55 protein-coding genes (1 of these 55 running past the window's edge) are annotated in these 56,464 nt (G+C 65.6%); 19 read left to right on the top strand and 36 right to left on the bottom strand.

The window, feature by feature from the left end:
- Positions 1-51 precede the first annotated feature (51 nt).
- A complete protein-coding gene (locus AC1DIM_RS13245) occupies positions 52-729 on the bottom strand; it encodes a 4-carboxy-4-hydroxy-2-oxoadipate aldolase/oxaloacetate decarboxylase (protein ID WP_477710949.1) in 678 nt (225 codons plus the stop codon).
- 25 nt (positions 730-754) lie between these two features.
- A complete protein-coding gene (locus tag AC1DIM_RS13240) occupies positions 755-1,963 on the bottom strand; it encodes an aspartate transaminase (RefSeq protein ID WP_477710948.1) in 1,209 nt (402 codons plus the stop codon).
- 66 nt (positions 1,964-2,029) lie between these two features.
- Here AC1DIM_RS13240 and AC1DIM_RS13235 point away from each other — a divergent pair, with 66 nt between their 5' ends.
- Positions 2,030-2,686 (top strand): hypothetical protein, encoded by a 657-nt coding sequence (locus AC1DIM_RS13235; protein ID WP_477710947.1) that lies wholly within the window; start codon positions 2,030-2,032, stop codon positions 2,684-2,686.
- 31 nt (positions 2,687-2,717) lie between these two features.
- On the opposite strand, the gene AC1DIM_RS13230 is transcribed toward AC1DIM_RS13235, so the two are convergent.
- The gene (locus AC1DIM_RS13230; protein WP_477710946.1) at positions 2,718-3,962 is read right to left on the bottom strand and encodes a beta-ketoacyl-[acyl-carrier-protein] synthase family protein; all 1,245 of its coding nucleotides are present in this window, start codon (positions 3,960-3,962) and stop codon (positions 2,718-2,720) included.
- Between the two features lie 6 nt (positions 3,963-3,968).
- Positions 3,969-5,582: a peptide chain release factor 3 gene (locus AC1DIM_RS13225; RefSeq protein ID WP_477710945.1), complete on the bottom strand. Its 1,614-nt coding sequence runs from the start codon at positions 5,580-5,582 to the stop codon at positions 3,969-3,971.
- Positions 5,583-5,939: 357 nt separating this feature from the next.
- On the opposite strand from AC1DIM_RS13225, the gene disA reads away from it, so the two are divergent.
- Entirely contained in the window at positions 5,940-7,016 is a 1,077-nt protein-coding gene (gene disA, locus AC1DIM_RS13220; protein WP_477710944.1) for a DNA integrity scanning diadenylate cyclase DisA, read from the top strand.
- A gap of 67 nt (positions 7,017-7,083) precedes the next feature.
- Here the strand turns inward: disA and AC1DIM_RS13215 are convergent, their stop codons facing one another.
- The gene (locus AC1DIM_RS13215; protein ID WP_477710943.1) at positions 7,084-7,773 is read right to left on the bottom strand and encodes a hypothetical protein; all 690 of its coding nucleotides are present in this window, start codon (positions 7,771-7,773) and stop codon (positions 7,084-7,086) included.
- A gap of 231 nt (positions 7,774-8,004) precedes the next feature.
- Here AC1DIM_RS13215 and AC1DIM_RS13210 point away from each other — a divergent pair, with 231 nt between their 5' ends.
- The 4 genes from AC1DIM_RS13210 to AC1DIM_RS13195 all read left to right on the top strand — a co-directional run bounded on the left by AC1DIM_RS13210 (position 8,005) and on the right by AC1DIM_RS13195 (position 10,623).
- Entirely contained in the window at positions 8,005-8,976 is a 972-nt protein-coding gene (locus AC1DIM_RS13210; protein ID WP_477710942.1) for an HhH-GPD family protein, read from the top strand.
- Positions 8,977-9,041: 65 nt separating this feature from the next.
- Positions 9,042-9,473, top strand: a complete 432-nt coding sequence (locus AC1DIM_RS13205; RefSeq protein WP_477710941.1) for a DUF3592 domain-containing protein — start codon at positions 9,042-9,044, stop codon at positions 9,471-9,473.
- Positions 9,474-9,667: 194 nt separating this feature from the next.
- On the top strand, positions 9,668-10,162 hold the full coding sequence (locus AC1DIM_RS13200) for a hypothetical protein (RefSeq protein WP_477710940.1): 495 nt from the start codon (positions 9,668-9,670) through the stop codon (positions 10,160-10,162).
- A gap of 191 nt (positions 10,163-10,353) precedes the next feature.
- Positions 10,354-10,623 carry a DUF3040 domain-containing protein gene (locus tag AC1DIM_RS13195; RefSeq protein WP_477710939.1) on the top strand — a complete coding sequence of 90 codons (270 nt, stop codon included), beginning with the start codon at positions 10,354-10,356 and terminating at the stop codon, positions 10,621-10,623.
- Between the two features lie 155 nt (positions 10,624-10,778).
- Here the strand turns inward: AC1DIM_RS13195 and dhaM are convergent, their stop codons facing one another.
- From dhaM to lysS, 8 genes are all read right to left on the bottom strand, one after another.
- Positions 10,779-11,471 (bottom strand): dihydroxyacetone kinase phosphoryl donor subunit DhaM, encoded by a 693-nt coding sequence (dhaM, locus tag AC1DIM_RS13190; RefSeq protein WP_477710938.1) that lies wholly within the window; start codon positions 11,469-11,471, stop codon positions 10,779-10,781.
- Positions 11,468-12,100: a dihydroxyacetone kinase subunit DhaL gene (dhaL, locus tag AC1DIM_RS13185; protein WP_477710937.1), complete on the bottom strand. Its 633-nt coding sequence runs from the start codon at positions 12,098-12,100 to the stop codon at positions 11,468-11,470. The genes dhaM and dhaL overlap by 4 nt, the downstream gene beginning before the upstream one ends.
- 2 nt (positions 12,101-12,102) lie before the next feature.
- Positions 12,103-13,104, bottom strand: a complete 1,002-nt coding sequence (gene dhaK / locus AC1DIM_RS13180) for a dihydroxyacetone kinase subunit DhaK (RefSeq protein ID WP_477710936.1) — start codon at positions 13,102-13,104, stop codon at positions 12,103-12,105.
- 286 nt (positions 13,105-13,390) lie between these two features.
- Positions 13,391-13,900: an amino-acid N-acetyltransferase gene (locus AC1DIM_RS13175; RefSeq protein WP_477710935.1), complete on the bottom strand. Its 510-nt coding sequence runs from the start codon at positions 13,898-13,900 to the stop codon at positions 13,391-13,393.
- Positions 13,901-14,032: 132 nt separating this feature from the next.
- Positions 14,033-16,525 (bottom strand): ATP-dependent Clp protease ATP-binding subunit, encoded by a 2,493-nt coding sequence (locus AC1DIM_RS13170; RefSeq protein WP_477710934.1) that lies wholly within the window; start codon positions 16,523-16,525, stop codon positions 14,033-14,035.
- Between the two features lie 751 nt (positions 16,526-17,276).
- Positions 17,277-17,606: a histone-like nucleoid-structuring protein Lsr2 gene (locus AC1DIM_RS13165; RefSeq protein WP_477710933.1), complete on the bottom strand. Its 330-nt coding sequence runs from the start codon at positions 17,604-17,606 to the stop codon at positions 17,277-17,279.
- A 132-nt stretch (positions 17,607-17,738) separates the two neighbouring features.
- Complete coding sequence (locus tag AC1DIM_RS13160) at positions 17,739-17,918, bottom strand: hypothetical protein (RefSeq protein ID WP_477710932.1); 180 nt, start codon at positions 17,916-17,918, stop codon at positions 17,739-17,741.
- A 2-nt stretch (positions 17,919-17,920) separates the two neighbouring features.
- Entirely contained in the window at positions 17,921-19,453 is a 1,533-nt protein-coding gene (lysS, locus tag AC1DIM_RS13155; RefSeq protein ID WP_477710931.1) for a lysine--tRNA ligase, read from the bottom strand.
- A 67-nt stretch (positions 19,454-19,520) separates the two neighbouring features.
- Here lysS and AC1DIM_RS13150 point away from each other — a divergent pair, with 67 nt between their 5' ends.
- The 3 genes from AC1DIM_RS13150 to AC1DIM_RS13140 all read left to right on the top strand — a co-directional run bounded on the left by AC1DIM_RS13150 (position 19,521) and on the right by AC1DIM_RS13140 (position 22,200).
- Positions 19,521-20,405, top strand: a complete 885-nt coding sequence (locus tag AC1DIM_RS13150; RefSeq protein WP_477710930.1) for an alpha/beta fold hydrolase — start codon at positions 19,521-19,523, stop codon at positions 20,403-20,405.
- Positions 20,406-20,468: 63 nt separating this feature from the next.
- Positions 20,469-21,332, top strand: a complete 864-nt coding sequence (locus AC1DIM_RS13145) for an alpha/beta hydrolase (RefSeq protein WP_477710929.1) — start codon at positions 20,469-20,471, stop codon at positions 21,330-21,332.
- 34 nt (positions 21,333-21,366) lie between these two features.
- Positions 21,367-22,200, top strand: coding sequence for an alpha/beta fold hydrolase (locus AC1DIM_RS13140; RefSeq protein ID WP_477710928.1), 834 nt, complete (start codon positions 21,367-21,369; stop codon positions 22,198-22,200).
- A gap of 67 nt (positions 22,201-22,267) precedes the next feature.
- On the opposite strand, the gene AC1DIM_RS13135 is transcribed toward AC1DIM_RS13140, so the two are convergent.
- Positions 22,268-23,770: a DHA2 family efflux MFS transporter permease subunit gene (locus tag AC1DIM_RS13135; RefSeq protein WP_477710927.1), complete on the bottom strand. Its 1,503-nt coding sequence runs from the start codon at positions 23,768-23,770 to the stop codon at positions 22,268-22,270.
- A 126-nt stretch (positions 23,771-23,896) separates the two neighbouring features.
- On the opposite strand from AC1DIM_RS13135, the gene AC1DIM_RS13130 reads away from it, so the two are divergent.
- The 4 genes from AC1DIM_RS13130 to AC1DIM_RS13115 all read left to right on the top strand — a co-directional run bounded on the left by AC1DIM_RS13130 (position 23,897) and on the right by AC1DIM_RS13115 (position 28,927).
- Positions 23,897-24,781, top strand: coding sequence for a LysR family transcriptional regulator (locus AC1DIM_RS13130; RefSeq protein ID WP_477710926.1), 885 nt, complete (start codon positions 23,897-23,899; stop codon positions 24,779-24,781).
- Positions 24,782-24,994: 213 nt separating this feature from the next.
- Positions 24,995-26,092: a tartrate dehydrogenase gene (locus tag AC1DIM_RS13125; RefSeq protein ID WP_477710925.1), complete on the top strand. Its 1,098-nt coding sequence runs from the start codon at positions 24,995-24,997 to the stop codon at positions 26,090-26,092.
- Between the two features lie 119 nt (positions 26,093-26,211).
- A complete protein-coding gene (dctA, locus tag AC1DIM_RS13120) occupies positions 26,212-27,702 on the top strand; it encodes a C4-dicarboxylate transporter DctA (RefSeq protein ID WP_477710924.1) in 1,491 nt (496 codons plus the stop codon).
- Position 27,703: 1 nt separating this feature from the next.
- Positions 27,704-28,927, top strand: a complete 1,224-nt coding sequence (locus AC1DIM_RS13115; RefSeq protein ID WP_477710923.1) for a glycerate kinase — start codon at positions 27,704-27,706, stop codon at positions 28,925-28,927.
- 79 nt (positions 28,928-29,006) lie between these two features.
- Here AC1DIM_RS13115 and AC1DIM_RS13110 read toward each other — a convergent pair whose 3' ends face one another.
- Complete coding sequence (locus AC1DIM_RS13110) at positions 29,007-29,588, bottom strand: type 1 glutamine amidotransferase domain-containing protein (RefSeq protein ID WP_477710922.1); 582 nt, start codon at positions 29,586-29,588, stop codon at positions 29,007-29,009.
- 186 nt (positions 29,589-29,774) lie between these two features.
- Entirely contained in the window at positions 29,775-30,395 is a 621-nt protein-coding gene (locus tag AC1DIM_RS13105; protein WP_477710921.1) for a TetR/AcrR family transcriptional regulator, read from the bottom strand.
- A 130-nt stretch (positions 30,396-30,525) separates the two neighbouring features.
- On the opposite strand from AC1DIM_RS13105, the gene AC1DIM_RS13100 reads away from it, so the two are divergent.
- Entirely contained in the window at positions 30,526-30,807 is a 282-nt protein-coding gene (locus tag AC1DIM_RS13100) for a hypothetical protein (RefSeq protein ID WP_477710920.1), read from the top strand.
- A gap of 202 nt (positions 30,808-31,009) precedes the next feature.
- Here the strand turns inward: AC1DIM_RS13100 and AC1DIM_RS13095 are convergent, their stop codons facing one another.
- From AC1DIM_RS13095 to dacB, 15 genes are all read right to left on the bottom strand, one after another.
- Positions 31,010-31,936, bottom strand: a complete 927-nt coding sequence (locus AC1DIM_RS13095; protein ID WP_477710919.1) for a 4-phosphopantoate--beta-alanine ligase — start codon at positions 31,934-31,936, stop codon at positions 31,010-31,012.
- A 1-nt stretch (position 31,937) separates the two neighbouring features.
- Positions 31,938-32,828, bottom strand: coding sequence for a Rossmann-like and DUF2520 domain-containing protein (locus tag AC1DIM_RS13090; RefSeq protein WP_477710918.1), 891 nt, complete (start codon positions 32,826-32,828; stop codon positions 31,938-31,940).
- Positions 32,821-34,362, bottom strand: coding sequence for a PH domain-containing protein (locus tag AC1DIM_RS13085; RefSeq protein WP_477710967.1), 1,542 nt, complete (start codon positions 34,360-34,362; stop codon positions 32,821-32,823). Before AC1DIM_RS13085 ends, AC1DIM_RS13090 begins: the two co-directional genes overlap by 8 nt.
- Positions 34,363-34,430: 68 nt before the next feature.
- On the bottom strand, positions 34,431-34,943 hold the full coding sequence (locus AC1DIM_RS13080) for a PH domain-containing protein (RefSeq protein ID WP_477710917.1): 513 nt from the start codon (positions 34,941-34,943) through the stop codon (positions 34,431-34,433).
- Positions 34,924-35,457 (bottom strand): DUF3180 domain-containing protein, encoded by a 534-nt coding sequence (locus tag AC1DIM_RS13075; protein WP_477710916.1) that lies wholly within the window; start codon positions 35,455-35,457, stop codon positions 34,924-34,926. The genes AC1DIM_RS13080 and AC1DIM_RS13075 overlap by 20 nt, the downstream gene beginning before the upstream one ends.
- Before the next feature lie 2 nt (positions 35,458-35,459).
- A complete protein-coding gene (gene folK, locus AC1DIM_RS13070) occupies positions 35,460-35,999 on the bottom strand; it encodes a 2-amino-4-hydroxy-6-hydroxymethyldihydropteridine diphosphokinase (protein ID WP_477710915.1) in 540 nt (179 codons plus the stop codon).
- Positions 35,996-36,355 (bottom strand): dihydroneopterin aldolase, encoded by a 360-nt coding sequence (folB, locus tag AC1DIM_RS13065; protein WP_477710914.1) that lies wholly within the window; start codon positions 36,353-36,355, stop codon positions 35,996-35,998. The genes folK and folB overlap by 4 nt, the downstream gene beginning before the upstream one ends.
- A 13-nt stretch (positions 36,356-36,368) precedes the next feature.
- Positions 36,369-37,289, bottom strand: coding sequence for a dihydropteroate synthase (gene folP, locus AC1DIM_RS13060; RefSeq protein WP_477710913.1), 921 nt, complete (start codon positions 37,287-37,289; stop codon positions 36,369-36,371).
- Positions 37,290-37,299: 10 nt separating this feature from the next.
- The gene (folE, locus tag AC1DIM_RS13055; RefSeq protein WP_477710912.1) at positions 37,300-37,944 is read right to left on the bottom strand and encodes a GTP cyclohydrolase I FolE; all 645 of its coding nucleotides are present in this window, start codon (positions 37,942-37,944) and stop codon (positions 37,300-37,302) included.
- Between the two features lie 9 nt (positions 37,945-37,953).
- Complete coding sequence (gene ftsH, locus AC1DIM_RS13050) at positions 37,954-40,020, bottom strand: ATP-dependent zinc metalloprotease FtsH (RefSeq protein ID WP_477710911.1); 2,067 nt, start codon at positions 40,018-40,020, stop codon at positions 37,954-37,956.
- 148 nt (positions 40,021-40,168) lie between these two features.
- Positions 40,169-40,807, bottom strand: a complete 639-nt coding sequence (locus tag AC1DIM_RS13045) for a LacI family DNA-binding transcriptional regulator (protein WP_477710910.1) — start codon at positions 40,805-40,807, stop codon at positions 40,169-40,171.
- Between the two features lie 96 nt (positions 40,808-40,903).
- A complete protein-coding gene (gene hpt, locus AC1DIM_RS13040) occupies positions 40,904-41,455 on the bottom strand; it encodes a hypoxanthine phosphoribosyltransferase (RefSeq protein WP_477710909.1) in 552 nt (183 codons plus the stop codon).
- A 30-nt stretch (positions 41,456-41,485) separates the two neighbouring features.
- Positions 41,486-42,547, bottom strand: coding sequence for a tRNA lysidine(34) synthetase TilS (tilS, locus tag AC1DIM_RS13035; protein ID WP_477710908.1), 1,062 nt, complete (start codon positions 42,545-42,547; stop codon positions 41,486-41,488).
- A gap of 168 nt (positions 42,548-42,715) precedes the next feature.
- Positions 42,716-43,849 carry a zinc-dependent metalloprotease gene (locus AC1DIM_RS13030; RefSeq protein WP_477710907.1) on the bottom strand — a complete coding sequence of 378 codons (1,134 nt, stop codon included), beginning with the start codon at positions 43,847-43,849 and terminating at the stop codon, positions 42,716-42,718.
- A 194-nt stretch (positions 43,850-44,043) separates the two neighbouring features.
- Positions 44,044-45,474, bottom strand: a complete 1,431-nt coding sequence (gene dacB / locus AC1DIM_RS13025) for a D-alanyl-D-alanine carboxypeptidase/D-alanyl-D-alanine endopeptidase (RefSeq protein WP_477710966.1) — start codon at positions 45,472-45,474, stop codon at positions 44,044-44,046.
- A gap of 235 nt (positions 45,475-45,709) precedes the next feature.
- Here dacB and AC1DIM_RS13020 point away from each other — a divergent pair, with 235 nt between their 5' ends.
- From AC1DIM_RS13020 to AC1DIM_RS13010, 3 genes are all read left to right on the top strand, one after another.
- Positions 45,710-46,198, top strand: a complete 489-nt coding sequence (locus AC1DIM_RS13020) for an inorganic diphosphatase (RefSeq protein ID WP_024818962.1) — start codon at positions 45,710-45,712, stop codon at positions 46,196-46,198.
- Positions 46,199-46,343: 145 nt separating this feature from the next.
- Positions 46,344-47,687: a carboxylesterase family protein gene (locus AC1DIM_RS13015; protein WP_477710906.1), complete on the top strand. Its 1,344-nt coding sequence runs from the start codon at positions 46,344-46,346 to the stop codon at positions 47,685-47,687.
- Positions 47,684-48,436 carry a DUF429 domain-containing protein gene (locus tag AC1DIM_RS13010; RefSeq protein WP_477710905.1) on the top strand — a complete coding sequence of 251 codons (753 nt, stop codon included), beginning with the start codon at positions 47,684-47,686 and terminating at the stop codon, positions 48,434-48,436. Before AC1DIM_RS13015 ends, AC1DIM_RS13010 begins: the two co-directional genes overlap by 4 nt.
- 74 nt (positions 48,437-48,510) lie before the next feature.
- Here AC1DIM_RS13010 and AC1DIM_RS13005 read toward each other — a convergent pair whose 3' ends face one another.
- Complete coding sequence (locus AC1DIM_RS13005) at positions 48,511-50,967, bottom strand: phosphoketolase family protein (protein WP_477710904.1); 2,457 nt, start codon at positions 50,965-50,967, stop codon at positions 48,511-48,513.
- Positions 50,968-51,125: 158 nt separating this feature from the next.
- Between AC1DIM_RS13005 and AC1DIM_RS13000 the strand changes: the two genes are divergently transcribed.
- The gene (locus AC1DIM_RS13000) at positions 51,126-51,725 is read left to right on the top strand and encodes a hypothetical protein (protein ID WP_477710903.1); all 600 of its coding nucleotides are present in this window, start codon (positions 51,126-51,128) and stop codon (positions 51,723-51,725) included.
- Between the two features lie 25 nt (positions 51,726-51,750).
- Here AC1DIM_RS13000 and AC1DIM_RS12995 read toward each other — a convergent pair whose 3' ends face one another.
- Both AC1DIM_RS12995 and serS read right to left on the bottom strand, forming a co-directional pair.
- Entirely contained in the window at positions 51,751-52,611 is an 861-nt protein-coding gene (locus AC1DIM_RS12995; protein WP_477710902.1) for an HAD family hydrolase, read from the bottom strand.
- A 231-nt stretch (positions 52,612-52,842) separates the two neighbouring features.
- A complete protein-coding gene (serS, locus tag AC1DIM_RS12990) occupies positions 52,843-54,123 on the bottom strand; it encodes a serine--tRNA ligase (protein WP_477710901.1) in 1,281 nt (426 codons plus the stop codon).
- A gap of 89 nt (positions 54,124-54,212) precedes the next feature.
- On the opposite strand from serS, the gene AC1DIM_RS12985 reads away from it, so the two are divergent.
- Positions 54,213-55,271 carry a diacylglycerol/lipid kinase family protein gene (locus tag AC1DIM_RS12985; RefSeq protein WP_477710900.1) on the top strand — a complete coding sequence of 353 codons (1,059 nt, stop codon included), beginning with the start codon at positions 54,213-54,215 and terminating at the stop codon, positions 55,269-55,271.
- A 13-nt stretch (positions 55,272-55,284) separates the two neighbouring features.
- Here AC1DIM_RS12985 and AC1DIM_RS12980 read toward each other — a convergent pair whose 3' ends face one another.
- Together AC1DIM_RS12980 and pheA are read right to left on the bottom strand one after the other, a co-directional pair.
- Positions 55,285-55,491: a hypothetical protein gene (locus AC1DIM_RS12980; protein WP_477710899.1), complete on the bottom strand. Its 207-nt coding sequence runs from the start codon at positions 55,489-55,491 to the stop codon at positions 55,285-55,287.
- Positions 55,492-55,575: 84 nt separating this feature from the next.
- On the bottom strand, positions 55,576-56,464 hold the 3' portion of the coding sequence (pheA, locus tag AC1DIM_RS12975; protein WP_477710898.1) for a prephenate dehydratase. 92 nt of this gene lie beyond the right edge of the window; 889 of the gene's 981 nt are visible here — the last part of the coding sequence; its start codon lies off the right edge, out of view; it ends in the stop codon at positions 55,576-55,578.

The raw sequence follows: 56,464 nt of genomic DNA, 5'->3' as shown, positions 1-56,464 counted from the left end.
GCGGGCAACATCGCGGCGGCACAGCCAGGCGTCAGACGCGAACGGGCGCTGCTAGGCCTGTTCGACGAGCAGTCCTTTGGACTTCAGGACCTCGGTGAGTTTGCACAGGTCGATGGTGGTGCCGCCGGCCTTGTACAGGCTGATGAGTTCCCTCTCGGCGTCGTCGCGTTCCTGCGAGAGGCGGATAACTTCCTCGATCTCGCCCTTCCGGACCACCACTACGCCGTCCGCGTCGCCGCGCAGGACGTCTCCGGGGTAGATGATCTCGTCGCCGAAAACCACGGGGTGGTTGATGGGGCCGATGGTTTCCTTGACGGTGCCCTTGATGGAGATACTGCCGGAGAAGACAGGCAGGCCCAGTTCAATGAGGTCCTGGGTGTCGCGGACTCCTGAGTCTGTCACGAGGCCAGCCAAGCCCTTGGCCTTCATGGCGTTGCCGAGGACGTCACCGAAGGTACCGGCTTCCTCGAACTCCCCTGCCGCCGCGAGGATGACATCCCCAGCCTCGGCGTAGTGGATGGCCACCTGCAGCATCAGGTTGTCCCTGGGCGCACAGCGGACGGTGACGGCGGGGCCACAGAAGGACATGGCCCTATCGATTGGCTTGATCCTGGAGCTCAGCGCGCCCTTCCTACCTTGGGCTTCGTGGATGGTGGCCGAGGAGAACTTCGCCAGTCGGCTGACGGCGTCTGCGTCGGGTCGGTCGATGTTGGTCTTTACGTGGATCACAGTGTTTTCCTTTATTGGGTACGGGTCAGTTGAGGGCCTGGACGGCCTTGTCGATGGCGGCGATGGATTCCCCGATGATGTCGAGGCTGGTCGCATAGGAGATGCGGAAGTACGGCCCGAGCCCGTAAGCGGACCCCGGGATCGCTGCGACAGATGCCTGGTCGAGCAGGTAAAGGACGAAGTCCTGGTCGTCGCGGATAACGTCGCCGTCCGGCGTCGTCTTCCCGAGTACCCCGCCACAGTTGACGTAGGCGTAAAAGGCTCCCTCCGGCGTCGAGCATGACAGCCCTGTGATCGCGTTCAGCCCGGCGACGGCGGCATCACGGCGGCCGCGGTAGACCTCGCCGCTGGTCCGGATGAAGGACTGATCGCCAGTGAGGGCCGCCGCCGCGGCCGCCTGGCTGACCGACGAAGGGCAGGATGAGATCTGCGACTGGAGCTTGTTGATGGCGGCGATCAGCTGCGCTGGCCCGGCCGCGTAGCCCAGCCTCCAGCCCGTCATGGCATAGGCCTTGGATACGCCGTTGACAAGGAGGACCCGGTCCTTGAGTTCAGGGGCTGCTTCCACGAGTCCGGTCAGCTTGCCTGCGCCGAAATAGATCTGGTCGTAGATCTCGTCGGTCAGGACATAAACACCCGGGAATTCGACCAGGACATCCGCCAGGGCCCGCAGTTCGGCGCGGGAGTAGACCGCGCCGGTCGGGTTGGACGGGGTGTTTAGGATCAGCCACTTGGTGCGGTCCGTGATTGCCCCGCGGAGTGCTTCAGGAGTGAGTTTGAAACCCGTGTCTTCGCCGCAGGGGACAATGACGGGCTTGCCTTCGTTTGCCAGGACCATGTCCGGGTAGGAGACCCAGTAAGGGGCAGGAATGACGACTTCATCGCCGGCATCCAGAGAAGCCATGAACGCGATGAAGATGACCTGCTTGGCTCCGCCGCCGATAGTTATCTCGCTGGCCGAATAGTGCAGGCCGGTGTTCAGCTCCAGTGACTGCAGGATGGCCTTCTGCAGCGCGGGCGTACCGGTAACGGACGTGTACTTGGTCTCGCCCTGGCTGATCGCCTCGACAGCGGCTGCTTTGATGTGCTCGGGTGTATCGAAGTCCGGTTCGCCCACGGTGAGGTCAAGAATTCTGCGCCCCTCCGCCTTGAGTTCCCGGACGCGCGCAGCGGCCGCCACGCTTGGAGACGATTTGATGCGTGACACACGCGATGCAGGCACGAATTCAGACATGTTCTCTTCCCAGGGTTCATCAGTGAGGGGACTTGTGTCATTCGAGCCTATGGAGAGTTGACCGCCGTGGATAAGACCTATTCTGCGTGGGCGGATAAGCAACCCTTATGGCCGCGCCAGCCACGCAATCCACTTATCACTGCACCGGATATCGGTATTTCCCGGAAGCAACGGACGCGCCTAGCCTTGAGCTTGTTGTTCGAGGGAGGGGCAAATATGGCGCGCCATCAGGCAATAGAGTCGGCCCCGGGCGGCTACCGCTACCGTGGAAGCCGGCCGCAATCGCCCGATCAGCAACGTACAGAACTCAGCCGGCTGCTGCTGCACAAGCAAGGTGCCATTCGCTTCAAGTCGAGCCGGATCCGGGATATCTCGGCAAGCCTCAACCAGATGGTCGCGCAGGCCCTGTGTGATGGTGCTTCGGCGCCAGCCCTTTCGCGCATCACCCAACTCTCCACGTGGACCGTACGCAGAACCCGCCTGGCGTTCGACGACCTGCAGCCCACGGGGGTGTCACAGGCCGTGCACTTCCGGCTGATCTCACAATTAATCCACGAACTGACGGCCTTGGAAGAATCGAAGGCAACGGTGGAGGAGGAACGCCGGCACCTGCTGGCAGCGGCCAGCAAGCAGCAGGTTCTGGACGACTTCGAACTGGCGTCCCTGACTGGGCTCCGGCCCGAACACATCAGGAAACTGACCCGCGGCGTTCCGGCACAATAGCGCAGTTACGTGCCCGCGCACCGTTCGGGGATCAGCTCCCCGTAATCACCAGCGCAACGCTGTGTCCGCCGAAACCGAAGGCGTTAACCAGGCCGGCAGGGGCGGAGCCGTGCGCCAGCGTGTGGGCGTTTTCCGTAACGACGTTCAGGTTCACTTCGGGATCCAGCGCCTCGATGTTGACCGTTCCCGGCAACTGTCCGGTCTGCAGTGCCTGGACCACCACAACGGCGGCGAGTGCACCGGCGCCGCCCAGCAGGTGGCCGGTGTGGCCCTTGGTCGAAGTCACCGGAACGTCCGCGCCGAAGATGGCGTTGATGGCCTGTGCCTCCAGCCGGTCCCCCACCGGGGTGGACGTGGCGTGGGCATGGACGAACCCGATGTCCGAGGCCTCCATGCCAGCCGAGGCCAGGGCTTTTTGCATGACCCGCTTCTGCATCGCCAGGTCTGCTGCAACGATGTCGTTGGCATCGGAGGTGACTGCGCCGCCCGCCACGGAACCGAGGACGGCGGCGCCGCGCGCCCGGGCGTGTGCTTCGCTCTCCAGCACCACAATGCCGGCGCCTTCTGCGAGGACAAAGCCGTCGCGGGCGGCGTCGAACGGGCGCGATGCCCGCTGGGGCTCATCGTTGCGAGTGGACAGGGCGCGGATCTGTGAAAAACCGGTGATCACCAGGTCGTTCACTGAAGCGTCCACACCGCCGGCGATGACGACGTCGGCCGCGCCGGACCTGATCATTTCGGCACCTTGGACAATTGCTTCGGCGCCGGACGCGCAGGCACTGACCGGGGTACGGGCTCCGCCGCGGGCACCGAGGTCGATGGACACCCAGGCTGCCGGTCCGTTAACCATTAGGCGGGTGAGGGTGTGCGGGGATACGCGGCGCGGGCCGCCGGCAGCGAGTGCCCGGTCCTGCTCAAGGATGGACCCAAGACCGCCGTACGCAGAGCCGATCACCACGGCAAACCGCTCCGGATCGACTTCCGGCGCTCCTGCCTGCTGCCACGCTTCACGCGCTGCTACCAAGGCCAGTTGCCCGCACCGGTCCATCCGCTTCAGCTCACGGGTGGTGAGCTGTTCGGAGAGGTCGGCGGTGACCTGCCCGGCCATCCGCACGGGAAGCTGCTCCGCCCAACCGGCTTCCAGGGCGGCGATTCCGGATTTTCCCGCCAGCAGGCCGGACCAGGTCTCGGCAACGGTGGAACCAAGGGGGTTGATGGTGCCGACGCCGGTGATCAGTGCCCGCGGTTGAATGGCACTGTGTTGGACTGCAGTCATCTTTGGCTACTTTGCGGGGTTGTGGGTGCCGATGGGCACCAGGGTCAGATCGGGGTGGTTCTTCTCGATCCGGCGGAGCGCCCAGACGTCGGTGAACAACGCGAGGTACTCGCCATCGGACCTCAGCAGCACCTCGGCGCCAGGGACGTTGGCCAGCGCAGGCATGGCATCCGCCGTCGAAATCCGGGCGAGGGAATAGGACAGGCGTTCCAGCCGCATGGGGGCGCTGAAGTCGTGCGCCATCCGGTCCTCAACCACTTCAAACTGCATGGGACCGACGGCGGCAAGCACCGGCGCCTGGTCGCCGCGGACGTCGGAGCGGAGCACCTGGATGACGCCCTCGTGCTCGAGCTGCTCGATGCCGCGGCGGAACTGCTTGAACTTGCTGGGGTCCTTGGACCGGGCCACCTGGAAGTGCTCGGGGGCGAACAGCGGGATGGCCGGGTACTCCACCGCATCTTCGAGGAACAGGCTGTCGCCCACGCGCAGCGAGGAAGCGTTCACCAGGCCCACGACGTCACCGGGGTAAGCCTCGTCGATGACCTCGCGTTCCCGCCCAAAGACCTGCTGGGCGTACTTGGTGGCGAACGACTTCCCGGTCCGGGTCTGGGTGACCACCATGCCGCGTTCGAAGACGCCCGAGCAGACGCGGATGAAGGCAACATGGTCGCGGTGCGCTTTGTTCATGCCGGCCTGGACCTTGAAAACGAAGCCGGAGAACGGCGACTCCACGGCGCGCGGGCTGCCGTCAACATCCGGGCGGGGTGCTGCGGGCGGCGCGAAATCAACCAGTGCGTCCAGGATTTCCTTCACGCCGAAGTTCAGGGCCGCGGAGCTGAACAGGATGGGCGTGGCGGTGCCCGCATGGAAGGCCTCGACGTCGAACTCGAGGTTGGATTCAATCACCAGGCCGGCCTCGTCCACGGCATCGGACCAGTTATTACCCTGGCTTTCCGCGGCTTCCTCCGGCGTGAAGTACTCGGTCAGCGCGATGTTGGCGCCGGCGTTGTTGCGCTGGAACCGTGCGAAGCGGTCGTTGCGGAGATCCCAGACGCCGCGGAAATCACCGGAGATGCCGACGGCCCAGGTCAACGGCATCGGCTGCAGGCCGGTGCGTTCCGTGAGCTCGTCCATCAGTGCCAGTGCATCCAGGCCCGGCCGGTCCCACTTGTTGATGACCGTGATGATGGGCAGGTTGCGCKSCTTGCAGACCTCGAAGAGCTTCATGGTCTGKGTTTCCAGGCCCTTGGCSGCGTCCACSAGCATCACTGCGCAGTCGACGGCGGCCAGKACGCGGTASGTGTCCTCGGAGAAGTCGGCGTGGCCSGGGGTGTCCAGCAGGTTGATSACGGTGTCCCGGTAGGAGAACTGSARCGCSGCGGAGCTGATGGAAATGCCGCGGTCCTTCTCCATCTGCATCCAGTCCGAGACCGTTTCCTTGCGGTTGGCCTTGCCGCTSGASGCRCCGGCGGTGCCGATCACCTTCGCGTGCAGTGCCAGCGCCTCGGTCAGCGTGGACTTGCCTGCATCGGGGTGCGAAATAACAGCAAAGGTCCGACGCCGGGCCGCCTGTTTGTGAATCTCGTTGACCCGGGCGGGGCTAAGGACATCTTGGGACACGGTGCTACTTTCGCTGCGATGGGGTTACCCCAAGGCGCTCGGCAGGCCTTAAGGGGAAGCATGGCTCTGGGAAAGCCTAGTTCCAGTTTATCGCAGCAGCGCCAGCGGGGCCTTACGGCGGGTGGCGGCCGCGGAATCGGGGGGCAAACCGCATTCCCCACAGCCGCCGTCGGACGCGTTCCCGAGGCACTTTCAGGCAACCCCTCATGGGGCACTTTAGGGCTTATCCGTGCGGTTGTTGCCGATTCTTACCTCTATCATTGAGCTTGCAGGAAACTGAGTACTTTTCATCCTGTCGGCGGAGGCTAAATCCGCCGTTCCTGCGGGCCTCAGCCCGCACCTTTGAAGGGATCACCTATGGCGCGGAGCCCCGAAGAATCGCTCAAGGCGACTCTGGGCAGAGTGGCTCCGGGAACGCCGTTGCGGGACGGACTCGAACGGATCCTCCGGGGACGCACGGGCGCACTGATAGTTCTGGGCATCGACCGGACCATCGAATCCATCTGCTCGGGCGGTTTCGACATCGGCATCGATTTCTCCCCCACAAGGCTTCGGGAGCTTGCCAAGATGGACGGCGCCATCATCTGCGACAAGGATGCCGGCAACATTCTGCGAGCCGCCGTCCAGCTCGTCCCGGACTCCAGCATCGAAACCCAGGAATCCGGCACCCGGCACCGCACTGCCGAACGCGTGGCCATCCAAACGGGCGTGCCCGTGATCTCCGTGAGCCAGTCCATGCAGATCATCGCGCTGTACGTCAACGGGCTCCGGCATGTCCTGGAGGGGTCCGAAAAGGTCCTGGCCCGCGCCAACCAGGCGCTCGCCACCCTGGAGCGGTACCGGTCACGGCTTGACCAGGTCACCAGCTCACTGTCCGCCCTGGAGATCGAGGCCATGGTGACCGTGCGCGACGTCGCCGTCACCCTGCAGCGCCAGGAAATGGTCCGCCGCATCTCCGAGGAAATCTCGCAGTACGTCCTGGAACTTGGTGAGGACGGCCGGCTGCTGTCACTCCAGCTGGACGAACTGACGGTGGGCCGCGGCCCGGGCAGTGACGTCATCATCCGCGACTACGCCGGCCACAACGCTTCCGCCGCGGACATCGAGAAAGCCGTCAGCGCGCTGGTGAACCTGGGCCCCACCGAGCTGATCGACCTCGGAAAGATCTCCGGAATCGTCGGCTTTGCAGGCGGCGAAGCCAACCTCGACGCCGTGGTGCAGCCCCGCGGTTACCGGCTGCTCTCAGGACTCAAGGCAGTCCCCAAGGCAGTGGCCGACCGCCTGGTGGACCACTTCGGCGGGCTGCAGTTCCTCATGGCCGCCACCATCGATGACCTGATGACCGTTGACGGCATCGGCGACCAGCGCGCCCGCACCGTTCGTGAGGGCCTGAGCCGGATGGCCGAAGCAAGCCTGCTGGACCGCTTCCTCTAGCTTCCATCGAATGCTGAGCAGCGGCCCTTTTGAGGCTTCAAAAGGGCCGCTTGCTCAGCAATGGATGTCAGTTGAGCTGGAACACTGCCTTGGGGCTGGCCTTCGACCCGAGCTTGGCCGTGAAGACGTAGTAGGCGCCGCCGCCTCCGGGCTTCGTCGCAATGACCTGGCATCCTTCGAGCGAGCGGGTCTGCGCCCACTGGAAGTTGGCCGTCTCGCTGGCGCCCGGCGCAAGGGTCTTCACCAGGTCTTCGCTTTTGGCCTGGCAGTCCTTCGACGAGAAGATCCGGTCCGGTCCACTGGTCACCAGGAACTCCATCTGCGACGTGCCAATGTTCACGTCACAGGGCATGGTGCCGCCGTTAGTCACCTTCAGGCTCAGTAGCGGCTTCTCGTCAGGGCCATACGCGGGCTTGTCCGTCGACGCCGAAACGGTGACCAGGTTCTGGTTACACGTGGGAGTTGGCGTCGGGGCCGCGCTGGGCGCTGCGGACGGCGAATCGCTGGGGGCGGGTGCAGACTCGCTGGGGCCTGGACCAGAGCCGCGGGCGTCGGTGGAGGACATCTGCTCTGTGCCGTTGAAGGCACCGGCGACGGCGAAACCGCCGAATGCCAGGCCCACCACCATCAGGAGGGCTACCCCCACGAACAGGCGACGGCGGCGGTAGACGGCGGGACTCGGCTTGCGGGGCGCGCCGGAGCCGGCCCGGGAACCGGGTGCCGAATTGCGCTGTGATGAATTGCCTTGCCTGCCCATCCTTCTAGGCTAGAGAACCCGCCGGTCTCTGACCGCCCACCACGCCGTTGCCCCGCCAACGCTAAGGTCACAGTTTGCCGCCGGCAGCCCTCGCAGCTTGGCGTACGCCGCCAAGCATCAACCGCAGGGACGAATCACCTACAGCGCAAGCATCAACTGCAGGGACGAATCACCTACAGCGCAGGCATCAACTACAGTGTGGGGATCGACGCTACAACCCTTTCCCCAGCCATGCCCGCGGGCGGCACGCCTGAAATCACTGCTGGCGAGCTGCAACTCGGGGAACTGCACCATCGGATCACGGGCTGGTTCGCGGAGACCGCCCGGAAGCTTCCCTGGCGCGAACCGGACTGCTCGGCGTGGGGCGTCCTGGTCAGTGAGGTCATGCTGCAGCAGACACCCGTGGTGCGGGTGCTGCCGGTCTGGCGGGAATGGCTTGAGCGGTGGCCCACCCCGGCAGGGCTTGCGGGTGAGCCGGCCGGCGAAGCAGTCCGTTCCTGGGGCCGGCTCGGCTACCCCCGCCGCGCGCTCCGCTTGCATGCGGCCGCCGTGGCCATCGTCCGCGATCACGGCGGCAAGGTTCCCGGCACCTACCCCGAGTTGCTGGCACTGCCCGGGGTGGGCAGCTACACGGCCGCCGCTGTCGCCGCCTTTGCCTTCGGACGCCGGGAAACGGTGGTGGACACCAATATCCGGCGCGTACACGCGCGACTCATTTCCGGCGTCGCACTCCCCGCCCCGTCCCTGAGCGCCGCGGAGATGCGGCTGGCGGCTGAACTTCTACCGGACGACGACGGCACTTCCGTCCGATGGAACGCTGCGGTCATGGAATTGGGCGCGCTGCTGTGCACAGCGAGGGCGCCAAAGTGCGCAGAGTGCCCCGTGCGGGACTCCTGTGCCTGGCTGGCAGCCGGTGAGCCGCCGCCGTCGTACACCCCGAAGGGTCAGGCCTGGCACGGCACCGACCGCCAGGTCCGCGGCGCCGTGATGGCTGTGCTGCGGCTCGCGGACAGCCCCGTGCCGGCGGAAATGTTCCAGCAGGAGCCGGCAGACCTGGGCTTTGAGGCGGACGGGATCGGTGTGCCATTGGCGGCGCTGCACCGGTTGAACTCCGCCCCCGAGCAGCTGGAACGTGCGCTGGCCGGACTCGTCGGCGACGGCCTGGCCGAGCTCTACGAGGGCGGCTACCGGCTTCCGGGGTGAGGCACCTTTAGGGCAGTCGCGGGCCCGATGGCATACTTTCTGGTGACTCGAACTGGGGGAAGTTAATGAGAACCGTGCTGTACATCATCTGGGCGTTGTTCGTGGCAGGGGTTGTTTTCTCCCTGATCCGTACACTGCGGAAGACCAAGCGGCAGGAGAACCTGATCGCTGGCTGGCCAAAGGTCCAGGCCACTGTGACCGGCAATGTGGGGGGCTGGAGCGGTGGCAGCGGCGGTTCATCGCAAAGCCGCCGCTTCTACCCCGCCTATCAGTTCGCGGATCCTCACGGGATTCTCTATGCCGGCGAATCGGAGGTTTCCTACCGCAACCAGCAGGTGCCGGGCTCGCTGGTGGAAGTTGCGTACAACCCTGCGAACCCCAACCAGTCGTTTCAGGTGGCGTCCGAATCCAAGATGCTACTCGGCTGCCTGGTGCCGTTCTTCGCCGTGTTTTCCCTGCTGCTATTCTGGGTCGCCGGTAACTTCCCGCTGGGCTGAGCCGGGGAGAACAGCACGGACCGCTTTGCGCCGTCCGGCCAACCGGCCGAATCCACCTTCCCCGTATTCTTTGTCGCCAAGCCCCGGCTCGCCACAGGTCTCATTCTGGTGCTCTTTGGCGCGGGAGCCATAACAATGTTTGGCTCACTTTCCTGGTAGCGGTGCGGCCGCCGCGGCCCGGTCCTACGCGAAGCATGCGCAAGTCGGGACTCCTTCCGGCACTGCTGACGACGACGGTCCTCATCTCTGGCTGCTACTCCTACCCGGTGGGGCCGCAATGCCCCGCGATCGCGCAGGCCTCAGTGGTCTCGGTGACCATTCCAGTTTCCTATGTGCCGTACGTGGGGACGCTGCGGCTGAAGGCGTGCCAGGACGGGGTGTGCAGGGAAGACGCTGTGGAACTCCGCCCCGGCGCTGTTTCTGTGGACCAGGGCTGCAGTCTTGACGGCGTCTGCTCGGCCACGGCATCACCCGATGGAACGCTGACCGGCATGCTGTTCCTGGGCTCACTCACCGAGGCTCCCCTGGTGCTGACGGCCACAGGAACTTCTCCCGGCGGGCAGGCCCTGCCGGTGCGGACGCTGGAATTCCGGCCCCGCGGCGCCTTCCCCTATGGCGAACAGTGCGGGCGGTTTGTCACCGCCTCCGTAGTGCTCGACGCCGAGGGGTTGCGGCAGGGACAGGCGTAACTTCCCGCCTCCAGCGGGGAAGAGTACGGGCTTTCCTGCGCGGATTGAGTCGGGTTTCCACGGGCCCCCGGCACCTGCCACAGCCTGCTCCCTGTTGCTCTTGACTTCCTCAGGCAACACTCCTAGCGTCAGCCTTACTAACACAGCGAATGTTAGATTTCGAGTTCACAGGACGCCAGACGGGGGTTCCGATGCCACTATCAGATCGGGAGCGCAAGCAGCTGGAAGAGCTGGAGGCGGATCTGGCGGCGGACGATCCGCAGCTCGCGCAAAGACTCTCGTCGGGTTCCGTCAGGCTTAGGGCCAAGGCCTATCTCGGGTTGGTGCTATGCCTGATGGGGCTGATACTGCTGATAACAGGAGTGAGCACGCAGCTCATCGTCGTCGGCGTCGGCGGCTTCCTCCTGATGGGGGCCGGCACATACCTGACGCTGGGCACGCACCCCTTGGGGCTTCGCTAACACTGACGCCCCCGGAAACGCTACTCGGGCCCTTCAACGGAAGGTCCGCGGCTGATGCAGCTTCGCAGCCGGCGCGCCAGGCTAATGCAGCTTCGCAGCCGGCGCGTCAGGCTGTCGCATCGCCGCGCTCTCAGGGCGCCCACGGCTCGCCGCGTCTACGGCTCGCCGAAACCAGCCTGCACCAGGCCGCCGACGTAGTTCAGGGCGCGCTCCGCGTCCGGTCCCCAGGCCTCGACGTGGAGCAGCGATCCCTTGCCGGCGGCGAGGGTCATGAGTGCAGTCATGGAGGCACCATCCACGCCGTTGATGGTGACTTCGGCGTTCATGGATGACAGCCCGCCGGCAACTTTGGCTGCCGGGCGGGCATGCATGCCGGCCTGGTTGATGAGTTCAAAATCCCCGGTGAATTCCGGCCCGGCACCTGTCACCGAGCCTTCCTCCATGGAGCTGACCGGCGACCCCCCGGCGGCCCCTGACCCGTAAACAGCCTCAGCCGCCCGCTTGACGGCGAGGACATCGGCGCCGCCCTGGGCGGCCACTGCGGCAGCGACCAAGCCCTCCACCAGCGGCGCGTCCGCGAGGAGCACAGCTGAAGGATCCTCCGCGAGTTCCTGCGCCGATTCAGCCGTCATCACTGCAGACCCAAGATCGGTCAGCACCACCACGCCGTCGCCGCCCGCGGCCTGGTCCAAGGCGGACATAACCTTCTCCAGGCTTGTTCCAATCCTGCCGTCCGAAGTGCCCCCGGCCGCGATCATCACCACGTCGGGCGCCATCTGCGCGGCAAGCTGCACGGCGCCGTCGGCGATCTTTTCGCTATGGGACACCACCACCAAGCCTACCGTCATGCAGCGGCTCCGACGGCGGCCCGGAGGATCAGTGCGCTGGAAGCAGCGCCCGGGTCGCGATGGCCGGCGCTCCGCTCCCCCAGATAGCTGGCACGGCCTTTACGAGCCACCAGCGGGTCTGTCGCCACCGCGCCGGCTTCGGCAGCCTCGGCTGCGGCCTCCAGCACGGCCAGGACGTTGCCCGTCCCGTCCGCGGCGGCGGCCTGGGCCGCCTCCGCGGCAGGGGTCCAGGCGTCCACCATGGTCTTGTCACCGGATTCGGCTTTGCCCCTGGCCACGATGCCGTCGCGGGCGGCCACCAAAGCAGTGGCCAGCCCCGCGGGATCAACCTCGAGGGCATCCCCGAAGGCAGTGGATGCCCGCAGGAAGGCTGTGCCATAAAGCGGGCCCGCGGCGCCGCCCACCTTGGACATTAAGGTCATGGCAGTCAGCTTCAGGGCCGCGCCGGGCGTCTCCGGCGGCGCCTCTGCGAGTTTCGCCAAGACGGCCTGAAACCCACGGTCCATATTCTCGCCGTGGTCCGAGTCGCCTATTGGACGGTCCAGTTCAATGAGCCATGCCCTGTTTTCGGCCATCGCCTCGGCGCACATCGTCAGCCATTTGACGGCCCATTTAACATCGAGCAGCATCGTCACATGCCCCAGCGCAGGGCGGCCGTGTGAACAGGGGCGTCCCACAGCTGCGTCAGTTCGTCATCGAGCCGGAGCACCGAGATGGAGCAGCCCTGCATTTCCAGTGCCGTGATGTAGTTGCCCACCAGTGAGCGCTCCACAGTGGCTCCCCGCTCGGCAAGCACCTGAACCGCGCGGCGGTACACGATATATAGCTCGCTCAGCGGCGTGCCGCCCATTCCATTGACGAACAGCAGGACTTTGTCACCACTGGCAATGCCAAGGTCGCTGAGGACAGGCTCCAGCAGCCGGTCGGTGATGCCGTCTGCCTTCTCCATCGGGATCTTGTGCCGGCCGGGTTCGCCGTGGATTCCGATGCCGATCTCGATCTCGTTGTCCGCCAGCTCGAAACTCGGCGAGCCGGCATGCGGGACCGTGCAGGCCGTCAGCGCGACCCCCATGGTGCGGACGTTGCTGTTGACGCGGTCGCCGATGGCCGCCACCGCGTCCAGATTGTCGCCCCGTTCAGCAGCGGCGCCGGCGATCTTCTCCACGAGGACAGTCCCGCCTACTCCGCGGCGCCCGGCCGTGTATAGCGAATCCTCCACGGCGACGTCGTCGTTGACGAGGACGGTGCGGACCTCCACACCCTCGGCCTGCGCCAGTTCGGCGGCAGTTTCGAAGTTCAGGACGTCGCCGGTGTAGTTCTTCACGATATGGACGACCCCGGCACCCGAGTTAACGGCGAGCGTCGCCGGAAGGATCTGGTCCGGCGTGGGTGAGGTGAACACCGCCCCCGGCACTGCGGCGTCGAGCATTCCCCGGCCGACATAGCCGGCGTGCAGCGGCTCATGGCCACTGCCCCCGCCGGAAAGGAGCCCGACTTTCCCCGCCACAGGCGCGTCTTTGCGCGTGACGTACTTGGGATCGGCACTGACGGAGACGAGGTCGGCGTGGGCGAGGCCGAAGCCTTCTACAGACTCGTCGACTACGGAACGTGGATCATTGATGAGCTTTTTCATGGCAGAACTCCTGGGTGTGGGCTCGTGCTAGAGGATTGCACTTTGACCCTACTACTGCGGCATGGAACTCGGGTAGCCTCCGGCATTGGGGGCATGGGTAAGGGACAGCCCCCAATGACTGTCCCTTACCGGCAGGCCCCAAACTGCGGCCCGCTCAGTTTATCCATCAACTCGACTAAAGCAAAGGGGTTTTGCGTAAATGACGCTGGACGACGCGGCAGCGGATCATGGCAGAGGTCAGCGGAGGGTGCATCGCACGGGAGGAAAGATGGCGTATTTATGGCCCTTAAAGGAACTTGATCATGCGTGTGTTACCCAGGGTGTTTGGCTTGACCCGCGCCAGGTCCAGGAATTCGGCGATGCCTTCGTCGTGGGAGCGGAGAAGTTCGGAGTAGACCGCCGGGTCCACCGCGGACTGGTCAGCCATCACCTCAAAGCCGTGACGCTTGAAGAAATCGACTTCGAAGGTGAGGCAGAAGACGCGTGCCACGCCAAGCGCCCGCGCCTCCTCGAGCAAGCATTCCACGAGTACGTGGCCAACACCCTTGCCGCGCCAGGCGTCGGAGGCAGCAAGGGTGCGCACCTCGGCCAGGTCTTCCCACATCACGTGCAGGGCTCCGCAGCCGATGACTTCGCCGTCGGCCGATTCGGCGATCCGGAACTCCTGCAGGCTCTCGTAATAGGCAACCGTCTCCTTGGCCATCAGGATCCGCTGTTCCGCCAGCGGTGCCACCAGTCTCTTGATGGCGGATACATCGCTGGTACGGGCAGGACGGATATCGAAGGAGTCAGTCACAGGTCAATCCTACGGCCGGGACCCAGCCGGGTTGGGGCACCGCTGCCTTGCCCGGCTGGCTTGGGGCACCCCGGCACCCACGCAAAAGCCCCGCCGCTCCTGGTGGAACGGCGGGGCCTTGGCTGTTGCTATCTAGACGCTCGGGGCGATCTCCGGGATGCGCGGCTTGGCGTTGCCGGCAAAGGTGAACTTGGCGTCGTCGCCTTCGCCGTCCACATCCACCATGACAATGTCGCCGGCGTGGATTTCGCCGAACAGGATCTTCTCGGAGAGCTGGTCCTCGATTTCGCGCTGGATGGTGCGGCGCAGCGGCCGCGCACCCATGGCAGGATCGTAGCCGCGGGTTGCCAGGAGTACCTTGGCCGCGGGCGTGAGCTCGATGCCCATGTCCTTGTCCTTGAGGCGCTTCTCCAGCCGGCCGACGAACATGTCCACGATCTCGATGATCTCGTCCTGGGTCAGCTGCGGGAACACCACAACGTCATCCACACGGTTCAGGAACTCGGGACGGAAGTGCTGCTTGAGCTCCTCCGTCACGCGGGCACGCATCCGGTTGTAGCCGGTCTGGGTGTCGGTGCCGGACTGGAAGCCAGTGGCAACACTCTTGGAGATGTCCCGGGTGCCCAGGTTGGTGGTCATGATGATCACGGTGTTCTTGAAGTCCACCACACGGCCCTGGGAGTCGGTCAGGCGGCCGTCTTCCAGGATCTGCAGGAGCGAGTTGAAGAGATCAGCATGCGCCTTCTCCACTTCGTCAAACAGGACAACGGAGAACGGACGGCGGCGGACCTTCTCGGTGAGCTGGCCACCCTCTTCGTAGCCGACGTAACCCGGAGGGGCACCGAACAGCCGCGAAACGGTGTGCTTCTCGGAATACTCGGACATGTCCAGCGTGATGAGGGCGTCCTCTTCACCGAACAGGAAYTCGGCCAGCGCCTTCGCCAGCTCGGTCTTGCCGACGCCGGTGGGGCCGGCGAARATGAACGAGCCRCCSGGACGCTTGGGGTCCTTCAGGCCTGCACGTGTGCGGCGGATCGCCTGGGACAGGGCCTTGATGGCCTCGTTCTGACCAACCACGCGCTTGTGCAGTTCGTCTTCCATCTTCAGCAGGCGCGAGGACTCTTCCTCGGTCAGCTTGAACACCGGGATGCCCGTGGAGTTCGCCAATACCTCAGCGATGAGATCCTCATCCACCTCGGAAATGTCGTCCATGCCGCCGGACTTCCAGTGGCGTTCCTTCTCGGCGCGCTCGGTGATGAGCTTCTGCTCCTTGTCCCGGAGCGAGGCGGCACCTTCGAAGTCCTGCGCGTCGATGGCAGATTCCTTCTCCAGCTTCAGCTGGGCGATTCGCTCGTCCATGGCCTTGAGCTCCGGCGGGGCCGTCATCCGGCGGATGCGCAGGCGGGCACCGGCCTCGTCGATCAGGTCGATGGCCTTGTCCGGCAGGAAGCGGTCCGAGATGTAGCGCTCGGACAGGCTGGCAGCCGAGGCGAGGGCGCCGTCGGTGATGGTGACACGGTGGTGTGCCTCGTAGCGGTCACGCAGGCCCTTGAGGATCTCGATCGCGTGCGCGACTGAGGGCTCCTTGACCTGGATCGGCTGGAAGCGGCGCTCCAGCGCGGCATCCTTCTCAATGTGCTTACGGTACTCATCCAGCGTGGTGGCACCAATGGTCTGCAGTTCACCGCGGGCCAGCATGGGCTTCAGGATGGAGGCGGCGTCGATTGCACCTTCAGCGGCGCCGGCACCCACCAGGGTGTGGATCTCGTCGATGAAGAGGATGATGTCGCCGCGGGTGCGGATTTCCTTGAGGACTTTCTTCAGGCGCTCTTCGAAGTCACCGCGGTAACGGGAACCTGCCACCAGGGACCCGAGATCCAGGGTGTAGAGCTGCTTGTCCTTGATGGTCTCCGGGACGTCCCCGCGGACAATCGCCTGGGCGAGGCCTTCGACGACGGCTGTCTTGCCGACCCCGGGCTCACCGATCAGGACGGGGTTGTTCTTGGTGCGGCGCGAGAGGACCTGCATCACGCGCTCCATTTCGGACTCGCGACCGATCACCGGATCCAGCTTGTTCTCGCGCGCAGCCTGGGTCAGGTTGCGGCCGAACTGGTCCAGTACTACCGACCCGGCGGGGGTACCTTCGGGCTGGCCGGCCCCGACGCCTGAGCCGGTGGTTTCCTTGCCTTGGTAGCCGGAGAGCAGCTGGATGACCTGCTGGCGGACCCGGTTGAGGTCGGCGCCGAGCTTGACGAGCACCTGGGCAGCTACACCCTCACCCTCGCGGATGAGTCCCAGCAGGATGTGCTCCGTGCCGATGTAGTTGTGGCCCAGCTGCAGCGCTTCGCGCAGGGAGAGTTCAAGCACCTTCTTAGCGCGCGGCGTGAAGGGAATGTGGCCGGACGGAGCCTGCTGGCCCTGGCCGATGATCTCCTGCACCTGCTCGCGGACGCCGTCGAGCGAAATGCTCAAGGACTCAAGAGCCTTGGCGGCAACGCCTTCACCCTCATGGATCAGACCCAAGAGGATGTGTTCAGTACCAATATAGTTATGGTTCAGCATGCGTGCCTCTTCTTGGGCAAGCACAACGACGCGACGGGCACGGTCCGTAAATCGCTCAAACATTTCGCCACACTCCTAGCTACAACGTACTTTGATGCTACGTGGCTGATCCCGTCTTGTGGAGCGTGTTCGCCACAGGGGAAACATGGTGCGTTCAGCCTCCCGTTACCCTGCCGCGCTTGGATCAGTTCGAGGACCCCCAAGCAAGGAGAACGTCACGGAATTCATCACTGTGCTGATGACTGCCGCCACCGTCACACTGGCTGGCATCGGAGGACTCTAATACTCCTAAGCCTGTTCCGTGATGCCAGGATTGCGTGACACGGACGATGCGACCTTTGTTAGTGCCATGTCCCGGATCAACACGGCGACCCGGAACCCCGGTCTTTGCGCTGAGCTTCGTCGGCGCCTTCCTCACCTTGGCGGCAGCGGCAGCATATTCGTGGGCAAACGGGCCTGCCAGCGCTGCTCCCGTCTCGATTTCCCTTACCTGTTACACCGCTACGCCGGTCATTACCGTGGGCGTGAATATCCCCTCAATAACAGACTTGGCCGCGCCGCCGCTTCGGAACATGCCGCAGCCGGCAGGAAACTCTTCGAACACCGGTGGACCCGTTGTAACATTTACCGCACGTGGCTGTCGGCGGCAGGCTTGGCGGCTCTCTGCATTGCGTGGTCTGCGCTTTGAGAACCCTTTAGACCCGGCATCGTCATTTGCGACCAAGAACCAGCCCGATTTATTCGTTTGCAAGCAAAGAACCCTGTCCCGCCGCGAGGCGAAACAGGGTTCTTTGCTTGCAAAGGGACGCAGCCCCTAGGAATTGGCCTTTTGGTAGGCTTCCTGGATTTCAGCCTGAATTCTGCCGCGGCTGTTGACCGTGTAGCCGTTATCACGCGCCCACTGACGGATCTGGGCGGAATCATTGCCGCGACCCGTCACAGCAGCCTTGGTGCGGGAAGTACGACCCGCCGATGTTTTACGGGCGGCGCCAATAAAGCGCTCCAGGCTCGAACGGAGTTCGGCTGCATTTGCGGCCGACAGATCGATTTCGTAGCTGGCCCCGTCAAGGCCAAACCGGACATTCTCGTCCGCGGATCCCCCATCCAGATCATCTACGAGGATGATGTTTACTTTCTGTGCCATTTAAAGACTTCCTCTTTGAGGTTCGGGTTTGCAGAAAAGCAGGATGTTTCTACAAAAAGTATGAACCTCTTTATGCCACTACGTCAAAGTGACAAATCACCGCTGTGGATAATCACAGAAAGTAGCGCCGGTTTATCTATCCGCCCGGGTATCCGGCCCGTTCAATGGCTTATCGGTACTCGCGTCGGCCTCGGCCTGGGCACGCGCTTCCGCCTGCCGCTCGGATTTGTCGGCATTAAAGATCGATTTCATGGCGAACCAGAAGATCAGGCCCACCACTAATGAGGGCAGCAGTACAGCTACATATTCCATAATCAGTGCCCTTCGGGCTTCAGGAGCGGGAACAGGATGGTTTCACGGATTCCGGCTCCGGTGAACAGCATGACCAGGCGGTCGATTCCCAGCCCGATTCCGCCCATGGGAGGGGCGCCGTATTCGAGGGCGCGGAGGAAGTCCTCATCCAGCTGCATGGCCTCGTCATCACCCGCAGCCGCGTGCCGTGACTGCTCGGTGAGCCGCTCGCGCTGGATGACAGGATCAATGAGTTCGGAGAAGGCAGTGCCGCGTTCCATACCGCCGATAATGAGGTCCCAGGCCTCGATCAGCCGGCCGTCTTCCCGGTGCGGCCGCGCCAGCGGCTGGGCAGACGGCGGGTAATCGTAAACAAAGGTGGGGTTCAACAGCGTGGGTTCCACGATTTCGCCGAAGAGTTCCACGGCCAATTTCTCGGCGTCCCATTTCGGGTCCACCTTGACCTCGTGCTTCGCCGCAATCTCACGCAGCACCTCAACGGGCGTCTCCGGAGTAACTTCCTGGCCAACGACGTCGGAAAGCCCCGGGTAGACCGAAACCCAGGCCCAGTCGCCGTCGAGGTTAATCTCCCCGGCTTCGGTCTGGAGGGTGCGGCCGGCACCCACGGCGTCAGCGGCGTCGAGGATGATTTCCTTGATGCGGTCAGCCATGACGAACTGGTCCGCCCAGGCTTCGTAGCACTCAAGGGTGGTGAATTCGGGGCTGTGCGTGGAGTCCACGCCCTCGTTCCGGAAGACGCGGCCCATGTCGTAGACACGGTCGATCCCGCCCACCACAGCACGCTTGAGGTACAGCTCGGTGGCGATGCGCAGGGTCATCTTCTGGTCGAACGCGTTCATATGCGTCTCAAACGGGCGTGCCAGGGCGCCGCCGTGAACCAGCTGCAGGATGGGGGTTTCCACCTCCACGTAGTTGCGGCGGTGGAGGCTCTCGCGGATGGACCGGGTGATCGACGCGCGGGTGTAGACCATTTCGCGGGCTTCGTCGCGCACCATCAGGTCCACATACCGCTGCCGGACACGGGTTTCCTCGTTCAGTTCCGCGTGCAGCACCGGCAGCGGGCGCAGAGCCTTGGAGGCCATGGACCAGGACTCCGCCATCACGGACAGCTCACCGCGGCGGGAGGAAATCACCTCGCCCTTGATGAACACGTGGTCACCCAGATCCACCAGGGCCTTCCAGTCCGCGAGCGCTTCCTCGCCCACATTGACAAGGCTGAGCATGGCCTGAAGCCGGGTGCCCTTGCCGTCAACACCGCCCTCCTGCAGGGTGGCGAAGCAAAGCTTGCCGGTGTTGCGCACAAACACAACGCGGCCGGTGACACCCACGACATCGCCGGTGGCGTCGTCCGCTTCGAGGTGCGCGTACTTTTCGCGGATCTCGGTCAGGGAGTGTGTGCGCTCAACACCCACCGGGTACGCCTCGATGCCGCGCTCGATCAGCTTGCCGCGCTTCTCCATGCGGATGCGCATCTGCTCGCTGGCATCGAGGGGCTCTGGGGCGTTTTTGGGGGTGGGGGTGTTTTGGGAAGTCACAATCCCCAAGTTTACCGGGAGTTCAGCCGGCCGGGGTCCGGCGGGTGCACGGGCATAGACTCGGGCTGTGGAGTCCTGGAAACTAGAAACGGCGGACGGCGGACGCCTGGATGTGCATTCGTTCCTCACCCCTGCGGAACAGGACCCGACGACGGCGGGACCTCCCGGCGTCGTAATCGTCCACGGCACGTTGGTCACCGACGCCCTCTACCGCCCCTTTGCGCGGAAACTTAGCCTCCTGCTGGGCCGCCCCGTGCACTGCTACAACCGGCGCGGCCGGGCGGGCTCCTCGCCGCAGCCGGATGACTACTCGGCGGAAACCGAAGTCAGCGACCTCGCTGCGGTCATGGACAAGACCGGCTCTACGGACGTGGTGGCGCACAGCTACGGCGGCTTCGTGGCGCTGCAGGCGGCAAGGACCCTGCCGATCGGCAGGCTGGTGACCTATGACGCGGCGGTCTCGCTGTCCGGAAACCTCAGCCACCGGTGGCGGCCTGAGCTTGAGGACGCCGTCATCGCAGGCCAGTTGAACCATGCCTGGGCCCATCTGGTCCAGGGCCTGGGTACCGCCGGGCCCCTGTCGTACCTGCCGCTGGGCGCGCTGCGGATGCTGAGCATCCTGTCCGCCAGGACAAACCTCGGGACGGAGATGCGCCAGTTGCTGCCTACAGCAGTGAAGGAAATGCGCGCCGTGCTCGACGCCGACGCCGATCTGGACGATTTCACGGCACTCACCACCCCCATCCTGATGCTCAGTGGTGGCTGGAGCCCGGCGTACTTCGCGGAGACCGGCCGCCGGTTGGCGTCCGCTGTGCCGTCCATCGAGTTCCGCGTGGTCCCCGGGCAGCTGCATGAGGGGCCTATCCGGCCCGGCAAGGGACTGGCCGTGCGGGTTGCCCGGTTCATCAATGCCAGCGACGGCCAGATCCAGAAGCTGGGCCGGCGCCGGTAGCAGGCCGGAACTCAGCTTGGGCTCAGCCGGGGTTCAGCCGGGGCGCAGCACCGTCCGCCTAGGATGGTAACCGTGAAAGAGCAGGAAGTCCCCACGCACGACGGCGGCAGGCTGGCTTTGTACAGCTACGGCACCGAGGATGCGCCGGGAGAACACCGGGTGGTGGTGATCGGCGGGGCCTTCCTGACTGCACTGATTTACCGGCCGTTCTCGATGGAGTTAGCCAAGGGATTGGGCGAGGGGTGGGCCGTGGACGTCTACGACCGGCGGGGAAGGGGCAAGTCCACGGAGCAGCCGGCCGATTACTCCATGGCCACGGAAATCGCGGACGTCCGCACCATCATGGAAGCAACTGGCGCCCGCAACCTGCTCGGCCACAGCCTGGGCGGATCGGTGGCCTTGAACGCCGTCCAGGAGTTCGCGGGAACGCCGCACGAGCCTGACAAGCTGGCGGTTTATGACGCAGCCGTGAACATCGACGGCAGCATCGATACCTCCTGGCTGGACGACTTTGAAGCTGCGGTCAACGCTGGCAAGTTGGGGCATGCCATGGCCCGCCTGAAGATGGGCATGGAGCCGGGCACCGCATTGTCAAAGGTCCCCGAACCTGTCCTGGCCGGCCTCATGGCATTGGTGTCCCGTACGAAGGTCAACAAAATGGCGCGGGAGCTGATGCCCTCGGGCGTGGGTGAGCTGCGGGCCGCCTACAACGAGGCGGAGCATGCCCGGGACTTCGCCGTGCTGCCCGCCAACACACACTTCATGGTGGGAGGCAAGAGCCCGCGTTACTACAAGGTCACCGCCCAGCGCCTTCACGCCGCGGTCCCCGGGAGCACCTTCGAGCTGTCCCCCAAAGGCTTCCACGGCTCCATCCCGGCTGCGGTGAAGGAACTGGTCACCGACATCGCCGAGTACTTCAAGGGCTAAGGCATTCCGCAGGTTGCTCGGCTAGGCTCGGATCATGACGCGCGAGAACATCAAGACCCCCGACGGCGGCACCCTGGAGCTCTTCACCACGGGTACGGAACTGGCTTCCGCCGGCTCCGGCGTGGTTGTGGTTCCGGCTTCCATGGTGACCGCAGCCGACTACACCCGGTTTGCCCAGAAACTCAGCGCCGCCCTTGGCCGGCCGGTGCACACCTTTAACCGCCGCGGCCGGGGTTCTTCGTCGCCGCAGGCTCTGGACTACACCCTGGATGCGGACATCCGGGACCTGGACGCCGTTATGAAACACACGTCCAGCACTGACGTGTTCGGCCACAGCTTCGGCGGCGCGCTAGCCCTGCACGCCGCCCGGACCCTTCCCGTGGAGCGCCTGGCCGTCTATGATCCTGCCGTGTCCGTGAACCACAGTGTCACGGCCGACTGGACACCCGAGTACGAGCGCGCAACCGCCGCCGGCGACGACGACCGCGCCCTGGCCGTCCTCACCAAGGGACTGGAAACCGGCGGCGCCTTCTCCCGGATGCCGCTCTCCATGCTCACCATCGCCAACAAGCTCACGGCAGGGACACACCTCGGGAAGCAGATGCGCGACATGATGCGCACGGGCGTCCGGGAAATTAAGGCCATCATCGCCGCGGACATGCCAGCCGAGCCCTTCCTGGCGCTGCCCTTGGAGACCCTCATTGTGGTGGGCGAAAAGAGCCCGGCCTACTTCGGTGTGGCGTGCGGCCAGATCCACGACGTCCTGTCCGGTTCCAGCTACACCATCCTGCCGGGATTCGGCCACGACGGCGTGATCAAGGCGCCGGACAAGCTCATCACCGAACTCAGCGAGTTCTTCGCGGGCTGACCCCAAGTAGGTAGCAGCACATGTCGTTTCGAGCGCTCATAGGGACATGTGCTGCTACCTAGTTGGGTTAGTGGGCAGCGTGACCGGGCGCGACACCTTCTGTTTTGCGCATCATCGCGGAAAGCACGACGGCGGCAAGGGCTATGACAGTTGCCGTCAGGAAGGCGGCACTCATGCCCGCCACCAGCCCGGACGACGCCGACACCACCGCAAAGATGGACACCAGCAGCGCCGTGCCGGCGGCACCGGCAACCTGCTGCGAGGTGCTCATGATGGCGGAGCCGTGGGAGTAGAGGTGCGGTGGCAGCGGGTTCAGGCCGGTAGTGAAAGCGGGCGTGAACAGCAGCGCCAGGCCGAAACTCAGGAGGACGTGCAGGGTGATGATCCACCACACCGGAGTGCCGGCGTCGAGCATGGAGAACTGCCACAAGGTCACCACCATCAGGACCGAGCCCGTCACGGTAAGCGGCAGCGGGCCCACCCTGTCGAACAGCCGCCCGATGAACGGGCCCAGCAGGCCCATCGCCAGTCCGCCCGGCAGCAGCGCGAGGCCGGTCTCCAGGGAACCGAGGCCGCGGATTTCCTGCAGGTAGAGCGGCAGCAGAATCACGGCGCCGAACAGCGCCATCATGGCCACCACCATCAGCAGCACGGACACCGTGAACATACGGAAGTTAAACGCGCGCAGATCCAGCAGCGGAGCATCCGCCTTCTGCAACCTGAGCTGACGGAGCACAAAAACAGCCAGGCTGGCCACGCCGATAACCAGCGCGGCGATGGCGGCTGTGCCCGGTCCGCTTTGGCCGCCGTGGCCGCCGCCGATTTGGCTCAGGCCATACACCAAGCCGCCGAACGCGGGAACTGTGAGAAGTACCGAGAGGAAGTCAAGCTTCGTCTTCTCGGTTTCACCCACATTCGTCAGGTACTTCGCACCGATGGCCAAGGCGGCCAGTGCCACCGGCAGGACGAAGACAAACATAAAGCGCCACGTGAAGTGCTCCAGGATCAGCCCGGAGACGGTGGGCCCCATGGCCGGCGCCACGGAGATCGCGATGCTGACGTTGCCCATCACGGCACCGCGCCGGCCCAGCGGGACCAGCGTGAGGATGGTGGTCATCAACAGTGGCAGCATGATGGCCGTGCCGCTGGCTTGGATGATGCGCGCCAGGAGCAGGATCTCAAAGCCGGGCGCCACGGCAGCCAGCGCGGTGCCGGCGGCGAACAGGCCCATGGCCAGCATAAAAACGGCACGGGTGGACAGGCTTTGGAGGATGAACCCCGTGGTGGGGATGACCACCGCCATGGTGAGCATAAAGCCGGTGGAGAGCCACTGCACCGTAGGCGCATCCACGCCGAGGTCGACCATCAGCCGCTGCAGGGCAACGTTCATGATGGTTTCGTTGAGGATCACCACGAAGGTCGCCACAAGCAGGGTGGCGATGATGGTCACCGACTCCCGGGACAGTTTCTCCGGTGCGGAGGACTTCGACGCCGGCGCCTGGCCGGTTCGGCCGGATTTGCCCGGCTGGCCCGGCGGGCCGGAGGCGTTCGGAGAGACTTCTGTAGACATGGGTATTCCCTCAGGGAGTAAGAATGAAGTGGCGCGCGAGCATCGTCGCTGCAGATTCAAACACTTTACTCGCCGCAGTCATTCCTGCGCACCGGTTTTTTCTTAACTGCGCGTAGGCTGTTTCGCGTGGACACCCGGAAACTGAAGTATTTCCTGGCCGTTGTTGACCATGACGGATTCAACCGGGCTGCGGAGCACCTGCTGATCGCCCAGCCGTCGTTGTCCCAGACCATCGCCAGCCTGGAAAAGGAGTTAGGCGTCCCGCTCTTTCACCGCATCGGCCGCAGGGCTGTGCTCAGCGAGGCGGGCAAGGAGCTGGTGGGCCCGGCCCGCCTGGTCATGCGGGATCTGGACGCCGCACAGTCAGCCGTTCAGGCCCTGCGGGGCGTCCGCAGTGGAAAGCTCGACATCGTCACCATGCCGTCCCCCGGCATCGAACCGCTGACGTCGATGATCGCCGGCTTTACCCGGGTCCACCCGGCCGTCCGGCTCAACGTCAGCGCTGCGTTCACCCCGGAAGAAGTCATCGAATCGGTCCGCGGCGGAAGCACGGAAATCGGGTTGGCCGGATCCTCCACGCCCATCAGGGTACCGGGCGTCAACGTCCTCGATCTCGAGCGCCAGCCACTCATCCTGATCGTTAATCCCCAGGCGGACACCTTCGGCCCGGGGCCGGCCATCCAGCGCGAAGACCTCGGCGGCCACCGCCTGATCGCCAGCCAGCGCGGTTCATTGATGCGCTGGCTGGTAGACGATGCCCTGGCGCGCGGCGTCAAGGTAGAAATCGTCGTCGAGGTGGCGCACCGGACCTCCATCCTGCCCCTGGTGCTGGCCGGCGTCGGGCACGCTGTGATGCCCTCGTCCTGGGCGCCCACCGCCCGTAAAGCCGGGCTCCGTACGCTGCTGATCGAACCGATGTCCCACCTCGATGTGGCCATCCTGAGTCGGATAGATGGCCTGACGCCGGCAGCGCAGGCCTTCCTGAAAGTGGCGGCTGAGCACGTCGACTAGATTCCCCATCGACTGCTCCAACACGGCCCTTTTGAGTGCTCATAAGGGCCGTGTTGGAGCAATCGATGGATTCATAGGTAGGTAAAACCTATCTAGCGGATCGGATCTTGGTCTTGGACGCTGCCTGCCCACCGACCGTCTACTTGAAGAGGAAGAACAGTGTGGCCCGGATTACAGGCTCACTGCTAACAAACTCAACGAGGAGGTAGGCACATGAGCGCCACCCAGAAATTCAGCATCGCATCCATCCCCGCGGACGGCGTGGGCAAGGAAGTCGTTTCCGCCGGGCGCCGCGTCCTTGAAGCCCTTGCGGAGAACTCCAACGGCAAGTTCGCCTTCGACTGGACCGAGTTCCCCTGGGGCTGCGGCTACTACGAGAAGACCGGCCAGATGATGGACCCGAAGGGCCTGGAAGCGCTCAAGGATTTCGACGCCATCTACTTCGGCGCCGTCGGCTGGGAAAACGTCCCGGACCACATCAGCCTCTGGGGCCTGCGCCTGAACATCACGCAGAACTTCGACCAGTGGGCCAACATCCGCCCCGTGAATTTCCTGCCCGGCATCCAGTCCCCGCTGCGGAAGGCAGACAACACCGAGCTTGACTGGGTTGTTGTCCGCGAGAACAGCGAAGGCGAATACGCCGGCCTGGGCGGCCGCAACCTCAGCGGCCGCGGCCCCGGCAACGAAGTGGCCCTGCAGACCGCGCTGTTCACCGAGAAGGGCTGCGAGCGCATCATGCGCTTCGCCTTCGACATCGCCCGGACCCGCACGGTCAAGAAGGTTTCGTCGGTCACCAAGTCCAACGCCCAGCAGTACGGCATGGTCCTTTGGGACGAAGTCTTCAACCGCGTGGCACTGGATTACCCGGACGTGCAGACCGAAAGCGTCCTGGTGGATGCCATGAGCGCCAAGTTCATCCTCAAGCCCGAAGAGCTCTCCGTGGTGGTCGCATCCAACCTGAACGCAGACATCCTCTCCGACCTCGGCTCCGCACTCGCCGGCAGCCTGGGCCTCGCCGCCAGCGCCAACCTGAACCCGGAACGCCGCTTCCCGTCTATGTTCGAACCCGTCCACGGCTCCGCGCCGGACATCGCCGGCCAGGGCATCAGCAACCCGATCGGCGCCATCGCCAGCGCCGCCCTGATGCTGGACCACTTCGGCCTGCACGAGGAGGCGCGCCGGGTGGAGGCTGCCATCGAGGCGGCCACCGGCTCCGGCCACCTGACCCGCGACGTCGGCGGCGACGCCAGGACGGACGACGTCACCGAGGCCATCATCAAGGCACTCACGCTCACACCCGCCGCGGTGTAACGTCCGGCTTCCGGACGCGCCCCTGAACGGAACGTACGACGGCGGCCAGCTCGCCGCCGTCGTTCGCGGAAGTCCCTCCAAGTTTCGCTCCAGCGATATTCCACAATGAGGTAGGAATCATGGATTACAGCACCACCACGGGCCCGGCTGCAGCAGCTCCGGCCCCCAAAACACGTTGGTACCGGCAGCTATATTTCTGGGTACTGACAGCCATTGTCGTCGGCATCCTGGTCGGCTGGCTCGCGCCGACCGCCGGCATCGCCATGGAACCGATCGGCACCACCTTCGTGAGCTCGATGAAGATGCTCATCGGCCCCATCGTATTCCTGACCATCGTGGGCGGCATCGCCAGCGTCGCCGACCTGAAAAAGGTCGGCATGACCGGCCTGAAAGCCCTGACCTATTTCCAGGTGGGCACCATCTTCGCCCTGATCTTCGGCCTGGTGGCCATCAACATCTTCCGCCTGGGCGAGGGCCTGAATGTGGACGCCAGCACGATTAAGACGTCGGATTCCGCGGCCAAGCTGATCGACGCCGGCCAGCACCAGGAGTGGTGGCAGTTCCTCACCCATATCATCCCCAACAGCATTGTGGGCCCTTTCGTTGAGGGCGACATCCTCCAGATCATCTTCATCGCCGTCGTCTTCGGCATCGCCCTGAACGCCCTAGGCAAGGTGGGCGCACCCGTCCTGGACGGCGTCCAGCGACTCACCGGCGTGATGTTCAAGGTCCTGGGCTTCATCATGAAGGCAGCCCCGCTCGGCGCCTTCGGCGCCATGGCCTTTGCCGTCGGCAAGTACGGCGTCTCCTCGCTCACCAGCATGGGCGGGCTGATCGCCCTGTTCTACGTCACCTCGATCCTCTTTGTTGTGGTGGTCCTCGGTTCGGTGATGGCCTTCCTGAAGCTGAACATCTTCACCATGATCCGCCACCTCAAAGAGGAATACATGCTTATCCTGGGCACCTCCACAGCGGAACCCGCCCTGCCTGGCCTGATGCGCAAGCTGGAGCATGCCGGCGTCAAAAAAGAGACAGTGGGCCTGGTGGTGCCCACGGGCTACAGCTTCAACCTCGACGGCGCCGCGATCTACCTCTCCCTCGCTGCCCTCTACATCGCACAGGCCACCAACACCCACCTGAGCATCGGCCAGCAGCTGGGCCTGCTCGCCGTTATGCTGCTGACCTCCAAGGGCGCGGCCGGAGTGGCAGGCGGCGGCTTCATCGCCCTGACCGCTACCCTGACAACGCTCGGCACCATCCCTGCCGCCGGAATCATGCTCATCTTCGGCATCGACAAGTTCATGTCCGAATGCCGGGCCCTGGTGAACTTCACCGGCAACGCCGTGGCCACCCTCTTCGTCGCCTGGTGGGACCGCACCCTGGACGCCGACCGGGCCCGCCGGGTCTTCGCCGGAGAACACGTAGAGCCTATGCCCGCCGAAGACCCCATCCATGTGGACGAGGAGGCGGACCTCGACGAGGACCTCACTGAATACGGCCACCACGCGCCCAAGCACGCGGTGGCGGAAGGTCCGGCACCCGCGGCACACACCGCCGTCGAGCCTTCCACAACCAATGACCGCCGTCCTGCCTACTCGGAATCCGTCTGACATGAACAACACCACCGCCCCGAAAAACGTCCGGACCCTCATCGCACCCGATAAGTTCAAAGGCAGCCTCACGGCCGGCGAGGTGGCGGAAGCCCTGGCCGCGGGACTCCGGTCGGCAACCGGCGCCGGGACGGTCCACTGCGAGCTCCTTCCGCTCGCGGACGGAGGTGACGGCAGTGTGGACGCCGCCGTCGCCTCCGGCTTCGGACGCCGGAGCCCCACCGTGGCCGGACCCACGGGTCAGCCGGTCCAGGCGAGCATAGCGTTCGACGGCGTCACGGCAGTTGTGGAGGTGGCCAACACCTGCGGCCTGGAACTCCTGCCCGGCGGACGGCTCGAAGCCATGGCAGCGTCCAGCCGCGGCTTCGGCGAAGCAGTCCTGTTTGCCCTCAGCCTCAACCCGGCCACCATAGTGCTGGCGCTCGGCGGCAGTGCCAGCACCGACGGCGGCATGGGGATGCTGACGGCGCTCGGATTTACCTTTCGGGACGCGGACGGACGGCAGCTGAACGGTTCCGGCAGTGCGCTGGCCCGGATCCACTCCATCCACCGGGCAGCACTCCCTGAACTGGCCGGCACCGAGCTGATCATCGCCAGCGATGTGCACAACCCGCTCCTCGGACCCCAGGGCGCACCGGCCGTTTTTGGCCCCCAAAAAGGGGCGGGACCAGCCGAAATCCGGGCCCTCGAGGAAGGCCTCACGCATCTTGTGGCCCGGCTGACCGAGGCTGGTTTCACAGATGCCGGGTTCCCAGTCGCCCAGTTCACAGAAGCCGGGTTCCCGGACGCCGAGTTCACAGAAGCCGGGTTCCCGGACGCCGCGGCGCTGGCGCGGCATGAGGGCGCAGGCAGCGCGGGCGGAATTGGCTTCGCCTGCCTGCTGCTCGGGGCGCGGCAGGTCTCGGGGGCCGACTTCTTCCTGGACCTGCTGGACTTCAACAGCCGCAAGGACGGGTGCGACGTGGTAATCACCGGCGAGGGAAGCATCGACGAACAGACTCTGGCGGGAAAGCTGCCGGCCGCCGTCGCGCGCCGTTCCGGCGCCCGGCCAATCATCGCTGTCGCGGGGCGCTCACTGCTCCCGCGCGAGCGTTGGTCCGACTTGGCGCTCACCAGCGTTTACACGCTCACCGAGTATACGGATCTGGACTCTTCCAAGGATCCCGAACTGTCCGCGGCGCTGCTCAGGCGGATCGGCCGGGATATCGGCGCCAGCCTGCTTTAGCTGCCGGCCCACGGCTGACAGTTAAAGCAGACTGGTCAGCCGGCCCGGCCATGGTTAAACGGCCGGGCAGACGACGGCGCTAGGCGGTCTGGCCGGCGTGCTGGCCTTCCGAGATTTCCTCCACAAGCTTGCTGTTGAAGGCAGGGAGGTCATCCGGGTTACGGCTGGTCACCAGGCCCTGGTCCACCACCACTTCCTCGTCACTCCAGTTCGCGCCAGCGTTTTTCAGGTCGGTCTGGAGCGTATGGTACGACGTTACGTTGCGGCCGCGGATCACACCGGCATCGATCAGGAGCCACGGTCCATGGCAGATCGAAGCGACCGGCTTGTGCTGCTCGAAGAAGCTGCGGGTGAAGTTCTGCGCGTCCTTGTCCACCCGGAGATGATCGGCGTTCACTACGCCGCCCGGGAGCACCAAKGCGTCAAAGTCCGACGCGTCGGCCTCTGCCACCACCAGGTCGACGTTGAAGGTATCGCCCTTGTCCGTCCCGTTGTAGCCCTGCAGGCGTCCGCTGCCCGGAGCTACCAACGTCGGTTCGCCGCCCGCGTCCCTGACTGCCTGCCAGGGGCTGGTGAGCTCGATCTGCTCCACGCCGTCCGTCAGCAGGAAGGCGACCTTCTTGCCCGTGATTTTGTGTCCGGTGTTGTTGTGTTCTGACATTGTTCCTCCTTCGCCGAAGCGCGCCGGAAGTGTTTCCACATCGGGATTACTGCTTCGAGAGTTGTGTGCCTGACAGCATCCAGCCTAGGCAAGCACCAAGTGATCAGCAAGCTGAGTATTCGTGGACGACAGCCGCTCAACAGAATCGCGCCGTGTTTCCGGGAGATCGCTGCTGACGCGTGGGCTTCAGCTGCTGTGGTGCTGGATCAACCAGCCGGCCATCTGCTGGGCCCGCCTGGCCGCCTGCGTATCGCCTTCAGAGGCAGAGACGATGGAGCCCTTCATCAGGATGTGCCACGACCGGGCGAAATCCTCCGGCCGGTCCAGACCTGCCTGCTCCGTGAGGGCCTGCACATGGCCCCTGATCCTGGCGAGGTAATCGATGCTGGCCAGGCCCAGCGGATGTGAAGGGCCCATCTCCAGCAGGATGTTAATGAACGAGCAGGCTTCGAAATCATCCCGGCGGAACCATTCGCCAAAGACATCGAAGATGGCCAGCAGCTGTTCCGTAGGCTTGGTGGCACGAAGCTTGGCCTGGCCAACGATGGCGTCCACAGTCCAGAGCTGGTCCCGTAATTCCAGGAACGCCAAAACCAGTGCGTCCTTGGACGGGAAGTGCCGGTAGAACGTTGCCTTGGCCACGCCGGAGCGTTCGATCAGTTCGTTGACCCCGACATCCCGCACTCCGCGTCGGGAGAAGAGTTCGTAGCCCACGGCGAGGATTCGTTCCCGGGAATCGGCGGGACGAATCGCGGCCGCCGCAATACTTTCCGCCGGCTGCAGTGCGGCTTCTCCATCGGAAATCATCGTGATATTTACTTTACTCCTAGGTGCAGACAGACCGTTCTTACTCCATGTAATGTTTTTTCAGACACAAGTGCGTTGACGCCGAGGGGAGCCCTTCCAAGGCCCGTCGGCCTGGTGCAAGGAGGCCCCAATGTCAGCAGAGCGAACGTTCGAGTTTATCCCATGCAACGACCCGGACCCGTGGATTGAAACCACGGCGGCGTCGGCCGAGGTGCGGCAATTCGCCCGCGAGTCCCTTCGGTGGCAGGCGCAGGAAATCATCGATGAAGTGCTCAGCGGAACGGATCCGGGTGAGGAACTGGCGAGGGCCAGGCTTCGCCGCTGCGTGGCACAAAACCCGGGCAGGCCGGAGCGTGCACTCCTTCAGCAGTTGATGGTCAACCGGGACGCCCCGGGTGAATCAGCTTTGTAGGGCGGCGCGCGTCCGCCCTGCGCGCAAATCGTCTCCGCACGGTGTGCGGCTCACAGGGTCAGGCTACGGCCCACAATGCTCCTGGCGGTTGCCTGGCAGCTCTGGCTGTTGGCTCGTGCGCGGCTGCGCAGCCGGTTGAACACTTCATGCAATGTCCCCGCCCGCACCGATGGTCCGGCCTTTGGACCCGGACAGGCAGGGATCAGGAACTCAGCGGCGCATTGTCGATCAACCTGACCGGCCCTACCTTGGCCGCGATGAGCGCCAGGCCTTCGCCGCGGAAGGGGACGTTCCGGCAGTTCTCGGCGAGGGGTTCGAGCGTCCGCGGGTCCACCACGTCGAAGTAGTCGAGTTCCACCAGCGGCTGGGATGCCACCATGGCCTGGGCTGAATCAAGGTCCAGCGGCTCGTGGTCTTTGGCCCGCTCCTCAAGCAGCCGCAGGGCGCGGGAAAGCACCAGGGCTGCCTGCTGCTCCTGGTCGGACAGGAAACGGTTGCGGCTTGAGAGGGCAAGGCCCTCTTCGGAGCGGACCGTGGGCACCGCAACGATCTCCACAGGGAAATTCAGGTCTGCCACCATCCGCCGCACCAGAGCCAACTGCTGCGCGTCCTTTTGCCCGAAGTAGGCACGGTAGGCGGGCAGCCCGCCACCGCCGGACGCGAACGCGCCTGCGGGCGGGAGGCCCGCGCCCGGAATGCCGTAGTGCAGCAACTTGGCAACGACGGTGAGGGCGCCGTCAAAATGCCCGGGCCGTGATGCACCCTCCCATTTTTCCCCAAGGGTGCCGGCCGTTACGCGCACCAGCGGCTCCCCGCCGGGATAAACCTCCTCCACCGAGGGCGCGAACACCAGATCCACGCCTTGCGCTTCGAGCAGGGCGACGTCGGCTTCGAGTGTCCGCGGGTACCGGTCAAGGTCCACCGCATCGCCGAACTGCAGCGGATTCACAAAGATGGAGGCCACCACAACGTCGTTTTGTTCGACGGCGGTCCGCGCCAGCCGGGCGTGCCCTTCGTGGAGAGCGCCCATGGTCGGCACCAGGCCCTGGGACCTGCCCTCCTTCCCGGCCAGGATGCGGGCACTGGCCCCGCGCAGTTCCGCCGCTGTCCGTACCACTTGGGTAGCCACGTCAGTCTCCTTCTTCCAGGGCCGATCGGATGGCCCCCAGTTGATCCGTTTTGAGCAGCCCACGATTTTCCGCCCGCCGCGCGGTGGCGCGGGCCATGGCGAGGTAGGCCTCAAGAACATCGCCGTGCGCCCCGGCGTCGTACTCGCGCAGCGCCTCAGCGTGAGCCGCCACGGTCCCCACGTCACCGCGGGCCACCGGCCCCGTCAGTGCGGATTCGCCGGAGGCCAGCGCGTTCTCGAGCGTGGCGCGCAGAAGCGGCCCGAGCATCCGGTCCGGCGCGTCCACGCCCACGTCCCGCAGCAACTGGGATGCCTGCGCCACGAGTGTGACCAGATGATTCGAACCGTGGGCCAGGGCCGTGTGATAGAGCGTCCGGTCCGCCTCGGCGATGGCAACAGGCTCGGCGCCCATCTCCACCACCAGCGCCTGCGCGATGGGCAGCATCGCGGCGTCGGCGGTCACCCCGAAGGTGCAGTCAAGCAGGCGGGTCAGGTCCAGGCTCATACCCGTGAACGTCATGGCAGGATGCAAAGCCAGCGGGATCGCTCCGGCGGCCCTTACCGGGCGCAGTACCCCGACCCCGAACCTGCCCGATGTGTGCGCCACCAGCTGGCCTGGCTGCCAGGCCCCAAGTTTGGCGAGGCCCTCCACCAGGCTGGCGAGTGCGTCGTCCGGCACGGCCAGGAGGACCAGTTCGGCGCGCTCCACAATCTCCTGGATTTCCAGTACCGGGACGCCGGGGAGCAGAGCTTCCGCCCGTTCCCGGCTGGCATCGGACACCGCGGAAACCCCGACGACGGCGTGTTCCGCCGCTCGGAGCGCCGCCCCTAGTACGGCACCGACCTTGCCTGCGCTGATGATTCCGACGCCAAGGCGCCCCGGTTTAGCCACGGCTGGTGCTCTCCTGTTGGTTGATGGTTTCGCTCCCCAATCGCTCCCCCGGAGCGGGCTCACCTTCCAGGGAGGGGGCCACCTGGGCGAGCCATTGTTCGCTGGTCTGCCGTTTGCGGGCCAGGCGTGCGCGCGCGGACTGTTCATTAAAAAGGGTCCGCGCCTCGTCCAGCCCCGCCTGGGTCAGGCGGGGCGCCACCGGCCCCGCAGTGGTGTGGAGCACCACGTCCGCCAGGCGGAACCGACGGGCGATTGGACCTTGGTGCATCGCCATCGACTGCGTGCGCTGGTGCGGGACCATCACCAGTTCCCGCCACCACCGGCCCGAGCGGATCAGCAGGGCCGTCTCAGTAGCGGCGAACCCGTTGCGGCGCCAGGCAAACGGCGCCAGGAACCGGCCTCGGCGGGGCGTGGTGATAAACCCGCCGTCGGAATCCACTCCGCCGAGCCCCGCCGAAAAAATGCGTCCGGGCTCCGGCGTCCCCGGATCCGGCAGGACGAGTGCGAGCATGCTCATCACCTCGGGAAGCTTGCCGACCGGCAGCAGCGTGGTCCGTGAGGCTGACTCACCGTTGCTGCCCGGCGCACCGTAGCCGGCGACATTGACTTGGATCCGGTACCACCCAAAGATGCGCCAGAGCGGTGACTGAACCACCTTCAGGGCCTGGATCCTGCCGGGCGGGAGGGTCTGCGCCTGCGTATCCAGCAGCCCGTAGCGGAGCCGGATCCCGTCCGGCGAAATTGCCGCCGTGAAGTTGTAACCCTTATTGAACGAGCCCCAGTAGCTGGCCGCAAGGCCCAGCGCCGCCGGGATCAGGTAGAAGTAAAAGCTGCGGTTGTCCGTCACGGCGGACAGGATCACGGAGGCGACGCCGCCCAGCACCACACCGACGCTCTGCTCGCTGAGGAGCAGCGAACCAAAAAGGCGCGACGGCGGCACGGACAGCATCGGAAATTCGGGCGCCTCGGGCGGGGCCTCCAGTGGCCGGGCCGGGTCGGGGAGCACCCCGGCGGCACGTGCCAGGATGGTGGCCCGGAGCTGCCGCGCATCGTCCATCCGCAGGTAGGCGAGCTTGACGGCGGATTCGCCGGCGTCGGCCACCTCGAACTTGAGTTCTGCCAGGCCGAAGATCCTGGCCAGCAGGGGCTGGACGATGTCGATGGCCTGCACGCGGTCCAGCCGGGCCTGCCGCTGCTGGCGGAAGAGGAAGCCGGAGTTGACCCTGACGTAGCCCCCGGACACCTGGTATTTGGTGAAGTACCAGGCCAGGATGAAGCCCAGAACGGCCAACACCAACATGATCCCGCCCCCGGCCACCAACCAGGGCGCACGGCCGGCGAAGTCGTCCTCGATGAGGGCACGGCCCTGCAGCAGCCGTTCGAAGCTGTCCCGCCCGAAGAAGAACCCGATGGCCGCCAGCGCCACCCAGCCGCGGACAAAAGGCGACGCCGGGTGCACCCGCAGCCACTCGCCGTCGGGCGCTACTCCGGGTTCGGGGGCAGGCGCCCCCGTCGCTGCGGTGCGAGCATCCAGCGCTGCGCCGGAAAAATCCGGTGCTGCGACGGAAACATCCGGCGCGCCGCGCTCCGGAAGGTCAGCGGTCACAGCCCTGCCAGCCTGGCTTCGCCCCTGGCGGCGAGCTGCTCGCGCAGGCGTGCCCCCTCCTCGGCGGGCAGGCCGGGGATAGTGGCGTTGGTGCCGGGCGAGGCGGTGTGGAGCTTCAGCGTGCACAGCCGCAGCCCGCGCTCAACGGGACCCACCCCTATGTCCACGTACTGCATGCGGCCGTAGGGAACTGCCATGGTGCGCTGGAAGAAGATGCCGCCGCGGATCAGCAGGTCGTCATCCCGTTCGGCATAGCCGATGGCGCGCACCTGTCGCGGAATCAGCACCAGCCGCCACACGGCCAGGACCAGCGTCGCCGCGGGAACCGTGACGGCCAGCCACAGCGGTGGCCACCGCCACCACCCAAGCAGGACGAAGGCGAGGGGCAGGCTCAGGACAATCACCGCGAGCACATTGCCCATGGCCCACTCCACCAGCCGGACCTTGACGTACTTTGGGGACACCCGCTGCCAGGTGATGCCCGTCGGATCAATCGCCTCGGTAGGCATACTCCCCCTCCCCTGCTGCCTCTCCGCGCGCCGCGCGGCCGTTCTTTCCATCGCCGACCCCTGCGTCCGTGTCCTCGGGCGGGATCCTGCAGAACCGCTCCACCAGCAGGCCCACCACGATCATCACCAGGCCTCCGCCGGCCACGGCGATGGCCACCCACGTGATCCCCTGGTCGCTGCGAAGGTTCCAGACGCGCAGCTGGTCCAGGAAGATTCCCACGTGCCAGCCGAGGAGGACCGTACCCGCATAGGCGCAGGCCTGGGCCAACACCAGGGTCCTCGCGGCGAGGATGGGGTCCAGTGCTTTCTTGCGTTTGGTGCTGTTGCGCCAGCGAAGGACCCGGATGCCAAGAATCAGCGTGATGACAACGATGACGGCCATGGTGGCTAGGGCAGTCACCGGGAGCACGGGGGTGGCCAGACCGTAGCGCGTGGTCACCACAGTGGCTGACCAGCCGGCGATGGTCAGGACCAGGCCGATCAGCAGGAGCCGTCCAGGGCTGATGGGTTTCACTGCTATTCCACCGCCCCGGCGGTAGGGACGCCGTCGTAGTCACCGAAACCGTCGAACGGCACGATGTCAGCAAAATCCGCTGCGCGCGCGGCCAACTCACCGATCCGTTCGCCGCCAAGCGTTGCCGCAGGGTCGATGAGGGACCAGGGGTACAGGACAAAGGCGCGCTCGGCAGCACGGGGATGCGGCAGGGTCAGGTCCGGACTGTCGCTGGTGACGTCGCCGTACGTGATGATGTCGACGTCGAGTGTCCGGGGCCCCCAGCGCACATCACGTACGCGGAGGTGCTTGTTCTCCACCGCGTGGCAGTGCTCCAGGAGCGCCTCCGGGGACAGGGTGGTTTCCACTGTCATCACCATGTTCAGGAAGTCGGGCTGCCCGGCCGGGCCGCCGACCGGTTTCGTCTGCACCACCGGAGAAACAGCCAGCAGGCGCACCTCCGGCGGGTCCACAAGGTCCGCGACCGCACCGGACAGGGTGTCGTTCCGTTCGCCCAGGTTGCTGCCGAGGGCCAGGACCGCTTTGGTGTAACCGGCGCTCATGGTCTCTCCCTGTGCACGCTGACGGCCACGTCACCGAAGGGCACCTCGATGGGCGCCTGCGGCTTATGGACAGTGATGTCCACGGCCCCGATGTTGAACCGGTCCAGCAGGTCATCGGCAATCCTGACGGCCAGGGCCTCGATCAGGTTCAACGGCTCCCCCGTGATCCAGTCCTTGATCCGCTCGGCCACTTCACCGTAATGCGCGGTGTCCCGGACGTCGTCCGATTCCGCCGCTTTGGCGAAGTCCAGGTGCAGGACCGCGTCCACCACAAAGGGCTGGCCCTCCCGGCGCTCAAAATCGAACACGCCGTGATGGCCGACGGCGGTGACACCGCTCAGCGTAATCCTGTCCATGGGTCCCCCGGCCCTAGTGAGTGGCGCGGGCAGCTGCCACGCGCGAAGCAACCTTAACCGCGTCAAGGCTGGGCCCGACGTCGTGCACCCGGACGGCCCAGGCGCCGCGGAAGGCACTGATGGCCGTAATGGCCGCGGTGGCGGCGTCGCGCTCCTCCGGGGCGGCGGACTTGCCGGCAACGGTGAGCAGGGTAGCCAGGAAGCGTTTGCGGGATGCCGCAACCAGGACGCGGTGCCCCAGGCTGTCCAGCTGGTCCAGGTTCTGCAGGAGCTCCCAGTTCTGGGCATCGTTCTTCGCGAAACCCAGGCCGGGGTCAACGATGATCTGCTCCGGGCTCACGCCGGCGGCGAGGAGCTTGTCGCGCACGCCTGCCAGTTCGGCCACCACTTCGCCGGCAACATCCTTGTACTCGGCCAGCGAATTCATGGTGCGGGCATCGCCACGGCGGTGCGTCAGGACGTAGGGCGCTTTGGACGAGGCCACCAGTTCTGCCATTTCGGGCTCCATGGTGAGGCCGGAGACATCGTTGATGATGGCGGCCCCGGCCTTCAGCGCTGCCGCCGCCGTGGACGTGTGCGTGGTGTCGATGGAAACGAGGGCGCCGGCCTTGACCAGGGCCTCGATGACAGGGACCACCCTGCGCTGTTCTTCCTCCGGGCTGACATCCAAGGCGCCGGGGCGGGTCGATTCGCCGCCGACGTCGATGATGTCCGCGCCCGCGTAAAACATCCGCAGGCCGGCCGCGATGGCGGTGTCCGCGGTAGCGTGCTTGCCGCCGTCGCTGAAGGAGTCCGGAGTAACGTTCAGGATGCCCATGACCAGTGTGCGGTCGGTGGGCAGGTCKGCGAATTTCGCKGCCGGGCGCGGTTTGCGCAGGATRGGCAGCGGGGAGGTCGCGGGCCCGGTTCCCGGGGCTGCAGCTAGTGAGTCCATGGTCTGATACTTACCTTCCGAGGATGAGGCTCATGGCCTCGGCACGGGTGGCCGGGTCATGGAGCTGCCCGCGTACCGCACTGGTGACGGTCTTCGCTCCGGGCTTGCGGACACCGCGCATGGACATGCACATGTGCTCGCATTCAACAACGACGATCGCGCCACGGGGTTTGAGGTGGGCGACCATCGCTTCGACGATTTCCGTGGTGAGGCGCTCCTGCACCTGCGGACGGCGGGCATAGATGTCCACGAGGCGTGCCAGCTTGCTGAGGCCGGTCACCTTTCCCTCATGCGAGGGGATGTAGCCCACGTGGGCCACCCCGTGGAATGGCACCAGATGGTGCTCGCATGTGGAGTAGAAGGGAATGTCCTTGACCAGGACCAGTTCCTCGTGGTCCAGGTCAAAGGTGGTGGAGAGGACGTCCGCGGGATCATGGTGCAGCCCCGCGAACACCTCGGCATAGGCCTTGGCCACCCGCCGGGGCGTGTCCACGAGCCCGCCGCGGTCAGGGTCCTCACCGATTGCCAGCAGGATCTCGCGGACGGCAGCTTCGATCCGCGGCCGGTCCACTTTCTCATGCTTGTTGTGGTGGGATCCGTCGTCCGCCGGGTGTCCGGCGAAGGAGGGCGCGTCGTCGTCGTCGATGTGGTTCACAGAAGAAGCTTAGCCGCGCAGGGCGTCAGGCCCAGAGTCGGGAATGCCGCCTTGGAAAGGAGCATCCTCGGGGACACCCTGCGAGTGCGGAGGCTGGGCGTCCAACGGCTCGTCCAGGCGGGCCCGTTTGGCCTCTTCCTGGGCTTCGCGCTCCGCCCTTTCCAGCCGGGATTCCACAGGACCGGCCTGTTGGACCGGCCGGGATTCCTTTGACAGCCATACTTCGCGGAAGTCACGCAGGCGGATGTCGCTGAAGATGTCAGCGATCTCTGCCTGGTTCAAGGTTTCCCGTTCAAGGAGCTCCAGGGCCAGCTGGTCCAGGACGTCGCGGTTTTCGGTGAGGATCGCGTAGGCCTCGTCATGTGCCTGGTCGATCAGGCGGCGGACTTCCTCATCCACAACGTAGGCGATCTGGTCCGAGTAGTTGCGCTCGTGGCCGGCATCGCGGCCCAGGAAGGGCTCGCCGCCGCCCTGGCCCAGGCGCACGGCACCAACCCGCTCGCTCATGCCGTACTCGGTGACCATCCTGCGGGCCGTGGCAGTGGCCTTTTCGATGTCATTGGAGGCGCCGGTGGAGGGGTCGTGGAAGACGATTTCCTCCGCCACGCGGCCGCCCATGGCGTAGGCCATCTGGTCCAGCAGCTCATTACGGGTCACGGAGTACTTGTCGTTATCCGGTACCACCATGGTGTAACCCAGGGCGCGCCCGCGGGGCAGGATGGTGATCTTGGTGACCGGCGCAGAGTTCCGCAGCGCCGCTGCCACCAGTGCGTGGCCGCCTTCGTGGTACGCGGTGATCTTGCGCTCGTGCTCCTTCATGACGCGGCTGCGCTTCTGCGGGCCGGCCATCACGCGGTCAATGGCCTCGTCCAGGGCGCGATCGTCAATGAGGTTTGCATTGGAGCGCGCAGTCAGCAGGGCGGCTTCGTTGAGCACGTTGGCCAGGTCAGCACCTGTATAGCCGGGGGTCTTCTTGGCCACGGCTTTCAGGTCAACGCCCGGGGCCATCGGCTTGCCCTTGGCGTGCACCTGCAGGATCTGGTCGCGGCCGATCATGTCGGGCGCGTCCACACCAATCTGGCGGTCGAAGCGTCCCGGGCGCAGCAGGGCGGGGTCCAGGACATCCGGGCGGTTGGTGGCAGCGATCAGGATGACGTTGGTCTTGACGTCGAAGCCGTCCATCTCCACCAGCAACTGGTTGAGGGTCTGCTCGCGTTCGTCGTTGCCGCCGCCGATGCCGGCACCGCGGTGGCGGCCGACGGCGTCGATCTCGTCCACGAAGATGATGGCTGGCGAGTTGGCCTTGGCCTGCTCGAAAAGGTCGCGGACGCGGGAGGCGCCGACGCCGACGAACATTTCAACGAAGTCCGAGCCGGAGATGGAGAAGAACGGAACACCGGCTTCACCTGCGACGGCGCGGGCCAGGAGGGTCTTGCCGGTTCCGGGCGGGCCGTAAAGCAGCACACCCTTGGGGATCTTGGCGCCCACAGCCTGGAACTTGGCCGGCTCCTGCAGGAATTCCTTGATTTCCTGAAGTTCCTCCACGGCCTCGTCAGCACCGGCGACGTCCACAAAGGTCACCTGCGGCATGTCTTTGCTGACCATCTTGGCCTTGGACTTGCCGAACTGCATGATCTTGGAGCCGCCGCCCTGCATGCGGGTCATCAGGAACCAGAACAGTGCGCCGAGGAGGATGACAGGGATCAGGAGTGAGAGCAGGCCGGAGAACCAGTTACTCTCGATCGGCTGGTCCGTGTACCCGTTGGCCGGCTTGGAGTCAGTAACGGCCTTGACGACGTCGCCTGCGCGGGCGTCAACATAGAAGAACTGGACGCTCTTGCCCTTGTCTTGTCCGTCCACGCTGTAACTGTCCTTCAGGACCAGGTCAACACGGTTCTCGCCGTCGAAAATCTTTGCCTGCTCAACCTTGCCGTTCGCGGCGAGGAGCTCAAGGCCCTTGTCGGTATCGATCCGTGCCGCACCGCCGGGAGCCAGCGTTGCAAAGGCCACGAGGAGCATGGCGATCACAACGACGATCCAGATGCCCGGGCCCTTGAAGAAACTCTTAGCTTTCATCTGTTCGGGGGCTGGCCCCGTCCCTCCTGGTAGTGCTGCACGGCGAGTGGTCTACGCGCGTGTGGTGCTGCATCAGCTACTAGCTATACACCGTCCGGAGTAATTCACGCACGGTGCCGGCCAAAAGTTCCCTCTGGGCGTAGCAGCGTCACGACGGGGGGCCACCGTTCTGCGCGCTTTGGGCCTGTTCGCGGGGGCTGCTAACGGGGTGGCCTGCCGACGGGCCGGCGGGAGGGTTCGCGTCCGCCACGCCCTCGATGGTGTCCATCAGGATCCCGGCGGCGCGGGCTGCCAGGTCCATGGGTTCGCCTCCGGAGTCCACCAGCACCACCGGGATGCTGCCCGGGTTGGGTAGCTGAAGCTGCCGGGAGTGCCGGGGCGCGTAGAGGATACCGTCCACGCGGCGCAGCAGGAGGGACCCGACGTCGGCCGCCCTGTCTTCGGGGCGCGCCGATCCGGGGGTGTTGATGACCAGGATGCTGTAACCGCGGGCGCGGGCGGCCCGGTCAGCCCCGGCCATGATCCGGCCGGCGTGCAGGTTGGCGCCGGCATCTTCGATGACCAGCCCCAGCAGGGCTGTCCGGCTTGTCCGCAAGGCGCGGGCAACAGTGTTCGGACCGTAGCCCAACTGTTTCGCCGCGGCCCTGACCCTTTCCCGGGTTTCCGGGCTGATCCGGGCTGAAGCCACCTCATTCAGGACGTGGGAAACAGTGGTCACTGAAATCCCGGCTGCCACCGCCACGTCCTTGATGCCAACGTTCCTGCTGCCAACGTTCCTGCTACTCAAGGGGTCCCCACGCTTACTTAAACGCCGCGAGATGGCACTTCACGGCAGTGTTCAGTCCAGGACTGACGTGAAATGCCATCTCGGCGGGAAGTGCGGTTACTCGTAGACGTGCGGGGCGAGGGTGCCCACGAAGTCCAGGTTGCGGTACTTTTCCGCGTAGTCCAGGCCGTAGCCCACCACGAACTCGTTGGGGATGTCATAGCCGACGTACTTGACGTCGATTGCCACCTTGGCGGCCGTGGGCTTGCGGAAGGCCGTGCAGATCTCCACGGACGCGGTGCCGCGGGATTCGAGGTTGGTCTTGAGCCAGGACAGCGTCAGGCCGGAGTCGATGATGTCTTCAACGATCAGGACGTCCTTGCCCATCAGATCCGTGTCGAGGTCCTTGAGGATACGGACCACGCCGGAGGACTGGGTGCCGGAGCCGTAGGAGGACACTGCCATCCAGTCCATCGAAACGTGGCTGTGGAGCGCGCGGGCGAGGTCGGCCATGACCATCACAGCACCCTTGAGGACGCCGACAACGAGGATTTCGCGGCCTTCGTAGTCCTTGTCAATTTCGGCAGCGAGCTCGGCGATCCGCTGCTGGATCTGCTCCTTGGTGTAGAGAACGTGCTTGAGGTCTGCCTGGACGTCGTTTGAATCCACCAATGGCTCCTGTGTAGATGCGGGGTGCGACTATTCTTGGGGCGGTTTTTGAGGCCGGAATACTAGCTTCCCACAGCGCGCGGCTTCGCGGGGAACGGAAGTGCCGCCGTCGGGGCCCGCACCGGCCAGGGTCCGCTGGCCCCCGGCGTCCAGCTGCGCCAGGGACAGCCGGTACACGCTCACCCCGCCGGGGAGCTCCACGGGACCGGCCGAACCCTGCCGCCGCAGCAGCGCTTCGGCCGCCAAAAGGCGCTGGTAGCTGGGTTGTTGACCCCCGACGTCGGCAGCTGCCTTGGCGATGACGCGGAACCTGATGGCCGGCGACAGTCCTCGCAGGGCGTCTTCCGCAAGGTTGATCTCCTGTCCGGACCGCTGCGCCAAACCGGCATATGTGCGTTCCGCCACGTCCTCCAGATAGTCGGCGTCCAACTGAAGGATTGAGGCGGTCCGGGCGAGTGATTCGGCCACCCCGGGCCCGAGCTTTTCCTCCAGCAACGGCAGTACTTCCACCCGGGTGCGGGAACGGGCAAACGCAGGATCCGAATTGCTGGGATCGTGCCAGGGCTCCAGGTCCTCAACGCGGCAGATCTCCAAGGTGTCCTCGCGGCGCAGGCCCAGGAACGGCCGCAGCAGCAGCCCCCGGGCAGGTCGCATTCCGGCCAGCGAGCGGGTGCCGGAGCCGCGGGCCAGGCCCAGGAGAACCTGTTCGGCCTGATCGTCCAGCGTGTGGCCGAGCAGGATCGCGGCGGCGCCCTGTTCACTGGCTGCTGTTTCCAGTGCGGAGTGGCGGGCATCCCGGGCGGCCGCCTCCGGGCCCATGCCCGTGGGCGACACCTTAACGGTCCGCACCTCAACCGGGGAAAGGCCCAGTTCCTTCAGTGCCTGAGCGGCGGCTAACGCCACCTGCGCCGAACCGTTCTGCAGCTGATGATCCACCACCACGGCGCCCACCGTCAGCGGGTGCCCGTCGACGTGGCCGCGCCGGGCAAAGTAGGCCGCCACGGCGGCCAAGGCCAGGGAATCCGGTCCGCCGCTGCAGGCCACCAGCACGTGGGCCGGATAACCGGCCTCCGCCAGGGCGTTCTGGAGCATTTTGCGCGCTTTGCCGACGACGGGCGCCAGCCTGCCGGGCCGCCGTCGGCCGCTTGAGTGCGGCACCCTTCCGGCGTGCGCCGGAGAGCCCGGCTGCCCGGGCAAACCTGGCTCGTGCGGGAACCCCGGCAACTGGGGGGAATCCGGCACGTGGGGGGAATCCGCCACCTACACGCCCATCCGGTCAACCCACAGCTTGGGTTCGTGGATTTCCGGCTCGGTGGGGAGGTTGTCCGCCGATTCCCACACGCGGTTGAAGCCCTCCATCCCGGCGACGTCCACCACCGCACGGACAAACCTGGCGCCGTCGGAGTACTGGCGCATCTTGGCGTCAAGGCCCAGCAGGCTGCGGATGAACTTCTCCATGACTCCGCGGTCTTTGCCGCGGTCGGTGAAGCGCTGGCGGATGGTCTTGACCGACGGGATGATGCTGGCGTCGACGGCGTCCATCACCACGTTCGCGTGGCCCTCCAGCAGGCTCATCACGGCCGTCAGATGCGAGAGGGATGCCTTCTCCTCGGGGTTCTGCAGCAGGTCCAGGATGGCGCCGCGGCCCGGGGTGTTGCCCGTGGCAGTCCGGTCCTTGAGGGACCGTGCCGCAGCCGAGGCCCGGTCCATGAGCGAGTCCACGTTGCCCAGCAGGTGCCCGCTGAGGTTGTCGATCTCGGACAGCATGTGGTGGCGGAGCCAGGGCGCGGCGGCAAATTGCACGCGGTGGGTCTGCTCGTGGAGGCAGACCCAGAGCCGGAAATCCTCGGGCGCGACGTTGAGTTCCCGCTCCACGGAAACGATGTTGGGGGCCACCAGCAGCAGCCTGCCACCCGCCGGCGCCTTCGAATCTTCGGCGAGCGCGGCGAAGGGATCGTACTGGCCGAGGACCTTGCTCGAAAGGAATGCCAGGACGGCGCCGAGCTGGCTGCCGGTGATAGCGCCGCTGACGCTGGCCGCGGCGGGGCTGACTGTGCCGCGTCGGCTTTCGAGCATCTTTTCCATCGCGGGCTTGAGCATCACGGCGAAGCTCTGGGTGTTGGCCTTGGCCCAGTTGGCCCGGTCCACCACCAGGACAGACGAGTCCCGTAAATCCCGTGCGGCGTCGAGGCCCGTGATCTCGTGGACGTGCGGAACCGACGCATCCGCGAGGCTCCGGAGGCTGTCCACCGCATCGTTGATGGCCCCCCGTTCCAGGACCGGTCCCGCGGAAGCCAGCCGCGACGCAGTGGATGCGGCCAGGTCCCAATTGATCAGGGCCTGAGCCGGGCTGGATGATGCCGGTGCTGACGAATCACGTGCAGTGGACTCCATAGCCCCATCACATCACAGCCGACGGCGGATGGTCCTTAAGTTCGCTGACCGGCGAACGCGGGCTGGCATGCTCGCGGCAGGCTGATCGGTGCAGGCTGGCGCTGCAGCGGTCTTGGCCCGCTTGAGCGGTGCTGCCCCCCAACGCTCTTGCGGGGTGCGGCCGCTCTGGCGCGGTATGTCCGCTGTTGTCACACCTACCGGCAGCCGCAGCCAGCCAGTGCGGACGCGGCCCGGTCCACGGCCTCCCGGTTTCCGGCCGCGCCGGGAGTTAGTCCGTTGCCGATGAAGGAGAAGACCAGCAGCCGTCCGTCGGCGTCCACCACGTAGCCGCTGAGAGCGATGACGGAGTTCAAGGTCCCGGTTTTGGCCCGGACCAGCCCGGCGCCGCGGGACGTGGCGGCATCCTCGTAGCGGGCGTCCAGGGTTCCGGACAGCCCGGCCACCGGGAAACCATCCAACGCCGCCCGCAGCCGGCGATCCGTTCCAGTGGTCATGGCACGCACCACGTCGGCCAATTGCCGGGCCGAGGCCTGGTTACCAATGGCCAGCCCGGACACATCCGCCAACCGCATGGCGGGTGTGGCGATGCCCAGTTCCGCCAGCTGCGCACGGACGGTGGCCATGGCGCCGTCGTTACTCGCGGGGTTTCCAGCGGCCGCGGCGGCCATCCGCCCCAGAACCTCGGCCAGGTAATTGTCAGAGGTTTCCAGCATCAAGCCAACCTGTTCGGCGACCGTGGCTGACTGCACCTCCGCCAGTTGTGCGGGCGCACCGTTCACGGTTCCGGACGCAGGGGAACGCCCGACCCCGGCCGCCACCGTGAGTCCTGCAGCGGCACCTGCCGCCTTGAGCTGCCCGGCGAACGCCTCCGCAGCGGTAACCGCCGAGTCCTGCGGGCGCGGTCCCGCGGTGACGTCCGGGTTGTAGCGTGCCGAGTTCAGGGCCAGCGGGTAAAGCGGCGCCACCTCGCCCGCTGCAACGTCCCCGTCTCCCCAGGCCGGGTTCAGGGCCGGTCCGCTGAACAGGGAGTCGTCCACCTGGACCGACAGCTCGCCGGTTGTTCCGTTTGCTTGGAGTGCTGCGATTGTGGCCGCGGCAAGGCTGCCCAGCCCGGCGTGGCCCATCACCCGGCCCGGCGCGGACTCGCCTGCGCTGAGGAGCACATCGCCGCCGCCGGTCAGCACCACCTTGTTGGCGTCGGATCCAGCCATGACCCGGGTGCTGAAGCGGTGGTCCGGCCCAAGCGCCCGCAGGGCAGCCACCGCGGTGAACAGCTTCATGTTGGAGGCGGGGACCCGGTTCTCCGCACCGCCACGGTCATAGAGGACATCGCCGGTGAGCGCATCCTGGACAAGCCCCGTGAAGCTGCCATCGCCGTCGGGCTTTAACACGGCGTCCAGCTGCGCCGTCACTGCGGACGGCAACGGCACCGGCGCACTGTCCGTGAGCGGGGACAAGCCGTGGCGGGCGGCCAGTGTGGCCGGGGGCAGCTGCCAGGCTGGCGCGGCCGGAGCGGCAATGGGCGGTTTCGGACCGATAAAGCCGGGCGCAACCACCACGGCCGCGGGAACGGCGAGCGCCAGCATTAGAGCGGCCAGGGCGGCCAATGGCCAGAACCGCCGCATGCTGCGGCCGGTGCGCTTTGTTACAGAGGGCAGACCGTCCTTGGACGCCGTCCTGAACCCGGCGGGGGGCGATGTTTCCTTCATGCTGCAGCTGGTCCTCAAGTCCTGAAATTTCCCGCAAGTTCCTGAAACCTGGGCCTCTCGCTATATCCTCAATAATAGTCGGCGGCACCGACACTCCTTTGTGGTTCGTCTCCTGTGCCGCGAACCCCTGCAATTGCCGAGGAGAATTCCCATGAAGCATGACGTGACCATCGAGATCCCCAAGGGATCACGCGTCAAGTACGAAGTTGACCACGAGACCGGCCGCGTCCGCCTGGACCGCGTCCTCTTCACCTCCATGCAGTACCCCACGCACTACGGATTCTTCGAGAACACCCTGGGCGAAGACGGCGATCCGCTGGATGCGCTGGTGCTTCTGCAGGACTTCGATCTGCACCCGGGCGTCATCGTTGAGTCCCGCCCCATCGGCGTCTTCAACATGACTGACGACGGCGGCGGCGACGCCAAGGTCCTGTGCGTCCCGGTGGACGCCCGCTTCGATCACATCCAGGAAGTCAGCGATGTCAGCGAATTCCTGATCAAGGAGATCGAGCACTTCTTCACTCGCTACAAGGACCTGGAGCCGGGCAAGTGGGTCAAGGCTGAAGGCTGGGGCGACCGCGCCGCTGCCGAGGCCGAGCTGGAAGCGTCCATCAAGCGTTACGTGCCAGCCGCGCACTAATCTCAAAGCGAGTCCGACGGCGGGTGCCCGGTTCACGAGAACCGGGCACCCGCCGTCGTTGTTTACCGATTTTTTGTCCAGATAACGCGGCTTCCCCGGCCGAAAAGGCGCAATAGGTGGACAAAAACTGTGGAATCGTGGACCTGTGAGTTCAGAGCCTTCCTTTAACCCTCCGTATTTTGAACCTCCGTGCGGGCCGATCAGCGGATGGCGGGACGGTGAGGTGGTGCGCGCCACCGGCATCCCCTACGCCACGGCAGCCCGCTTCCAACCCCCGGTAGCTGCGCCGGACTCGGCTGACACCTTCGCGGCGACCACCCTCGCGCCGGCCTGCCCCCAGGGTCCCGTCCCGTTCCTGGACGACGTCCTGGGTACCCGTTACGGCGAGCTTCCCGACAGCGAGGACTGCCAACGCCTCTCGATCACTGCGCCGGCCGATCTCGCCGATGCCGAAAAAGTCCCCGTCATGGTGTGGCTGCACGGCGGTTCCTACACCTCAGGTTCCGGCGACCTGGCGATCTTCGATGCTACCTCCCTCGTAGCGGAGAACCGGGTCATCGTGGTCGCGGTGACATACCGGCTGGGTTTGTTCGGATACCTGGCAACGGGGACCGGCCGGCCCGCCAACCTCGGCCTGCTGGACCAGTTGGAAGCGTTCCGTTGGGTGCAGCGCAACATCGCAGCCTTCGGCGGGGATCCGGAACGCGTCACCGCGTTCGGACAGTCCGCAGGAGGCGACTCCGTGGCCCACCTGATGGCGACGCCGGAAGCTCCCTCGCTGTTCCAGCGGGCCATCATCCAGAGTGCGCCGTTGGGTATCACCCGCGGCCGGCACAAGATGAGCCGCGCCATGGGCATCGCAGCGGAAGCAGTCACCGAGGACACGCCTGCCATGGACGTCGTGGCCATCGAGGACCACGTGTCGCAGGTGGCACGCAAGTACGGGCTGATGGCCGCCATGCCGTTCGGAACACAGTATGGGCACGCCCCGCTGCCGCCCGAATCGGAGATTGAATCCGCCTGGAACGTGACGGCGCCGGGCATCGAGGTGCTAATCGGGCACACCTCTGATGAAGCCAGGCTGTTCCTGCCCCGCGCCCCGTTCGTCGRCCGTCTCCGCAAGGTACCCGTGTTGGGCACCGCAGCCGTCAGGGCCATCAACTGGGCGGTGACCGAGGCCGTATACGGGAGGGCTGCCCGGAAGTTTGCCCGCCGTCATACCCGCGCCGGCGGCAAGGCCCACAGCTATGTGCTCTCGTGGGGCGCGCCAGGGAACTTTTACCGCGCCGCCCACACCGTGGACCTGCCTCTGCTGTTCGGAAACCGGGAGACCTGGGCCGCCGCCGGGCTTCTGACGGGCGCCACCTGGGACGAGATCGACGCCGTGGGCCGTGAGGTGCGGCGGCTGTGGGCCACGTTTGCCCGGGGCGAGGGACTTGGTGCGACGGGCGGCATTCCCGGGGCACTCCACTACCGTCTGGCTCCATGAGGACGCTGGGCGTCGATCTCGCCGCGGCGACCAAGAAGACGGCCGTCGCTGTACTGGAGTGGTCCGCTGGCACGGCCCGCTTGGAGCATCTGGCCCTGGACGTAGGAGACCAGGAAATCGTGGAACTGTTCGGCGCCAGTTCGATGACCGGGATCGACTGCCCCCTTGGCTGGCCGGATGCCTTCCTGCCGTTCCTCACCGGCCATCTGAATCTCGATGCGCGTCCTGTCCTGGACCACGATGGCATCGAGGGACGCCGGCTGCTGGCCTACCGGGACACGGACCGCTTCGTCACGGGGCACACCGGGCTGATCCCGCTCAGTGTCTCCGCCGACAGGCTCGCCCACCCGGCCATGCGGTGCGCCGTGATCCAGGCCAAAATCGCCGCGGAGCACGGACCGCAGGCCAGGGATGGGTCCGGCCGCCTGGCGGAGGTCTACCCTGCGGCGTCCCTCAAGATCTGGGGCCTCCTGGCCCGTGGCTACAAGGGCCGGGGCGCTCCCGAGGCGGAACGTCTTGGCGTGATTCTGGAGCATCTGAGAACGGCCGCGCCGTGGCTGGACCTTGCCGGTCACGAGGACCGGCTGGCAGCATCCGATGACCTCTTTGACGCGGTCATTGCGTCGTTGACCGCCCGCGCTGTTGCCATAGGCCAGACTCTGAGCCCACCGGCGTCCCACGCGGAAGCAGCCCTGACCGAGGGCTGGATCCACGTGCCGTCCGGCCAGCTCGCCGGCCTCCCCTCCTAGCCGAGTTTTTGTCTAGATAAACCCGCTTTCGCCCCGGAAAAGCTGCAATAAGTGGACAAAAACTCGGGAAGTGGTCAGGAGCCGAGCGTCCAGTTGCGGATGTCCTCCGGGTCCTCGCCCTCGGTCCGGGTGTGTTCACGCGCCTCCATCCGGCGGTCCTGGAGGCTCTGGCGCAGCAGGGAATGCTTCTCCGCCAGGCCCGGCACCCGGTCGATCGCGTCGATGGCCAGTTGGAACCGGTCGATGCCGTTCAGCATGGCCATGTCGAACGGCGTGGTGGTGGTTCCTTCTTCCTTATACCCGCGGACGTGCAGGCCCTCCTGGTTGGTGCGCCGGTAGGCCAGCCGGTGGATCAGCGCCGGATAGCCGTGGTAGGCGAAAATGATCGGCTTGTCCGGGGTGAAAATCCCGTCAAAGTCCCGCGACGTCAGCCCATGCGGGTGCTCACTCGCATCCTGGAGCCGCATCAGGTCAACTACATTCACCACCCGGACCTTCAGTCCCGGAGCGCCTTCCTTCAGCAGCTCCGCGGCGGCCACGGTCTCAACCGTTGGCACGTCACCAGCGCAGGCGAGCACCACGTCCGGCTCCTCCCCCGGCACCTCCGAGCCCGCGAACTCCCAAATGCCCAGCCCCCGCCGGCAGTGGTTCGCGGCGTCGGCCGGGCCCAGCCAGGTGGGCGAGGGCTGCTTGCCGCTGACCACGATGTTGACGTAATCGGTTGACGCCAGGCAGTGCTCCATGACCGAAAGCAGCGTGTTTACGTCCGGCGGCAGGTAGACCCGGATGACCTCGGCTTTTTTGTTCACCGCGTGGTCGATAAAACCCGGATCCTGGTGCGAGAAACCGTTGTGGTCCTGCTGCCACACATGTGATGAGAGCAGGTAGTTCAGGGACGGCACCGGCTGACGCCACGGCAGCTTCCGGTGGACCTTGAGCCACTTGGCGTGCTGGTTGAACATCGAATCCACTATGTGGATGAAGGCCTCGTAGCAGCTGAACACCCCGTGCCGGCCGGTCAGGAGATACCCCTCCAGCCAGCCCTGGCAGAGGTGCTCGCTCAGCACCTCCAGCACGCGGCCGGACCGCGCGAGGTGCTCGTCGACGTCGTCAATCCGGTACTGCCACACTTTGTCGGTGACCTCATAGACGTCCTGCAGCCGGTTGGACGCCGTCTCGTCTGGCCCGAACAGGCGGAAGGTTTCCATGTTCAGCGAGATGACATCGCGCATCCACGAGCCCAGCGTGATCATGGGGCTGATCCGTTCAGTTCCCGGTTGCTGAACCTCGACGGCGTGGGCCGAGTAGGCGGGAAGCTTGAGGGGTTTGCGCAGCAGTCCGCCGTTCGCGTGCGGCGTGGCGCTCATCCGAAGGGTCCCGGACGGCGCATTCGTGGCGACGTCCGCGCGGAGCCGGCCGTCGGCGTCGAACAGCTCGTCGGGGCGGTACGACTTGAGCCACTCCTCGAGCTGCTTCAGGTGCTCACCGTTGGTGCGGACCTCGGCCAGCGGGACCTGATGGCTCCGCCACGTTCCCTCCACCTGTTTCCCGTCCACCGTCCGCGGCCCGGTCCACCCCTTGGGAGAGCGCAGCACAATCATCGGCCAACGCGGTGCGGTGACGTCCGCGCGCGACCCCGCTGCAGCGCCGCCGTCGTCCGTCCCCCCACCAGCAGTCCCGCCACGGCGGGATTCCTGGATGGCGTGGATGGCGGCAACGCAGTCATCGACGGCGGCGGCGAAGTCGCGGTGCGCCCTTTCGGTGTCATCGGGGTCCCCGACGGTGACGAAGTACGGCTCATGCCCGTAGCCGCGGAGCAGCTGCTCCAACTGCTCCTCCGGCATGCGCGCCAGGATGGTGGGGTTGGCAATCTTGTAGCCGTTCAGGTGCAAGATGGGCAGCACAGCCCCGTCATGCACCGGATCCAGGAAGTTGTGCGAATGCCAACTCGCCGCGAGCGGCCCCGTTTCCGCTTCGCCGTCGCCAATCACGACGGCGGTGATCAGCTGGGGATTATCGAACACGGACCCGTACGCGTGGGCGAGCGCGTACCCCAGTTCGCCGCCCTCGCTGATGGACCCGGGCGTTTCCGGAGCGGCGTGGCTGGGAATCCCGCCGGGGTAGGAGAACTGGCGGAACAGCTCCGCCACGCCCGCCTCGTCCCGGCCCACGGCGCCGTAGATTTCCGAATAGGTCCCCTCCAGCCAGGCGTTGGCCACCACCGCCGGCCCGCCGTGCCCGGGCCCGGCCACGAACAGCATCTCCTGTGAGTCCCTGCGGATGACACGGTTCAGGTGGGCGTACACGAAGTTCAGCCCCGGCGTGGTTCCCCAATGCCCCAGCAGCCGTGACTTGGTGTGGTCCGCTGCGAGGGGCTCACGGAGCAGCGGGTTGGAACGGAGGTAGATCTGACCCACAGAAAGATAGTTCGCGGCCCGCCACCAGCGATCCACAAGTTCCAGCTCATCCTGGGCCACGTCGTCCTGGCTCAGCGTGTCCTGCGTCAATTCGTCCTGCGGGCTGCCGTTCATGACCGTCCTCACGTCGCTGCGCGCCGCCCCTGGGCGGCCGTCCCCCCATCGCAACATCTTCGGCGCGCACGCACAACCCGAACACACCCCTGACCTGCTGCATGGCCCCCACATTCACTTGCCCACAGCCTGCTACCAGCGGGTAGTCTGATTTTCACATGTTCACGTTGACCATCAACCAGACCGATAGCCGGCGCGACGGCGACCGCGTTCCTCAACTACTGAAGGACCTGCGGCACATCCCGGCGCGCCTTGATTTTGACCGCTCAGTGGAAGACGAAGTGCAGGGGATAGTCGACTCCCCGCACCAGGCAGTGGAAGCCGCACTGATCGCCCTGCGCTGCGGCTCCTGGTACGTGGGCGTGGGCGTAGGACCCGTCAATGAACCTCTGCCCAACCAGATCAAGGACGCCTCCGGCCACGGCTTGATCTACGCACGGCGCGCCGTGGACAGGCTCCGCAACGCCAAGGAACGCATTCCTGTTGCCGTGGAGGGCCCGCTCGCCGACATTGCCCATGAAGCCGAAGCGGTCCTTCGGCTCCTCGGCCACATCGTCAGGGACAGGTCCGGAGCCGAGTGGCGGGTCCTTGACCTGATGACCCCAGGCGTCCGCGGACAGCAGAAAGCCGTAGCCCACGAACTGGGGATCACCACACAGGCCGTCAGCAAGGCCGTGGCGAGGGCTCAATGGACCGAGGAGTACGCCGCCCGGCCGGCCGCCGCCCGACTGCTGTCGCTCATCCTTGAGGTGCGCTGAGCGCCCTGGTTGTTGGGAAGCAGCCCTACGGCAGGAGGCTGAGCAAAACGTGGGCAGCGCCGTCGTCGAACACTGAAGCGGTGACCTCGTCGGCCACGGCGATGACCTCAGCCGGGGCCTGGCCCATGGCCACACCCCGCCCTGCCCAGCCCAACATTTCGATGTCGTTCCGGCCGTCGCCAATGGCCACGGTCCTGTGAGGCTCAGTCCCCAACTGGCCGCGGATCCGTTCCAGTGCGCTGGCCTTGGTGACGCCGGCCGCGGCGATGTCCAGCCACGCGGTCCAGCCGACGGAGTACGTGACGCCGGCCAGGCCGATCTCCTCAATGGTCTCGGAGAACTCCTCGGGCGTGTTTTCGGTGCTGAACACCACCAGCCGGACTGCGGTTGAGTCCAACAGTGTCTGGAAGTCGACGCCGATCGCCTCAACGCCGAAGCTGGCATCATGGAAGCGCTCCGTGGCGAGGAAGTTGCCATCTTCGTCCTCCAGCGCGTACTTCGCGGTGGGCAGGCGTTCGCGGAGGGCCCGGAGAGCCGGGGCCGGATCGAAGGTGGACTTGTGGATGATTTCGTAGCCGTCGGCCAGATCCGGATCCAGCCGGAGCGTCACGCCGCCGTTGCAGCAGACGGCGTAGCCGGTGTCGATGCCGATCTGCTCGATGATGGGCAGGGTGGCGGTCAGGGAACGGCCGGTGGCGATCAGGACGTCGTGCCCCGCAGCCACCACAGCCTGCGCGGCTTCGCGGACCGGGGCCGACATGTGGCCGTCGTGGTCCACCAGGGTGCCGTCCACGTCCAGGGCCACCATGAACTTGGTGCTAGTGCTTTCGCTTGCAATCCGCTGGTCATCGATGCCAGCGACTGTGGATTCAGTCAGAATAGTCATGCTTCCAGTGAACCAGAGACCCCGGAAACCGGCTAGGACGCAGGCCACAGCCCCCGGTGAACACGTGGTTAATACTCACAGGTTATCCCCGCTGTGAGTGTTAACCTGCCCCGCCGGCTGAGTCAGCGTGGCAGCCCAGGCAATTCCCCGCCGGATAGTCAAAACCCCGCCGTCTGCCGGGGAACGGACCACCAGACGGGGAACTCTCGGAGCGGCGGTGCAAACGGGAGGCTAGAGGACCGGGAAGACTTCCAGGCCACCCAGGTACTTCTGCAGGGCGGCGGGAACGTTGACCGAGCCGTCGGCGTTCTGGTGGTGCTCCAGGATGGCCACGATCCAGCGGGTGGTGGCCAGGGTGCCGTTGAGGGTGGCCACGGCGCGGGTGCCCTTGGCTACGCCTTCGTCGTTGATGACCCGCTCACGGATATTCAGGCGGCGGGCCTGGAACGTGGTGCAGTTCGAGGTGGAGGTGAGCTCGCGGTAGGCGCCCTGCGTGGGAACCCAGGCTTCGCAGTCGAACTTACGGGCGGCGGACATGCCGAGATCCCCCGCGGCGGTGTCGATGACCCGGTACGGCAGCTCGCACTTGGCCAGCATCTCCTCTTCCCAGGCCAGCAGGCGTTTGTGTTCGGCCGCGGCCTCTTCCACCGTGGTGTAGATAAACATCTCCACCTTGTTGAACTGGTGGACGCGGATGATGCCGCGGGTGTCCTTGCCGTGCGAGCCGGCTTCGCGCCGGTAGCAGGAGCTTTGACCGGCGAACCGGATCGGGCCCGACGTGAGGTCCAGGATTTCGTCCGCGTGGTAGCCGGCCAGAGCTACCTCGGAGGTTCCCACAAGGTAGAGGTCATCCTCGGCGAGACGGTAGATCTCGGCGTCGTGCTTTACGTCAAAACCGGTGCCCTGCATCGTTTCGGGGCGCACCAAAGTGGGCGTGATCATGGGAACGAAACCGGCCTCGATGGCCTGATCCATGGCCATCTGCAGCAGCGCCATCTCCAGCCGCGCGCCCACGCCGCGCAGGAAGTAGAAGCGGGAGCCGGACACCTTCGCGCCGCGCTCCATGTCGATCGCGCCGATCAGCTCACCGATTTCCAGGTGGTCCTTGGGCTCGAAATCGGGGAATTCGCGGGGCGTGCCGACGGTCTTGACCACAATGTAATCGTCCTCGCCGCCTTCGGGAACGCCGTCTTCAATGAGGTTCGGGATGGCACGCAGCAGTTCGTCCTGCTTGACCTGCACAGCGTCAGCTTCTGCGGACGCTGCCTTGACGGTGTTGGCCAGTTCCTTGACCTCGGCGAGAAGGGCTTTCTTCTCATCGCCCTTGGCCTGCGCCACCTTCTTGCCGAAAACATTCTGCTCGGCACGGAGGTTTTCGTACCGGATCAGGGCAGCCCGCCGGGCGGAGTCTGCTGCGATGATCGCGTCCACCACTGATTCGTCGGCGCCGCGGGCGCGCTGGCTGGCACGGAACTTGTCCGGGTTTTCGCTGAGGTCTTTTACGTCGATCACCAGACAAGAGTATCTAATCCGGCGCACCGGGGGCTGCCGCCCGGAGCGCGGAAACGGCGGCGCGGCGCCCGGGCTACTGTTGAAGCACCATGAACGACTGGCTTCTCTACCTCCTGAGTGCGGCAGCGCTGGCTTTCGCTGTCTCCAGTTGGTGGGGTGTGCGGAAGCTTAAGGCCCTGCACGTGCGCAGCGCTGTCAACGAAGTTGCCCACGAGGCCGGCCTCACCCACCAGCGCGTGGCCGTGATCCTCAACCCCGTCAAAGCACGCGCCCACGAGGCGAAAGCAGCCATTCAGCGCGCCTGCCTCACAGCCGGTTGGGACGATCCCCTCTTCTTGGAGACGACGGCACAGGACCCCGGATACTCCCAGGCCAAAGCGGCCCTGGAATTCAAGGCCGACGTCGTTCTGGTGGGCGGTGGCGACGGTACCGTGCGGGTCGTGGCCGAGACGCTCGCGGATACGGATATCGCCATGGGCATCATTCCGCTGGGAACCGGGAACCTGCTGGCGCGCAACGTTGAATTGGACGTCAACGACCTCCGCGCCAATATCCAGACAGCCCTCTTTGGCCAGCAGCGCTACATCGACACAGCACGGATGCGCATCGAGAACTCCCGCACCGGCCACTCCTCCGAACACTCGTTCCTGGTGATCGCCGGGATCGGGATGGATGCGGAAATTCTGGCGGACACCAATGACGGGCTCAAGAAAGCGGTGGGCTGGCTCGCCTATACCGAGGCCGGCATGAGGCATCTGCCCGGCCGGCGTCGGAAAGTGTCAGTCTCCCTGGATGAAAGCCCGGAACAAGTCCGGAACATCCGCACCGTCCTCTTCGCCAACTGCGGGCTGGTGCCGGGCGGGATCGACTTCATCCCCGAGGCCATGATCGACGACGGCATGCTCGACGTGGTGGTCATGAGCCCGCGAAGTGCCTTCGGCTGGCTGGCCATGTACGGGAAAATCCTCTTCAAGCACAGGGGCAACCTGCCCATCATGACCATGTACCGCGCGGGCAAAATCGTCATCAAGTGCCCGGAGCCCATGCCGACCCAGATCGACGGCGATCCGTCGGGTTTGGCCACGAAGGTCACCGTCCGGGTGGCGCCGCGGTCGCTCCTGATCAGGGTCAAGGGTCAGCAGGCCTGAGTGGGGCCAGTCTTCAGGCTGTGGCCTTCTTAGCGGCTTCCTCTGCAGCGACCTTTGCGGCACGCGCCTCAGACTGCTCGCGGATCATGGCCTGTTCCTCTTCGAAGCGCAGACGGTCGGCGCGGTCGGCGTCGTCCCCGTCCCAGTCCTGGTTATCTTCGGCAGGCTTGGGGTTAACAATCATGCCCTGGCCGTCATTGTCCGCACTGTTTGTACTCATGACCCGCTCCGTTCGTTGGGGGCCGTCCCCCAAGTCGATCAAGCAAGCATACGCACAGTAACTAGCACGCGGAAGTACCCTGACCTACGCTGTGGGCGAAGCTCCGGAACCGGTTTCAGGACGGACCGGCAGCGCCTGCAGGATCCCGCCCACCCATTGATGCGCTGCGCGGAATGCCTCGTCAGAGGTGTGCGGAGCCACGAGAACCTCGTGTGCGTCCGCCCGCCCATAGGACCCCAGGAACCGGGTGGCCGGGCTGATGCGGTGAAGTCCTGCGAGCGCATCGGCAAGCCGGGCATCCTGGACATGGCCGTCAGCATCGATGCTGAAGAAGTAATGCCCCAGGTACTGCCCCGTGGGCCGGGATTCGATCCGGCTGAGGTTCACTCCCCGGGTAGCAAACTGATCAAGGATTTCCATAAGCGCCCCCGGCCGGTCCTCGGGCAGCGGGACCACCACTGTGGTCTTGTCCGCTCCGGTCCGCTCAGGCAAGGCGCCGGGCCGGCTCACCAAAATGAACCGCGTCACCGCACCTGGATTGTCGCCGATGTTCTCCGCCACGACAGCCAGACCGGGCTGTTCCCGAGCGACTATCGGTGCACATATAGCGGCGTCGTAGTGGGCGTCGTCCGCTAGCAGTCCCATGGCGGCGGCCGCCGTGGAGGAGCCCGGGACGTATTCCGCACCGGGAATATTCGCCTCTACCCACAGGCGGCACTGTGCCCAGGCGTGGCCGTGGGTAGAGATGCGCCGGATGTCGGTGACCGCCACTCCCGGACGGGCCACCAGCACAAAGCTGATGGGAACCAGGACCTCCCGGATGATCCGGAGTTCCGGACCACTGGCAATGGCGTCCAAGGTGGCAGTGACGCCGCCTTCCACGGAGTTCTCGATCGGGACCATGGCAGCATGCGCAGAACCATCCCGGACCATGTCCAGCGCAGCGTTCACGTTGGACGCCGGGATGCGGGTG

The organism is Pseudarthrobacter sp. 01T43 (genome assembly GCF_056398665.1).
The sequence above is the reverse complement of the archived record's forward strand: the minus strand, read 5'-3'. Positions and strand labels throughout refer to the sequence as shown.

What these genes read in the sequence shown, in the direction of transcription:
- AC1DIM_RS13240 (WP_477710948.1), bottom strand. Translation starts at nt 1,963, where the DNA reads ATGTCTGAATTCGTGCCTGCATCGCGTGTGTCACGCATCAAATCGTCT.
- AC1DIM_RS13230 (WP_477710946.1), bottom strand. Translation starts at nt 3,962, where the DNA reads ATGACTGCAGTCCAACACAGTGCCATTCAACCGCGGGCACTGATCACC.
- disA (WP_477710944.1), top strand. Translation starts at nt 5,940, where the DNA reads ATGGCGCGGAGCCCCGAAGAATCGCTCAAGGCGACTCTGGGCAGAGTG.
- AC1DIM_RS13215 (WP_477710943.1), bottom strand. Translation starts at nt 7,773, where the DNA reads ATGGGCAGGCAAGGCAATTCATCACAGCGCAATTCGGCACCCGGTTCC.
- AC1DIM_RS13210 (WP_477710942.1), top strand. Translation starts at nt 8,005, where the DNA reads ATGCCCGCGGGCGGCACGCCTGAAATCACTGCTGGCGAGCTGCAACTC.
- AC1DIM_RS13205 (WP_477710941.1), top strand. Translation starts at nt 9,042, where the DNA reads ATGAGAACCGTGCTGTACATCATCTGGGCGTTGTTCGTGGCAGGGGTT.
- AC1DIM_RS13200 (WP_477710940.1), top strand. Translation starts at nt 9,668, where the DNA reads ATGCGCAAGTCGGGACTCCTTCCGGCACTGCTGACGACGACGGTCCTC.
- AC1DIM_RS13195 (WP_477710939.1), top strand. Translation starts at nt 10,354, where the DNA reads ATGCCACTATCAGATCGGGAGCGCAAGCAGCTGGAAGAGCTGGAGGCG.
- dhaM (WP_477710938.1), bottom strand. Translation starts at nt 11,471, where the DNA reads ATGACGGTAGGCTTGGTGGTGGTGTCCCATAGCGAAAAGATCGCCGAC.
- dhaL (WP_477710937.1), bottom strand. Translation starts at nt 12,100, where the DNA reads ATGCTGCTCGATGTTAAATGGGCCGTCAAATGGCTGACGATGTGCGCC.
- dhaK (WP_477710936.1), bottom strand. Translation starts at nt 13,104, where the DNA reads ATGAAAAAGCTCATCAATGATCCACGTTCCGTAGTCGACGAGTCTGTA.
- AC1DIM_RS13165 (WP_477710933.1), bottom strand. Translation starts at nt 17,606, where the DNA reads ATGGCACAGAAAGTAAACATCATCCTCGTAGATGATCTGGATGGGGGA.
- AC1DIM_RS13160 (WP_477710932.1), bottom strand. Translation starts at nt 17,918, where the DNA reads ATGGAATATGTAGCTGTACTGCTGCCCTCATTAGTGGTGGGCCTGATC.
- AC1DIM_RS13145 (WP_477710929.1), top strand. Translation starts at nt 20,469, where the DNA reads ATGGTAACCGTGAAAGAGCAGGAAGTCCCCACGCACGACGGCGGCAGG.
- AC1DIM_RS13140 (WP_477710928.1), top strand. Translation starts at nt 21,367, where the DNA reads ATGACGCGCGAGAACATCAAGACCCCCGACGGCGGCACCCTGGAGCTC.
- AC1DIM_RS13135 (WP_477710927.1), bottom strand. Translation starts at nt 23,770, where the DNA reads ATGTCTACAGAAGTCTCTCCGAACGCCTCCGGCCCGCCGGGCCAGCCG.
- AC1DIM_RS13125 (WP_477710925.1), top strand. Translation starts at nt 24,995, where the DNA reads ATGAGCGCCACCCAGAAATTCAGCATCGCATCCATCCCCGCGGACGGC.
- dctA (WP_477710924.1), top strand. Translation starts at nt 26,212, where the DNA reads ATGGATTACAGCACCACCACGGGCCCGGCTGCAGCAGCTCCGGCCCCC.
- AC1DIM_RS13115 (WP_477710923.1), top strand. Translation starts at nt 27,704, where the DNA reads ATGAACAACACCACCGCCCCGAAAAACGTCCGGACCCTCATCGCACCC.
- AC1DIM_RS13105 (WP_477710921.1), bottom strand. Translation starts at nt 30,395, where the DNA reads ATGATTTCCGATGGAGAAGCCGCACTGCAGCCGGCGGAAAGTATTGCG.
- AC1DIM_RS13100 (WP_477710920.1), top strand. Translation starts at nt 30,526, where the DNA reads ATGTCAGCAGAGCGAACGTTCGAGTTTATCCCATGCAACGACCCGGAC.
- AC1DIM_RS13080 (WP_477710917.1), bottom strand. Translation starts at nt 34,943, where the DNA reads ATGCCTACCGAGGCGATTGATCCGACGGGCATCACCTGGCAGCGGGTG.
- folK (WP_477710915.1), bottom strand. Translation starts at nt 35,999, where the DNA reads ATGAGCGCCGGTTACACCAAAGCGGTCCTGGCCCTCGGCAGCAACCTG.
- folB (WP_477710914.1), bottom strand. Translation starts at nt 36,355, where the DNA reads ATGGACAGGATTACGCTGAGCGGTGTCACCGCCGTCGGCCATCACGGC.
- ftsH (WP_477710911.1), bottom strand. Translation starts at nt 40,020, where the DNA reads ATGAAAGCTAAGAGTTTCTTCAAGGGCCCGGGCATCTGGATCGTCGTT.
- tilS (WP_477710908.1), bottom strand. Translation starts at nt 42,547, where the DNA reads ATGCTCCAGAACGCCCTGGCGGAGGCCGGTTATCCGGCCCACGTGCTG.
- AC1DIM_RS13030 (WP_477710907.1), bottom strand. Translation starts at nt 43,849, where the DNA reads ATGGAGTCCACTGCACGTGATTCGTCAGCACCGGCATCATCCAGCCCG.
- dacB (WP_477710966.1), bottom strand. Translation starts at nt 45,474, where the DNA reads ATGCGGCGGTTCTGGCCATTGGCCGCCCTGGCCGCTCTAATGCTGGCG.
- AC1DIM_RS13020 (WP_024818962.1), top strand. Translation starts at nt 45,710, where the DNA reads ATGAAGCATGACGTGACCATCGAGATCCCCAAGGGATCACGCGTCAAG.
- AC1DIM_RS13010 (WP_477710905.1), top strand. Translation starts at nt 47,684, where the DNA reads ATGAGGACGCTGGGCGTCGATCTCGCCGCGGCGACCAAGAAGACGGCC.
- AC1DIM_RS13005 (WP_477710904.1), bottom strand. Translation starts at nt 50,967, where the DNA reads ATGAACGGCAGCCCGCAGGACGAATTGACGCAGGACACGCTGAGCCAG.
- AC1DIM_RS13000 (WP_477710903.1), top strand. Translation starts at nt 51,126, where the DNA reads ATGTTCACGTTGACCATCAACCAGACCGATAGCCGGCGCGACGGCGAC.
- AC1DIM_RS12995 (WP_477710902.1), bottom strand. Translation starts at nt 52,611, where the DNA reads ATGACTATTCTGACTGAATCCACAGTCGCTGGCATCGATGACCAGCGG.
- AC1DIM_RS12985 (WP_477710900.1), top strand. Translation starts at nt 54,213, where the DNA reads ATGAACGACTGGCTTCTCTACCTCCTGAGTGCGGCAGCGCTGGCTTTC.
- AC1DIM_RS12980 (WP_477710899.1), bottom strand. Translation starts at nt 55,491, where the DNA reads ATGAGTACAAACAGTGCGGACAATGACGGCCAGGGCATGATTGTTAAC.